61 protein-coding genes are annotated in these 48,811 nt (G+C 66.7%); 51 read left to right on the top strand and 10 right to left on the bottom strand.

Going from position 1 to position 48,811, the window contains the following annotated elements; all coding sequences use genetic code 11:
- From tuf to rplQ, 29 genes are all read left to right on the top strand, one after another.
- The coding region (tuf, locus tag D893_RS06865) for an elongation factor Tu (RefSeq protein ID WP_019569273.1) at positions 1 to 1,190 on the top strand (1,190 nt) is incomplete at its 5' end.
- A 6-nt stretch (positions 1,191 to 1,196) separates the two neighbouring features.
- A complete protein-coding gene (gene rpsJ / locus D893_RS06860; RefSeq protein WP_018870684.1) occupies positions 1,197 to 1,508 on the top strand; it encodes a 30S ribosomal protein S10 in 312 nt (103 codons plus the stop codon).
- Positions 1,509 to 1,615: 107 nt separating this feature from the next.
- Positions 1,616 to 2,260, top strand: a complete 645-nt coding sequence (gene rplC, locus D893_RS06855) for a 50S ribosomal protein L3 (protein WP_026288932.1) — start codon at positions 1,616 to 1,618, stop codon at positions 2,258 to 2,260.
- 5 nt (positions 2,261 to 2,265) lie between these two features.
- Entirely contained in the window at positions 2,266 to 2,871 is a 606-nt protein-coding gene (gene rplD, locus D893_RS06850; protein WP_110619414.1) for a 50S ribosomal protein L4, read from the top strand.
- Positions 2,868 to 3,164: a 50S ribosomal protein L23 gene (gene rplW, locus D893_RS06845; protein WP_018870681.1), complete on the top strand. Its 297-nt coding sequence runs from the start codon at positions 2,868 to 2,870 to the stop codon at positions 3,162 to 3,164. Before rplD ends, rplW begins: the two co-directional genes overlap by 4 nt.
- A gap of 2 nt (positions 3,165 to 3,166) precedes the next feature.
- A complete protein-coding gene (rplB, locus tag D893_RS06840; protein WP_018946635.1) occupies positions 3,167 to 3,988 on the top strand; it encodes a 50S ribosomal protein L2 in 822 nt (273 codons plus the stop codon).
- 12 nt (positions 3,989 to 4,000) lie between these two features.
- The gene (gene rpsS, locus D893_RS06835; protein WP_018870679.1) at positions 4,001 to 4,273 is read left to right on the top strand and encodes a 30S ribosomal protein S19; all 273 of its coding nucleotides are present in this window, start codon (positions 4,001 to 4,003) and stop codon (positions 4,271 to 4,273) included.
- 10 nt (positions 4,274 to 4,283) lie between these two features.
- Entirely contained in the window at positions 4,284 to 4,625 is a 342-nt protein-coding gene (rplV, locus tag D893_RS06830; protein ID WP_018946634.1) for a 50S ribosomal protein L22, read from the top strand.
- Between the two features lie 2 nt (positions 4,626 to 4,627).
- Entirely contained in the window at positions 4,628 to 5,308 is a 681-nt protein-coding gene (rpsC, locus tag D893_RS06825) for a 30S ribosomal protein S3 (protein ID WP_018946633.1), read from the top strand.
- A 10-nt stretch (positions 5,309 to 5,318) separates the two neighbouring features.
- On the top strand, positions 5,319 to 5,732 hold the full coding sequence (rplP, locus tag D893_RS06820; RefSeq protein ID WP_018870676.1) for a 50S ribosomal protein L16: 414 nt from the start codon (positions 5,319 to 5,321) through the stop codon (positions 5,730 to 5,732).
- On the top strand, positions 5,732 to 5,926 hold the full coding sequence (gene rpmC, locus D893_RS06815; protein ID WP_018946632.1) for a 50S ribosomal protein L29: 195 nt from the start codon (positions 5,732 to 5,734) through the stop codon (positions 5,924 to 5,926). Before rplP ends, rpmC begins: the two co-directional genes overlap by 1 nt.
- A gap of 5 nt (positions 5,927 to 5,931) precedes the next feature.
- A complete protein-coding gene (gene rpsQ / locus D893_RS06810) occupies positions 5,932 to 6,198 on the top strand; it encodes a 30S ribosomal protein S17 (RefSeq protein WP_018870674.1) in 267 nt (88 codons plus the stop codon).
- Between the two features lie 22 nt (positions 6,199 to 6,220).
- A complete protein-coding gene (gene rplN, locus D893_RS06805; protein ID WP_018870673.1) occupies positions 6,221 to 6,589 on the top strand; it encodes a 50S ribosomal protein L14 in 369 nt (122 codons plus the stop codon).
- A 7-nt stretch (positions 6,590 to 6,596) separates the two neighbouring features.
- Positions 6,597 to 6,911, top strand: coding sequence for a 50S ribosomal protein L24 (rplX, locus tag D893_RS06800; RefSeq protein ID WP_018946631.1), 315 nt, complete (start codon positions 6,597 to 6,599; stop codon positions 6,909 to 6,911).
- A gap of 18 nt (positions 6,912 to 6,929) precedes the next feature.
- Positions 6,930 to 7,469 (top strand): 50S ribosomal protein L5, encoded by a 540-nt coding sequence (gene rplE / locus D893_RS06795; RefSeq protein WP_018946630.1) that lies wholly within the window; start codon positions 6,930 to 6,932, stop codon positions 7,467 to 7,469.
- A 13-nt stretch (positions 7,470 to 7,482) separates the two neighbouring features.
- Positions 7,483 to 7,788 (top strand): 30S ribosomal protein S14, encoded by a 306-nt coding sequence (gene rpsN, locus D893_RS06790; RefSeq protein WP_018870670.1) that lies wholly within the window; start codon positions 7,483 to 7,485, stop codon positions 7,786 to 7,788.
- 12 nt (positions 7,789 to 7,800) lie between these two features.
- Complete coding sequence (gene rpsH, locus D893_RS06785; RefSeq protein ID WP_018870669.1) at positions 7,801 to 8,193, top strand: 30S ribosomal protein S8; 393 nt, start codon at positions 7,801 to 7,803, stop codon at positions 8,191 to 8,193.
- A 10-nt stretch (positions 8,194 to 8,203) separates the two neighbouring features.
- Entirely contained in the window at positions 8,204 to 8,734 is a 531-nt protein-coding gene (gene rplF, locus D893_RS06780) for a 50S ribosomal protein L6 (RefSeq protein WP_018946628.1), read from the top strand.
- A 10-nt stretch (positions 8,735 to 8,744) separates the two neighbouring features.
- Positions 8,745 to 9,098: a 50S ribosomal protein L18 gene (gene rplR, locus D893_RS06775; RefSeq protein ID WP_018946627.1), complete on the top strand. Its 354-nt coding sequence runs from the start codon at positions 8,745 to 8,747 to the stop codon at positions 9,096 to 9,098.
- Between the two features lie 24 nt (positions 9,099 to 9,122).
- The gene (gene rpsE / locus D893_RS06770; RefSeq protein ID WP_018870666.1) at positions 9,123 to 9,629 is read left to right on the top strand and encodes a 30S ribosomal protein S5; all 507 of its coding nucleotides are present in this window, start codon (positions 9,123 to 9,125) and stop codon (positions 9,627 to 9,629) included.
- Between the two features lie 2 nt (positions 9,630 to 9,631).
- Positions 9,632 to 9,811: a 50S ribosomal protein L30 gene (rpmD, locus tag D893_RS06765; protein WP_018870665.1), complete on the top strand. Its 180-nt coding sequence runs from the start codon at positions 9,632 to 9,634 to the stop codon at positions 9,809 to 9,811.
- Position 9,812: 1 nt separating this feature from the next.
- Positions 9,813 to 10,244 carry a 50S ribosomal protein L15 gene (gene rplO, locus D893_RS06760; protein WP_018870664.1) on the top strand — a complete coding sequence of 144 codons (432 nt, stop codon included), beginning with the start codon at positions 9,813 to 9,815 and terminating at the stop codon, positions 10,242 to 10,244.
- A gap of 2 nt (positions 10,245 to 10,246) precedes the next feature.
- Entirely contained in the window at positions 10,247 to 11,599 is a 1,353-nt protein-coding gene (gene secY / locus D893_RS06755; protein WP_019590827.1) for a preprotein translocase subunit SecY, read from the top strand.
- A gap of 15 nt (positions 11,600 to 11,614) precedes the next feature.
- Complete coding sequence (rpmJ, locus tag D893_RS06750) at positions 11,615 to 11,728, top strand: 50S ribosomal protein L36 (protein WP_018935185.1); 114 nt, start codon at positions 11,615 to 11,617, stop codon at positions 11,726 to 11,728.
- A 65-nt stretch (positions 11,729 to 11,793) separates the two neighbouring features.
- The gene (gene rpsM / locus D893_RS06745; protein WP_018870662.1) at positions 11,794 to 12,150 is read left to right on the top strand and encodes a 30S ribosomal protein S13; all 357 of its coding nucleotides are present in this window, start codon (positions 11,794 to 11,796) and stop codon (positions 12,148 to 12,150) included.
- Between the two features lie 21 nt (positions 12,151 to 12,171).
- Positions 12,172 to 12,561 (top strand): 30S ribosomal protein S11, encoded by a 390-nt coding sequence (gene rpsK / locus D893_RS06740; RefSeq protein WP_110619413.1) that lies wholly within the window; start codon positions 12,172 to 12,174, stop codon positions 12,559 to 12,561.
- A 15-nt stretch (positions 12,562 to 12,576) separates the two neighbouring features.
- Complete coding sequence (gene rpsD, locus D893_RS06735; protein ID WP_018870660.1) at positions 12,577 to 13,197, top strand: 30S ribosomal protein S4; 621 nt, start codon at positions 12,577 to 12,579, stop codon at positions 13,195 to 13,197.
- Between the two features lie 30 nt (positions 13,198 to 13,227).
- Positions 13,228 to 14,217, top strand: a complete 990-nt coding sequence (gene rpoA / locus D893_RS06730) for a DNA-directed RNA polymerase subunit alpha (protein ID WP_018870659.1) — start codon at positions 13,228 to 13,230, stop codon at positions 14,215 to 14,217.
- A gap of 42 nt (positions 14,218 to 14,259) precedes the next feature.
- Positions 14,260 to 14,643 (top strand): 50S ribosomal protein L17, encoded by a 384-nt coding sequence (rplQ, locus tag D893_RS06725; protein ID WP_024329960.1) that lies wholly within the window; start codon positions 14,260 to 14,262, stop codon positions 14,641 to 14,643.
- Between the two features lie 119 nt (positions 14,644 to 14,762).
- Here rplQ and uvrA read toward each other — a convergent pair whose 3' ends face one another.
- Entirely contained in the window at positions 14,763 to 17,615 is a 2,853-nt protein-coding gene (gene uvrA, locus D893_RS06720) for an excinuclease ABC subunit UvrA (protein WP_110619418.1), read from the bottom strand.
- Positions 17,616 to 17,772: 157 nt separating this feature from the next.
- On the opposite strand from uvrA, the gene D893_RS06715 reads away from it, so the two are divergent.
- The 7 genes from D893_RS06715 (at position 17,773) to lnt (ending at position 25,029) form a co-directional block, all read left to right on the top strand.
- Positions 17,773 to 19,143 (top strand): MFS transporter, encoded by a 1,371-nt coding sequence (locus D893_RS06715; protein ID WP_110619412.1) that lies wholly within the window; start codon positions 17,773 to 17,775, stop codon positions 19,141 to 19,143.
- 112 nt (positions 19,144 to 19,255) lie between these two features.
- Positions 19,256 to 19,750 (top strand): single-stranded DNA-binding protein, encoded by a 495-nt coding sequence (gene ssb, locus D893_RS06710; protein ID WP_018946622.1) that lies wholly within the window; start codon positions 19,256 to 19,258, stop codon positions 19,748 to 19,750.
- Between the two features lie 42 nt (positions 19,751 to 19,792).
- Positions 19,793 to 21,145 carry a tRNA (N6-isopentenyl adenosine(37)-C2)-methylthiotransferase MiaB gene (gene miaB, locus D893_RS06705; protein WP_018946621.1) on the top strand — a complete coding sequence of 451 codons (1,353 nt, stop codon included), beginning with the start codon at positions 19,793 to 19,795 and terminating at the stop codon, positions 21,143 to 21,145.
- Between the two features lie 7 nt (positions 21,146 to 21,152).
- Positions 21,153 to 22,124, top strand: a complete 972-nt coding sequence (locus D893_RS06700) for a PhoH family protein (protein WP_110619411.1) — start codon at positions 21,153 to 21,155, stop codon at positions 22,122 to 22,124.
- Entirely contained in the window at positions 22,114 to 22,620 is a 507-nt protein-coding gene (gene ybeY, locus D893_RS06695) for an rRNA maturation RNase YbeY (RefSeq protein ID WP_110619410.1), read from the top strand. The genes D893_RS06700 and ybeY overlap by 11 nt, the downstream gene beginning before the upstream one ends.
- Positions 22,610 to 23,518, top strand: coding sequence for a transporter associated domain-containing protein (locus tag D893_RS06690; RefSeq protein ID WP_018946618.1), 909 nt, complete (start codon positions 22,610 to 22,612; stop codon positions 23,516 to 23,518). The genes ybeY and D893_RS06690 overlap by 11 nt, the downstream gene beginning before the upstream one ends.
- A complete protein-coding gene (gene lnt / locus D893_RS06685) occupies positions 23,515 to 25,029 on the top strand; it encodes an apolipoprotein N-acyltransferase (RefSeq protein ID WP_110619409.1) in 1,515 nt (504 codons plus the stop codon). Before D893_RS06690 ends, lnt begins: the two co-directional genes overlap by 4 nt.
- A gap of 27 nt (positions 25,030 to 25,056) precedes the next feature.
- Here lnt and D893_RS06680 read toward each other — a convergent pair whose 3' ends face one another.
- Both D893_RS06680 and D893_RS06675 read right to left on the bottom strand, forming a co-directional pair.
- A complete protein-coding gene (locus D893_RS06680) occupies positions 25,057 to 25,626 on the bottom strand; it encodes a zinc ribbon-containing protein (protein ID WP_018946616.1) in 570 nt (189 codons plus the stop codon).
- A gap of 190 nt (positions 25,627 to 25,816) precedes the next feature.
- Complete coding sequence (locus tag D893_RS06675; protein ID WP_110619408.1) at positions 25,817 to 26,659, bottom strand: DUF2189 domain-containing protein; 843 nt, start codon at positions 26,657 to 26,659, stop codon at positions 25,817 to 25,819.
- A 195-nt stretch (positions 26,660 to 26,854) separates the two neighbouring features.
- On the opposite strand from D893_RS06675, the gene leuS reads away from it, so the two are divergent.
- Genes leuS through holA form a run of 3 tightly spaced genes read left to right on the top strand, consistent with a single transcriptional unit; the run spans position 26,855 to position 30,997 of the window.
- Positions 26,855 to 29,446, top strand: a complete 2,592-nt coding sequence (gene leuS, locus D893_RS06670) for a leucine--tRNA ligase (RefSeq protein WP_018946614.1) — start codon at positions 26,855 to 26,857, stop codon at positions 29,444 to 29,446.
- Entirely contained in the window at positions 29,443 to 29,955 is a 513-nt protein-coding gene (gene lptE, locus D893_RS06665; protein WP_077244707.1) for an LPS assembly lipoprotein LptE, read from the top strand. The genes leuS and lptE overlap by 4 nt, the downstream gene beginning before the upstream one ends.
- Position 29,956: 1 nt before the next feature.
- On the top strand, positions 29,957 to 30,997 hold the full coding sequence (holA, locus tag D893_RS06660) for a DNA polymerase III subunit delta (RefSeq protein ID WP_110619407.1): 1,041 nt from the start codon (positions 29,957 to 29,959) through the stop codon (positions 30,995 to 30,997).
- Positions 30,998 to 31,045: 48 nt separating this feature from the next.
- On the opposite strand, the gene D893_RS06655 is transcribed toward holA, so the two are convergent.
- Entirely contained in the window at positions 31,046 to 31,861 is an 816-nt protein-coding gene (locus D893_RS06655) for an NF038132 family protein (RefSeq protein ID WP_024329661.1), read from the bottom strand.
- Positions 31,862 to 32,337: 476 nt separating this feature from the next.
- On the opposite strand from D893_RS06655, the gene D893_RS06650 reads away from it, so the two are divergent.
- Genes D893_RS06650 through D893_RS06630 form a run of 5 tightly spaced genes read left to right on the top strand, consistent with a single transcriptional unit; the run spans position 32,338 to position 35,851 of the window.
- Positions 32,338 to 33,648, top strand: a complete 1,311-nt coding sequence (locus tag D893_RS06650; RefSeq protein WP_018946610.1) for a glutamate-5-semialdehyde dehydrogenase — start codon at positions 32,338 to 32,340, stop codon at positions 33,646 to 33,648.
- 21 nt (positions 33,649 to 33,669) lie between these two features.
- On the top strand, positions 33,670 to 34,317 hold the full coding sequence (nadD, locus tag D893_RS06645; RefSeq protein ID WP_018946609.1) for a nicotinate-nucleotide adenylyltransferase: 648 nt from the start codon (positions 33,670 to 33,672) through the stop codon (positions 34,315 to 34,317).
- Between the two features lie 11 nt (positions 34,318 to 34,328).
- A complete protein-coding gene (gene rsfS, locus D893_RS06640; RefSeq protein WP_024329663.1) occupies positions 34,329 to 34,733 on the top strand; it encodes a ribosome silencing factor in 405 nt (134 codons plus the stop codon).
- Between the two features lie 15 nt (positions 34,734 to 34,748).
- Entirely contained in the window at positions 34,749 to 35,219 is a 471-nt protein-coding gene (gene rlmH, locus D893_RS06635; protein ID WP_077244709.1) for a 23S rRNA (pseudouridine(1915)-N(3))-methyltransferase RlmH, read from the top strand.
- Between the two features lie 17 nt (positions 35,220 to 35,236).
- Positions 35,237 to 35,851, top strand: a complete 615-nt coding sequence (locus D893_RS06630) for a Maf family protein (RefSeq protein WP_018946606.1) — start codon at positions 35,237 to 35,239, stop codon at positions 35,849 to 35,851.
- Here the strand turns inward: D893_RS06630 and D893_RS06625 are convergent, their stop codons facing one another.
- From D893_RS06625 to D893_RS06615, 3 genes are read right to left on the bottom strand one after another with little or no spacing between them, the layout of a single operon-like run.
- Positions 35,852 to 37,306: a sigma-54 dependent transcriptional regulator gene (locus D893_RS06625; protein ID WP_110619406.1), complete on the bottom strand. Its 1,455-nt coding sequence runs from the start codon at positions 37,304 to 37,306 to the stop codon at positions 35,852 to 35,854. It abuts the gene before it with no gap.
- Entirely contained in the window at positions 37,303 to 38,916 is a 1,614-nt protein-coding gene (locus D893_RS06620; protein ID WP_110619405.1) for a histidine kinase dimerization/phospho-acceptor domain-containing protein, read from the bottom strand. The genes D893_RS06625 and D893_RS06620 overlap by 4 nt, the downstream gene beginning before the upstream one ends.
- Before the next feature lie 26 nt (positions 38,917 to 38,942).
- Complete coding sequence (locus D893_RS06615; RefSeq protein ID WP_018870637.1) at positions 38,943 to 39,191, bottom strand: PP0621 family protein; 249 nt, start codon at positions 39,189 to 39,191, stop codon at positions 38,943 to 38,945.
- Positions 39,192 to 39,298: 107 nt separating this feature from the next.
- On the opposite strand from D893_RS06615, the gene D893_RS06610 reads away from it, so the two are divergent.
- Both D893_RS06610 and ptsP read left to right on the top strand, forming a co-directional pair.
- Positions 39,299 to 39,832: an RNA pyrophosphohydrolase gene (locus D893_RS06610; protein ID WP_167539481.1), complete on the top strand. Its 534-nt coding sequence runs from the start codon at positions 39,299 to 39,301 to the stop codon at positions 39,830 to 39,832.
- A 23-nt stretch (positions 39,833 to 39,855) separates the two neighbouring features.
- Positions 39,856 to 42,123 carry a phosphoenolpyruvate--protein phosphotransferase gene (gene ptsP / locus D893_RS06605; RefSeq protein ID WP_018946601.1) on the top strand — a complete coding sequence of 756 codons (2,268 nt, stop codon included), beginning with the start codon at positions 39,856 to 39,858 and terminating at the stop codon, positions 42,121 to 42,123.
- Positions 42,124 to 42,168: 45 nt separating this feature from the next.
- On the opposite strand, the gene D893_RS06600 is transcribed toward ptsP, so the two are convergent.
- Both D893_RS06600 and D893_RS06595 read right to left on the bottom strand, forming a co-directional pair.
- Positions 42,169 to 42,690, bottom strand: coding sequence for a CopD family protein (locus D893_RS06600; RefSeq protein WP_110619404.1), 522 nt, complete (start codon positions 42,688 to 42,690; stop codon positions 42,169 to 42,171).
- Between the two features lie 63 nt (positions 42,691 to 42,753).
- On the bottom strand, positions 42,754 to 43,272 hold the full coding sequence (locus D893_RS06595; protein WP_018946599.1) for a TlpA disulfide reductase family protein: 519 nt from the start codon (positions 43,270 to 43,272) through the stop codon (positions 42,754 to 42,756).
- A 99-nt stretch (positions 43,273 to 43,371) separates the two neighbouring features.
- On the opposite strand from D893_RS06595, the gene argC reads away from it, so the two are divergent.
- From argC to erpA, 4 genes are all read left to right on the top strand, one after another.
- Positions 43,372 to 44,424: an N-acetyl-gamma-glutamyl-phosphate reductase gene (argC, locus tag D893_RS06590; protein WP_018946598.1), complete on the top strand. Its 1,053-nt coding sequence runs from the start codon at positions 43,372 to 43,374 to the stop codon at positions 44,422 to 44,424.
- Positions 44,425 to 44,496: 72 nt separating this feature from the next.
- Positions 44,497 to 45,171: a DUF6776 family protein gene (locus tag D893_RS06585; RefSeq protein WP_246863889.1), complete on the top strand. Its 675-nt coding sequence runs from the start codon at positions 44,497 to 44,499 to the stop codon at positions 45,169 to 45,171.
- A complete protein-coding gene (locus D893_RS06580; protein WP_018946596.1) occupies positions 45,168 to 45,602 on the top strand; it encodes a polymer-forming cytoskeletal protein in 435 nt (144 codons plus the stop codon). Before D893_RS06585 ends, D893_RS06580 begins: the two co-directional genes overlap by 4 nt.
- Before the next feature lie 54 nt (positions 45,603 to 45,656).
- On the top strand, positions 45,657 to 46,040 hold the full coding sequence (erpA, locus tag D893_RS06575; protein ID WP_018946595.1) for an iron-sulfur cluster insertion protein ErpA: 384 nt from the start codon (positions 45,657 to 45,659) through the stop codon (positions 46,038 to 46,040).
- Between the two features lie 66 nt (positions 46,041 to 46,106).
- Here erpA and D893_RS06570 read toward each other — a convergent pair whose 3' ends face one another.
- Positions 46,107 to 47,219 carry an anhydro-N-acetylmuramic acid kinase gene (locus D893_RS06570; RefSeq protein WP_110619417.1) on the bottom strand — a complete coding sequence of 371 codons (1,113 nt, stop codon included), beginning with the start codon at positions 47,217 to 47,219 and terminating at the stop codon, positions 46,107 to 46,109.
- Between the two features lie 104 nt (positions 47,220 to 47,323).
- On the opposite strand from D893_RS06570, the gene tyrS reads away from it, so the two are divergent.
- Positions 47,324 to 48,523 carry a tyrosine--tRNA ligase gene (tyrS, locus tag D893_RS06565; RefSeq protein WP_110619403.1) on the top strand — a complete coding sequence of 400 codons (1,200 nt, stop codon included), beginning with the start codon at positions 47,324 to 47,326 and terminating at the stop codon, positions 48,521 to 48,523.
- The last annotated feature ends 288 nt before the right edge of the window (positions 48,524 to 48,811 follow it).

Below are 48,811 nucleotides of genomic sequence, written 5' to 3'. Positions count from 1 at the left end.
TGTCCAAGGAAAAGTTCGAACGCAAGAAGCCGCACGTGAATGTGGGGACGATTGGTCATGTGGACCACGGGAAGACGACGCTGACGGCGGCGTTGACGGTGGTTCAGGCGAAGAAGTACGGCAGCGATGCGCGTGCCTTTGACCAGATTGACAACGCGCCGGAAGAGAAGCAGCGCGGGATCACGATTGCGACGGCGCACGTGGAGTACGAGTCGGACACGCGCCACTATGCGCACGTGGACTGCCCGGGGCACGCGGACTATGTGAAGAACATGATCACCGGTGCTGCGCAGATGGACGGTGCGATCCTGGTGGTTTCGGCGGCGGACGGCCCGATGCCGCAGACGCGGGAGCACATCCTGCTGTCGCGCCAGGTGGGTGTGCCGCACATCGTGGTGTTCCTGAACAAGGCGGACATGGTGGACGATCCGGAGCTCCTGGAGCTGGTGGAGATGGAAGTCCGCGATCTGCTGTCGAGCTATGATTTCCCGGGTGACGACACCCCGGTGGTCACCGGTTCGGCGCTGAAGGCGCTGGAAGGCGACGAAAGCGAGATGGGCGCCCAGGCGATCCATAAGCTGGTTGACGAGATGGACCGCTTCATCCCCGAGCCGGAGCGCGCGGTGGACGGTGCGTTCCTGATGCCGGTGGAAGACGTGTTCTCGATTTCCGGTCGCGGCACCGTGGTCACCGGTCGCGTCGAGCGCGGCGTGGTCAAGGTGGGCGAGGAAGTGGAGATCGTGGGTCTGCACGACACGCAGAAGACCACGGTGACCGGCGTGGAGATGTTCCGCAAGCTGCTGGACCAGGGCGAGGCCGGCGACAACGTGGGCGTGCTGCTGCGCGGCACCAAGCGTGACGACGTGCAGCGCGGCCAGGTGCTGTGCAAGCCGGGCTCGATTACTCCGCACACCCAGTTCGAGGCGGAAGTGTACATCCTGAACAAGGAAGAGGGCGGTCGTCACACGCCGTTCTTCAACGGGTATCGTCCGCAGTTCTATTTCCGGACGACGGACGTGACGGGTTCGGTCGAGCTGCCGGAAGGCACCGAGATGGTGATGCCGGGCGACAACGTGAAGATGACGGTGTCGCTGATCAGCCCGATCGCCATGGAAGACGGTCTGCGTTTCGCGATTCGCGAAGGCGGCCGCACCGTGGGCGCCGGCGTCGTCTCCAAGATTATCGAGTAAAGATCCATGGCTAATCAGCGTATTCGAATTCGGCTCAAGGCCTTTGACCACCGTCTCATTGACCGGTCAGCGGCCGAAATCGTGGAAACAGCGAAGCGGACCGGGGCCCGGGTCAAGGGCCCCATTCCGCTGCCGACCAAGCGGGAGTCGTACACCGTGCTGACCTCCCCGCATGTCAACAAGGACGCGCGGGATCAGTACGAGCTGCGTACCCACAAGCGCCTGATGGACATCATGGATCCCACGGACAAGACAGTGGACGCGTTGATGAAGCTGGACCTGGCCGCAGGGGTCAATGTTCAGATTCGACTTAACTAAGCGGAAACTTTCTGTCATAATATTGGGCTTTCCGTGGCCCGGCGTTCGGCGCCGGGCCACGACTTTGGGGCGCAGGGCCGCGCCAGCGATTACGAAGGGGTTGGAAAATGGCTCTTGGACTCATTGGTCGCAAGCTTGGAATGACGCGCGTGTTCACCGAAGAGGGCGCGTCGGTGCCGGTCACGGTGCTCGAGGTGGACAATAATCGCGTGGTCCAGGTGAAGCGTGCCGACAGCGATGGCTACGACGCGGTGCAGGTCACGGCCGGCTCGCGCAAGCCGCAGCGGGTGAACCGCGCGGCGAGCGGGCACTTCGCCAGGGCCGAAGTCGAACCCGGGCGAGGGCTCTGGGAATTCCGCCTCGATGGTGAGGAGGCCGAGGGCCTGAGCCCGGGCGACGCGATGACCGTCGAACGGTTCGAAGAGGGCCAGATGGTCGACGTGACCGCGCAGAGCAAGGGCAAGGGTTTCCAGGGGACGGTCAAGCGGCACAACTTCCGTACTCAGGACGCCACCCACGGTAACTCGCTGGCCCATCGGGCGCCGGGATCAATCGGGCAGAACCAGAGCCCGGGTCGCGTGTTCAAGGGCAAGAAGATGGCGGGCCAGATGGGCGCCGAGCGAAAGACCATTCAGAATCTCAGTGTGGTCCGGGTCGATGCGGATCGCGGACTGCTGTTGGTCAAGGGTGCCGTTCCCGGTCCGTCCAGCGCGGACGTGATGATCCGGCCGGCAGTCAAGGCGAAGGGTTGATAACGATGCAGATGACAACAGCCGATACCGGGGCCAGTGTGGAGCTGTCGCCCGCCTGCTTCGAACGCGAGTTCAATGACTCGCTGGTCCACCAGGCCGTGGTGGCGCAATTGGCGGCCGCCCGTCGTGGGACCCGCGCGCAAAAGACTCGTTCGCAGGTCTCCGGAGGCGGTATCAAGCCGTTTCGGCAGAAGGGTACGGGGCGAGCGCGCGCCGGTACGATCCGTAGTCCGCTGTGGATCGGTGGCGGCAAGGTGTTTGCGGCTCGCACGCGGGATTTCTCGCAGAAGCTGAACCGGAAGATGTATCGCGCCGCGCTGGCGTCGATCCTTTCCGAGCTGGTGCGGCAAGAACGGCTGAAGATCGTTTCCAGCTTCAGCGTGGATAGCGGCAAGACGCGTGATGGCGTCGCCGCGCTGCGCCAGCTCGGGATGGAGTCCGGTCTCGTCGTTCTCGATGCCGAGGATGAGCGGACCGACCGGGCATTGAGGAACGTGCCGCGCGTGGATGTGGCGACACTGGGCGAGATCGGTCCGGCCAATCTCGTCGGAGCCGAAACCGTGGTGATGACCGAAGCGAGCGTGCGCCGGATCGAGGAGTGGTTGGCATGAATGGCCGTCTGATGCAGGTAATCCAGGGCCCGGTGGTGTCGGAAAAAGCGACGATGGCCGGGGAGGTCGGGCAATACGTGTTCAAGGTGCTGCCCGATGCAAGCAAGGCCGAGGTGAAGGCTGCCGTCGAGCAGCTCTTCGAGGTGCGCGTGGAAGGCGTGCGCACGCTGCGGCAGCAGGGCAAGACCAAGCGGTTCGGTCGCCAGTTCGGGCGGCGGAATCACTGGAAAAAGGCCTATGTGTCGCTGGCCCCGGGCGAAAGCATTGACATGGGTGAAGGGGAGCAGCTCTGATCATGGCTATTATCAAGACCAACCCCACGTCGGCCGGTCGCCGGCACACGGTGCAGATTCGCGGAGACGGTCTGCATCGAGGCGAACCATATCCGGGCCTCGTCGAGAAGAAGCAGCGGACCGGCGGGCGCAACAACACCGGCCGCATCACTTCGCGGCATATCGGCGGTGGGCACAAGCAGCGCTACCGTACGGTCGACTTCAAGCGGACGAAGGATAATATTCCGGCTCGCGTCGAGCGGCTGGAATACGATCCGAACCGCAGTGCTCATCTGGCGCTTCTGCTGTATCGCGATGGCGAACGTCGGTATATCATTGCGCCGCGCGGGCTGAAAGTCGGGGACACCGTTTCGAGCGGCTCGCAGGCGCCGATCCGGCCCGGCAATGCCATGGCGCTGCGGTCCATCCCGGTGGGCACCACGGTGCACGGCATCGAGCTGAAGCCTGGCAAGGGCGCGCAGCTAGTGCGCTCGGCCGGTGGCAGCGCGCAGGTGGTGGCTCGTGAAGGGCAGCTGGCAACGGTCCGGCTCGCGTCCGGAGAGATGCGCCGCATTCAGTCCGAGTGCCGTGCCGTGGTCGGCGAAGTCGGACACTCCGAGCATTCCCTGCGCAAGTTTGGCAAGGCCGGCGCACGCCGCTGGCAGGGCAAGCGCCCGACGGTCCGCGGTACGGCGATGAACCCGGTCGACCATCCGCATGGGGGCGGTGAAGGCCGCAACTTCGGTCGCCATCCGGTGACCCCGTGGGGGCGCCCGACCAAGGGATTCAAGACCCGTAACAACAAACGTACCGACCGCATGATTGTGCGTCGGCGCAAGAAGTAACGGAGCACGAGCATGCCGCGTTCACTGAAGAAAGGCCCGTTCGTTGACCATCACCTGCGCCAGAAGGTGGAAGTGGCGGCGGAAAAGAACGACCGTCGTCCGATCAAGACCTGGTCCCGGCGTTCGATGATCATTCCGCAGATGGTGGGTCTCACCATCGCGGTGCATAACGGGCGGCAGCATGTCCCGGTGCTCATCAACGAGAACATGGTTGGCCACAAGTTGGGCGAATTCGCCGCGACCCGGACCTTCAAGGGTCACATCGCCAACAAGAAATCGCGCTGAGGACGGTTTGATGGAAACGATCGCAAAACTCCGGTTCGCGCGGATGTCGCCGCAAAAAGCGCGGCTGATTGCTGACCAGGTTCGCGGCATGCCGGTAGAAAAGGCGCTGAACGAACTTGCGTTCAGCCGCAAGAAACCGGCGGCCATCGTCAAGAAGGTGCTGGAATCGGCCATCGCGAACGCTGAAAACAACGACGGCGCCGACATCGACGAACTACGCGTGTCGCGGATCCAGGTCGACGAAGGCCCGGTGCTGAAGCGCATGCAGGCCCGGGCCAAGGGCCGCGGCAATCGTATTCTTAAGCGCACGAGCCACGTGATCGTGGGTGTCAGCGAGAAGGGGGCGAAGTAAGCATGGGTAACAAGGTACATCCGACCGGCATTCGCCTCGGCATCTCGCGCCCGTGGTCCGCCACCTGGTATGCGGACGGCGAGGACTTCGGCGCTACGCTGAACAACGACATCCAGCTGCGGGAATTCCTCCTGAAACGGCTGAGCCACGCGTCCGTGAGCCGCGTGATCATCGAGCGCCCCGCTAAGGCAGCGCACATCACGATTCAGACCGCACGTCCGGGTATCGTGATTGGCAAGAAGGGCGAGGACATCGAGAAGCTGCGCCGGGAAGTGGCGCGCGAGACGGGTCTGGACCAGGGTTCGGTCAAGATCAATATCGAGGAGGTCCGCAAGCCCGAAATCGAGGCCCAGCTGGTGGCCGAAGGCATCGCCCAGCAGCTGGAGCGCCGCATCATGTTCCGTCGGGCGATGAAGCGGGCGGTTGGGAACGCGGTGCGCCTGGGCGCCGAAGGCATCAAGGTGCATGTTTCGGGTCGCCTGAATGGCGCCGAAATCGCCCGGTCCGAGTGGTATCGGGAGGGTCGTGTTCCGCTGCATACGCTTCGTGCGGATATTGACTACGGATTCGCAGAGGCGCGAACGACTTACGGAATCATCGGCGTGAAGGTCTGGATCTTCAAGGGTGAGGTCTTCAGCCTGGAGCCCACCGAAGGCCGCCGCGCCGCGGCCAACGCGAGCTAGGACATAAGCCATGTTGCAGCCAAAAAGAACCAAGTTCAGGAAGCAGTTCAAGGGGCGCAACCGCGGTATGGCGTCCGTGGGGGCCAAGGTGAGCTTCGGCGAGTACGGGCTCCAGGCGGTCGAGCGCGGTCGCGTGAACGCCCGGCAGATCGAAGCCGCACGGCGGGCGATGGTCCGTCACATCAAGCGCGGCGGAAAGATCTGGATTCGGGTGTTCCCCGATGTGCCCGTCACCAGTAAGCCTCTCGAAGTCCGCATGGGCAAGGGCAAGGGCGGTGTCGAGTACTGGGTATGCAAGGTCCAGCCGGGCCGCATGCTTTACGAAATGGAAGGGGTCAACGAGGACGTCGCGCGCGAGGCGTTTCGGCTCGCCGCTGCGAAGCTCCCCGTGAAGACCGTGTTTACGCGTCGGCAGGTGATGTGATGAAAACGTCCGAACTCAGGAACAAGTCCGATCAGGAACTCGGGGGCGAACTCGAGGCCCTGTACAAGGAACAGTTCGGTCTGCGCATGCAGCAGGCCGTCGGGCAGCTTTCGCGTCCCGACCGCATGAAAACCGTGCGGCGCGACATCGCCCGGATCAAGACGCTGATGAACGAACGCAGAACGGCGGGTTAACGAAGATGAACCAGGAAACGACGAAAACCCAGCGCTCCGTTGTGGGTCGCGTGGTCAGCGACAAGATGGACAAGACCCGCACGGTCGTGGTTGAACGGCGCGTTCGGCACCCGCTGTATGGCAAGTTCATTCGCCGCTCGACGAAGCTCCGCGTCCATGACGAGGAAAACGTGTCGAAGGAAGGCGATCGCGTACGGGTTCGGGAGTGCCGGCCCATGTCGAAACAGAAGCGCTTTGCCCTGATCGAAGTGGTCGGGCGCGACGCGCTGTGAACCGGATCCCGGGAGAACATCCATGATTCAGATGCAGACCGTCCTTGAAGCCGCCGATAACTCCGGCGCGCGCCGCATGCAGTGCATCAAGGTCCTGGGCGGATCCCATCGGCGATACGCGCGGATCGGGGACGTCATCAAGGTGTCCGTCAAGGACGCCATTCCCCGGGGCAAGGTCAAGAAAGGCGACGTGTACAATGCCGTGGTCGTGCGTACCGCCTCCGGCGTCCGTCGCTCCGATGGATCGGTGATCCGGTTTGACCGTAACGCTGCGGTGCTGCTGAACAGCCAGTACCAGCCGGTCGGGACCCGCATCTTTGGCCCGGTGACCCGTGAACTGCGTGGAGAGAATTACATGAAGATCATTTCTCTCGCGCCGGAAGTGCTTTGAGGACGTCATGAAAAAGATTCGCAAGGGTGACGATGTCGTCGTGATCGCCGGTAAGGACAAGGGCCGGCGTGGCACGGTGATCAAGGTGCAGGACGACCAGGTCCTGGTGCAGAACATCAACATGGCGAAGAAACACCAGAAACCGAATCCGCAGCAGGGCGTCAGCGGCGGCATCATCGAGAAGGAGATGCCGATGCATATTTCGAACGTTATGCTGTACAACCCGGCAACCGCCAAGGGTGACCGGGTCGGAATTCGGACGCTGGAAGATGGCCGAAAGGTTCGGGTGTATCGCTCGAACGACGAGGTCGTGGACGCTTAACTGCAGGAATATCGGTTTATGGAACGCTTGAAAGAAGATTACGAGTCCAGGATCAAGCCGGCCCTGCAGGAGCAGTTCGGTTACGGCAACGTCATGGAGATCCCGCAGGTCACCAAGGTCACCCTGAACATGGGGCTTGGAGATGCGGTCGCTGACAAGAAGATCATCGAGCATGCGATGGGCGACATGACGGCGATCGCGGGGCAGAAGCCGGTCGTGACCCGGGCGCGCAAATCCATCGCCGGATTCAAGATTCGCGACGGATATCCGATCGGTTGCAAGGTGACGTTGCGGCGCCGCCAGATGTACGAGTTTCTGGATCGTCTGATCAATATCGCGCTGCCTCGTGTACGCGATTTCCGCGGCTTCAGTCCGAAGGCGTTTGACGGCCGCGGCAATTACACCCTCGGGGTGAAGGAACAGATCATCTTTCCGGAGATCGATTACGACCGCGTCGATCGCCTCCGGGGGATGGACATTACGATTACGACCAGCGCCAAGACGGACGCGGAAGCCCGGGCTCTCCTGGAGGCCTTCAACTTCCCCTTCCGGCAGTAAAGAGGTAAGAGGAATGGCCAAGGTATCGATGGTCCAGCGTGAGCGTAAGCGTGAGCGCCTGGCGAAGAAGCACGCCGAGAAACGGCAGGAACTCAAGGCGATTCTCGTCGACGAGAACCGGTCCGGCGAAGAGCGTCTGGAGGCGATGAACAAGCTGCAGAAGCTGCCGCGTGACTCCAGTCCCGTGCGGCAGAAGAATCGCTGTGCCGTGACCGGTCGGCCGAAGGGTTACTATCGCCGGTTTGGCCTGGGCCGAAACAAGCTTCGCGAGTACGCCATGAAGGGCGAGATTCCGGGGCTGCGCAAGGCGAGCTGGTAAGGAGAAACCGCCATGATGACCGATCCGATCGCCGACATGCTCACCCGGCTGCGCAATGCACAGCGCGCCGACAAGGAGCAGGTGTCGATCCCGTATAGCAAGAACAAGGAAGCGATTCTCCGTGTTTTCGCGGACGAGGGCTTCATCGCCGATTACCGTTCGGAAGGCGAAGGTGCTCGCAAGGTGTTGATCGCCACCCTGAAATATTTTCAGGGCCAGCCGGTGATCGAGACCGTTCAGCGCATCTCACGGCCGGGGCTGCGGATTTACCGCGGCAAAAACGAGCTGCCCCGCATCAATGCCGGTCTGGGTGTGGCCGTGATCTCCACGCCGCGCGGCGTGATGAGCGATCGCGCCGCACGCGAGATCGGTCAGGGCGGCGAAGTGCTCTGCAAGATCTACTGAGGACGATTCGATGTCTCGCATTGCAAATCTGCCGCTGGAGCTGCCCAACGGGGTGTCTCTCGATCAGCAGGGCGACCGCATCACGGTCAAGGGGCCCAAGGGGGAGATCTCCCTCTCCGTCCCCGAGACCGTGCTGGTCTCCGTCGAGGACAATACCGTGAGCGTGCAGCCCAGCGAGAAGGCGAAGACCTACGCGATGGCCGGAACCATTCGGTCGTTGCTCGGCAATCATGTCCATGGCGTGAGCCAGGGCTTCGAAATCGTGCTGGAACTGGTCGGGGTTGGATACCGGGCACAGGTTCAGGGCAAGAACCTGAATCTGACGCTCGGGTTTTCTCATCCCATCGATTTCACGATTCCGGAGGGCGTGACCGTCGAGGCCCGTTCGCCCACCGAAATCGCCGTGCAGGGGCATGATCGTCAGAGCGTCGGCCAGGTGGCCGCCGATATCCGCGCGCTGCGTCCCCCGGAGCCCTACAAGGGCAAGGGCGTGAAGTACAAGGACGAGCGTATCCAGCGCAAAGAAGCCAAGAAGAAGTAGGTAGGCACCAGTGGACAAGAAACAGGCCAGAATCAAGCGGGCACGTCGGGCGCGGTACAAGATTCGCGAGCAGGGCGTTCACCGTCTCTGTATCCATCGCACGCCGCGGCACATGTATGCACAGCTCATCGCCCCCAACGGCGACAATGTGGTGGCCGCGGCCTCCACGGTCGAGAAGGACCTGCGCGAGGCAGGAACCTACACCGGGAATGCGGACGCGGCCGCGCGCGTGGGTCAGAAGATTGCCGAGCGTGCGCGCCAGGCGGGTATCCAGGAAGTCGCATTCGACCGTTCCGGATTCCGCTTCCATGGTCGGGTGAAAGCCCTGGCCGATGCTGCCCGCGAGGGCGGGCTCCAGTTCTAGCAGACGGACCCAGCGGAGATAACAATGGCACGTAATGATGTAAGTGAAGCCACCGATGGGCTCCAGGAAAAGCTGATCGGCGTCAACCGTGTAGCCAAGGTCGTCAAGGGCGGCCGGCAGTTCCGGTTCGCCGCCCTGACGGTAGTCGGCGATGGCGAAGGCCGCGTGGGCTTCGGGTATGGCAAGGCGCGCGAGGTTCCGCAGGCGATTCAGAAGGCGATGCAGCAGGCGCGCCTCGAAATGCGGGATGTGGCGTTGCAGGAGGGCACGTTGCACTACGCCGTGAACGGCCGCCACGGGGCGGCGAAGGTCTACATGCAGCCGGCGTCCGAAGGTACCGGAATCATCGCCGGCGGCGCGATGCGCGCGGTCCTGGAGGTCGCGGGCGTCAAGAACGTTCTGGCGAAATGTGTCGGATCCCGCAACCCCATCAATGTGGTGCAGGCGACGATCAACGGACTGGCCATGGTGAACTCGCCCGAACTGATCGCGGCGAAGCGCGGCAAGTCGGTCGAAGACGTGAAGAGCTGATCATGAGCAAACTCAAAGTGAAACTCGTGCGCAGTCCGGCGAATCGAATCCGCAGCCACAAGGCGACGGTTCGGGGTCTCGGTCTGCGCCGGATGCACAGCACCTCGGTGATCGAGGCGACGCCCGAGAATCTGGGGATGGTGCGCAAGGTGCGCTATCTCCTGGACGTAGAGGAAGTCTGAAATGCGACTGAATGAGATTGCGAGCCCGCAGGGCGCCCGGAAGGCCGGGAAACGGGTCGGTCGCGGCATCGGCTCCGGCCTGGGAAAGACCGGCGGACGTGGCCACAAGGGGCAGAAATCTCGCTCCGGCGGTTTCACCAAGACCGGCTTTGAGGGTGGCCAGATGCCGTTGCAGCGTCGGCTGCCCAAGGTCGGCTTCCGCTCGCGCCGGCAGGCCGAAACGGCCGAAGTGCGCCTGAACGAACTGAACCGCGTTGGCGGCGAGGTCAGTCTGGAGACGCTGAAGCAGGCGGGTGTCATCCCGGCCGAGGCGCGTGCAGCGAAGATCTTCGCCTCGGGCGAGGTGTCCGGTGCGGTCACCGTCCGTGGTGTCCGGGTCTCCAGGGGTGCGCGCGCGGCGATCGAGGCCGCGGGCGGCAGCGTCGAGGTCTGACAATGGCGCGCGGACCGGCAGCCCGAGCGGGTGGTGGAGGCGGACTGACCGGCTTCACCGAGTTGCGCAAACGCCTGCTGTTCGTGCTGGGCGCGCTGGTGGTCTATCGGATCGGGACGTTCATTCCGGTGCCGGGCATCAATCCGGTCGCGGTTCAGCAGTTCTTTGAACAGCAAAGCGGCACCATCCTGGACATGTTCAACATGTTCTCCGGCGGTGCGCTGGAGCGTCTGTCGGTCTTTGCGCTGGGAGTGATGCCGTATATCTCGGCGGCCATCATCATGCAGCTTCTGGCTGCGGTGGTGCCGTCTCTGCAGCAATTGAAAAAGGAAGGGGAAGCCGGCCGCCGGAAGATCACACAGTACACGCGGTATGGCACCGTGGTGCTGGCTCTGTTTCAGAGTATCGGGATCGGTATCGCGCTGAACGGGCAGACCATCCAGGGCATGCCGATGGCGTTGAATCCGGGTCCGATCTTCATCTTCACCGTGGTGGTGTCGCTGGTCACGGGAACGCTGTTCCTCATGTGGCTCGGTGAACAGATCACGGAACGGGGCATTGGTAACGGCATTTCGATCATCATCTTCGCCGGAATCGTGGCGGGTCTGCCGGGCGCGATTGGCGGAACGCTGGAACTGGCGCGGACAGGCGAGCTGGCTGCCGCCTTTGTGGTGATCCTGCTGATCCTGGCGCTGGCGGTTACGGCCTTCGTGGTCTTCGTGGAGCGCGGCCAGCGGCGAATTACGATCAACTACGCCAAACGGCAGGTGGGTCGCAAGATGGTCGGTGGGCAGTCGTCCCACCTTCCGTTGAAGCTGAACATGGCCGGGGTGATCCCACCGATCTTCGCGTCGAGCATCATCCTCTTCCCGTCGACACTGGGACAGTGGTTCGGGCAGGCCGAGGGGATGGACTGGCTGCGGGAGATCTCGACCACGCTGGCGCCCGGGCAACCGTTGTACGTGGGCTTTTATGCCGCCGCGATCATATTTTTCTGCTTCTTCTATACCGCGCTGGTATTCAATTCGCGGGATACGGCGGAGAACCTGAAAAAACAGGGTGCGTTCATTCCCGGGATCCGTCCCGGTGTGCAGACGGAGCGCTACATCGACGGTGTGATGACCCGGCTGACAGCAGTGGGTGCGGTGTACATCACCGCGGTGTGTCTGCTGCCCGAGTTCCTCATCCTGTACTGGAACGTGCCGTTCTACTTTGGCGGGACGTCGCTGCTGATCATCGTGATCGTGGTCATGGACTTCATGGCGCAGCTGCAGTCGCACCTGGTATCGCACCAGTATGAAGGCCTGATGAAGAAGGCGAATCTCAAGGGTTTCGGCGGGACCGGGATCCGCTAGCACAGGAGAAGTAAAATGAAGGTACGCGCATCCGTTAAGCCGATTTGCCGCAACTGCAAGGTGGTGCGTCGCAACGGGACCGTTCGTGTGATCTGTACGGAAGCCCGTCACAAGCAGCGCCAGGGCTGAGCTTGGCCGCTGACCGAAACGCTGATACTATAGTCGGCTTTGCCGAATCTTGATGGAGAAGTTGGATGGCTCGCGTCGCTGGAATCAATATTCCTGATCAGAAGCATACGGTGATCGCACTGACGTCGATCTATGGCATTGGTCCCACGCGTGCCCGGCATATCTGCGATTCCGCCGGGGTGCGTCCGGAGATGAAGGTGAGGGATCTCACCGATGCCGAGGTGGATGCGCTGCGGGCCGAGGTCGACAAGTTCCCGGTGGAAGGGGACCTGCGGCGCGAGATCAGCATGAACATCAAGCGACTGATGGATCTCGGTTGCTACCGGGGCGTACGCCATCGTCGCGGCCTTCCGCTGCGCGGGCAGCAGACGCAGACCAACGCGCGCACCCGCAAGGGCCCGCGGCGTCCGATTCGCAAGTAACACGACTGGGAATACAGGTTAATGGCACAAGCGCAGACCCGGACCAAGAAAAAGGTCCGCAAGAACATCACCGAGGGCGTCGCGCATGTCTACGCGACGTTCAACAACACGATCATCACCATCACCGATCGCCAGGGCAACGCCATCAGCTGGGCGACGTCCGGCGGGTCCGGCTTTCGCGGCTCGCGCAAGTCGACGCCCTTCGCCGCGCAGGTGGCGGCCGAGCGCGCCGGCAATGCAGCGGCGGAGCACGGGGTGAAGAACCTGGACGTCGAGGTCCGCGGCCCGGGGCCGGGGCGCGAGTCGGCGGTGCGTGCGCTGAATAACGCGGGTTTCAAGATCACGAACATCAGTGACGTGACACCAATCCCGCACAATGGTTGCCGGCCGCCCAAGAAGCGGCGCGTCTGAGGCTGGAGTCGAATTATGGGTCGTTATATTGGACCGAAATGCAAACTGAGTCGTCGCGAGGGTGCCGATCTCGGTCTGAAGAGCCGGGCGCGCGCACTCGAGACGAAGTGCAAGCTGGATCAGCCGCCGGGTCAGCATGGCGAACGCCGTACGCGGCTTTCGGACTATGCGGTACAGCTGCGCGAGAAGCAGAAGCTGCGCCGGACGTACGGTGTACAGGAAAAGCAGTTTCGTAATTATTACCACAAGGCTGCGCAACGGAAGGGTTCGACCGGCGAGAATCTCCTGAAGCTCCTCGAAGGCCGTCTGGATAACGTGGTCTATCGCATGGGCTTCGGCTCGACGCGCTCCGAAGCGCGCCAGCTCGTGGCGCATCGCGCGATTCTGGTCAATGGCCGGGTTGTGAACGTGGCGGCCTATCAGGTTCAGCCGGCGGATGTGGTGAGTGTTCGCGAGAAGGCCCGCAAGCAGGTTCGGATCCAGGATTCCATGACCCTGGCCGAACAAAGCGGTCTGCCCGAGTGGGTGGAGGTCGACAGCAGCAAGTTCGAGGGCACCTTCAAGGCGGTGCCGGATCGTGCGGATCTGCCGGCCGACATCAACGAGTCGCTCGTCGTCGAGCTTTATTCGAAGTAACCGCCAGCGGGCATTTCGCCGGGAGCATCAATGCAAGCCAACGAACTGGTCAACAAACAGCAGATCGAGGTCGAGTCCGAGGCGCGGAATCAGTCGCGCGTGGCGCTCGAGCCGCTGGAGCGGGGATTCGGGCACACGCTCGGCAATGCGCTGCGGCGGGTGCTGCTGTCTTCGATCCCGGGTGCGGCGATCGTCGAAGCCCGCATCGAGGGCGTGCTGCACGAGTACACGACCATTGAGGGTGTGCAGGAAGACGTCGTGGACATCCTGCTCAACCTGAAGGGCGTGGCGCTGCGCATGCATGCGCGGGATGAGTCGACGCTCACGCTGAAGAAAAAGGGTCCGTGTACGGTGACCGCTGCGGACATCCAGGTGGACCATGACGTCGAAGTGGTCAATCCGGAGCACGTGATCGCCACGATCAACAAGGACGTTGAACTGGACATGACGCTGACGGCGCGCACGGGGGAAGGCTACGAGCCGGTCACCGCCCGCCAGAGCGGCGGCGAGACGGACGAAACCGGGATTGGTCGTCTGCAGCTGGACGCGACGTTCAGCCCGATTCGTCGTGTGGCGTATCGGGTGGAAAGCGCCCGTCTGGCCCAACGTACGGACATGGATCGGCTGGTGCTGGAGCTGGAAACGAACGGAGCAATTGCTCCGGACGATGCCGTTCGGCAGGCTGCGACCATCCTGCAGGGGCAACTGGCGCCGTTCGTCGATCTGCAGGAAGAGGCCGCCGAAACCGCGACCGGTGGTGCCAGTGCCGTGGATCCGGTGCTGCTGCGTCCGGTGGACGAGCTTGAGCTTACCGTGCGCTCGGCGAACTGCCTGAAGGCCGAGAACCTGTACTACATCGGTGATCTGGTCCAGCGTACGGAAGTGGAGCTGCTGCGTGCCCCGAATCTCGGCAAGAAGTCGCTGACCGAGATCAAGGACACGCTTGCGACCCACGGGCTTTCCCTGGGTATGCGGCTGGAAAACTGGCCGCCGCCGGGTTTGCGGGACGAGAACGAGTAATCAGTGGGCGTCACACGCCAATAGCATTCAGAGGATAGTCCAATGCGTCATCGTCATTCCGGCCGGCAGCTCGGCCGCAACAGTTCGCACCGCAAGGCCACCATGAAGGCGCTGACGAATGCGCTCATTCGGCACGAGCTGATCAAGACCACACTGCCCAAGGCGAAGGAGCTTCGCCGGGTAGCCGAGCCGTTGATCACCCTGTCGAAGAATGACAGCGTGCATGCACGGCGCGAGGCGTTCTCCCGGCTGCGGGACAAGGAAACCGTAGGCAAGCTGTTTTCCCAGCTTGGTCCGCGTTACCAGGAACGCCCGGGTGGGTATCTTCGCATCCTCAAGTGCGGCTTCCGCGCGGGGGACAACGCGCCGATGGCCTACGTGGAGCTGGTGGACCGTCCGATGCCTGACGAGGAAGAGGCGGCCTGACGCCAGGTCGGTTGCCGCTGTGAGATGAGGCCGCCCTTCGGGGCGGCCTTTTTCGTTTGGGGATCGTGGTCTGGCCCGTGGGGTAACAGTGCGGGCGGGTCGAGTTTGCGCCGGGCGCGTCAGGCAGAGGCATTCTCGCTGGCGGGCCAGGGGGTGAGCATCGGGCCGAGGAAGTGGCCGGTATGGCTGGCGGGGGTGGCCGCGACGGTTTCGGGTGTTCCGGCGACGATCAGCTGCCCGCCCCCGCTGCCGCCCTCGGGGCCGATGTCGACCAGCCAGTCGGCCGTCTTGATGACGTCCAGGTTGTGTTCGATGACCACGATGGTGTTGCCGTGGTCGCGCAGACGATGCAGGACGCGAAGCAGCTGGGCGATATCCTCGAAGTGGAGACCCGTAGTCGGTTCGTCGAGGATGTAGAGGGTCTTGCCGGTGTCGCGTTTGGACAGTTCGCGGGCGAGCTTGATGCGCTGGGCTTCGCCGCCGGAGAGGGTGGTGGCGTTCTGCCCGAGCTGGATGTAGGAAAGCCCGACCTCCATCAGCATTTCGAGCTTGCGATGGATGACGGGTACCGGCTGGAAGAAGTCCAGCGCCTCTTCGACGGTCATCTCCAGTACTTCATGGATGTTCTTTCCCTTGTAACGAACCTCGAGGGTCTCGCGGTTGTAGCGCTGGCCGCGGCACACGTCGCAGGGCACGTAGACGTCCGGGAGGAAGTGCATCTCGACCTTGATGACGCCATCACCCTGGCAGGCCTCGCAGCGCCCGCCGCGCACGTTGAAGGAAAAGCGGCCGGGCTTGTAGCCGCGTGAGCGGGCCTCAGCGGTGGCGGCGAACAGCTCCCGGATGGGGGTGAACAGGCCGGTGTAGGTCGCGGGGTTGGATCTTGGCGTGCGGCCGATCGGGCTCTGGTCGATGTCGACCACCTTGTCGATCCGCTCGAGCCCTTCGATGCGGTCGTGGTCGGCGACCGGATGCCGCGCGTTGTGCAGGGTGTTGGCGGCGGCGGGATACAGGGTGGCGTTGACCAGGGTGGACTTGCCGGAGCCGGAGACACCGGTCACGCAGGTGAACAGCCCCAGTGGGAATTCAAAGTCGCCGCCGCGCAGATTGTTGCCGCGCGCACCGCGAACCCGGAGTGTATGGTCCGGATCGGCGGCGTGGCGCTGGTCGGGGATCGCGATACTGCGCCGCCCCGAGAGGTAGGCGCCGGTCAGGGAGCCTTCGCTGGCGGCGATCTCGGCCGGTGTGCCCGCGGCCACGACTTCACCGCCATGGCGGCCGGCCCCGGGTCCGATGTCGAGGACATGATCGGCTTCGCGGATGGCGTCCTCGTCATGTTCCACCACGATGACCGTGTTGCCGAGGTCGCGCAGGCTGGCCAGGGTGTTGAGCAGGCGCGCGTTGTCCCGCTGGTGCAGGCCGATGGAGGGTTCGTCGAGGATGTACATCACGCCGACCAGTGCCGAGCCGATCTGTGACGCCAGGCGGATGCGCTGGGCCTCGCCGCCGGAGAGGGTTTCGGCGGAACGGTCCAGCGTCAGGTAGTCCAGGCCCACATCCACCAGGAAACCGAGCCGCGCGGCGATCTCGCGGACGATCTTTTCCGCGATGCGTGCGAAGCGCCCCGGCAGCTCGAGGTCGTCGAAGAAGGCCTGGGCGCCGGCGACGCTCATGTGCGTGATCTCCGGCAGGGTGTGGCCCTTGACGAACACGTTGCGAGCGGCGGCATTGAGACGGGTGCCATGGCAGGAGGGGCAGGGCTGCTCGTTGAGATAGCGCCCCAGTTCCTCGCGCACGGCTGCCGAATCGGTCTCACGATAACGGCGTTCGAGGTTGGGGATGATGCCCTCGAAGACCCGGTGGTCGGTGCGCAGGCGCCCGTTCGCGGCCGGGGTGCTCAGGGGGATCTCCTCGGTGCCGGAGCCGTGCAGGATCACGGCCCGGACCTCCGCCGGCAGGTCCTTCCACGGCGTCTCCACATCGAAGCCGTAGTGGCGTGCCAGGCTGTTCAGGAGGCTGAAGTACCAGGCGTTGCGGCGATCCCACCCCCTTACCGCGCCCCCGGCCAGGCTGACCTCGGGCTGGGCGACCACACGCTCGGGGTCGAAATACTGGTGCACGCCCAGGCCATCACAGGTGGGGCAGGCACCGGCGGGATTGTTGAAGGAGAACAGGCGCGGTTCCAGTTCGCGCAGCGCATAGCCGCACACCGGGCAGGCGAAGCGGGCCGAGAAGGTCATCGGCTCGCGTTCCGGCTCGTCCATCCAGGCGACCAGCGCCAGGCCGTCGGCCAGCTCGGTCGCGGTCTCGAAGGATTCGGCCAGGCGCTGCCGCAGGTCCTCGCGGACCTTGAAGCGGTCGATGACGATCTCGATATTGTGCTTGCGTTTGGGGTCCAGCTCGGGCAAGGCGTCCAGTTCGTGGATCTCGCCGTTGATGCGCGCACGCAGATACCCGTGGGCACGCATGGATTCCAGCAGCTTGTGGTGTTCGCCCTTGCGGTCGCGCACCACCGGCGCCAGCAGCATCAGCTTTTCGCCTTCGGGCATCTCCAGTACCTGGTCGACCATCTGCGAGATGGTCTGTGCGGCCAGGGTCTCGCCGTGATCAGGACAGCGCGGCTCGCCGGCGCGGGCGAACAGCAGGCGCAGGTAGTCATAGATCTCGGTGATGGTGCCGACGGTCGAGCGGGGGTTGTGGGAGGTGCTTTTCTGCTCGATGGAGATGGCCGGGGACAGACCGTCGATCTGGTCGACATCCGGTTTTTCCATCATCGACAGGAACTGCCGCGCGTAGGTCGACAGGCTCTCGACGTAGCGTCGCTGGCCTTCGGCGAACAGGGTGTCGAAGGCCAGCGACGACTTGCCCGACCCCGAGACCCCGGTGATCACGATCAGCCGCTCGCGCGGCAGTTCGATATGCAGGTCCTTGAGGTTGTGGGTGCGGGCGCCGCGGATCTGGATGTTCTGCATCATGGGACGACGGATACTCCGGAGTCGTTGGGAAGGGCAGCCGGCGGCTGCCAGCCGGCCATGGTAACATCCGGTCACGGCCCGCCGGAGGCCCGGGGCTCTGGTAGACTCCCGTCCGCGTTCGTTCACCGGCGTGCCATTCAGGAGTCCTGACCACATGAATGCCCGCGAGTTGCGAGCCACCACCGGGCTGGCGGCCATTTATGGAGTGCGCATGGCCGGCCTGTTCCTGATCCTGCCGGTGTTCATGCTGCACGCTGACGATATCCCCGGTGCCACGCCGCTGCTCGCCGGGCTGGCGCTGGGGATTTACGGCCTGACCCAGGCGGCCCTGCAGATTCCGTTCGGCTTGCTCTCCGACCGGCTCGGCCGCAAGCCGCTGATCGCCGCGGGGCTGGGGCTGTTCGTGCTGGGCTCTCTGGTGGCGGGGTTCGCCGAGGACATTCACGGGATCATCCTTGGGCGGGCGCTGCAGGGGGCCGGTGCGGTGGCTGCCGTCGTGCTGGCGCTGACCGCAGACCTGGTGACGGAGGAGAGGCGCACGCGGGCACTGGCGGTGATCGGCCTGACGATCGGCCTTACGTTCACCGTGTCCATGGCGCTGGGGCCGGTTCTGGACCGGGGCATCGGGCTCTCGGGCATCTTTCTGGTCGCGGCGGGACTGGGCGTGCTGGCGCTGGTGATCCTCCTGGTGTGGGTGCCCTCGCCGGGGCGGCTGCGTCAGCACCCGGACATGGTTCCGCAGTGGTCGGCCCTGCCCCGGGTCCTGGCGGACCCCGATCTCGCGCGGATGAATGCGGGGATCTTCATCCTGCACCTGGTCCTGGCGGCGAACTTCCTGGTGCTGCCGACGTTCCTGGTCGACGGGGCCGGGCTGGCACCCGCCGACCACTGGGCCTTCTACCTGCCAGTGCTGTTGACCGGTTTCGCGCTGATGCTGCCCGGGGTGATTCTGGGCGAGCGCCGCCGGCGCATGCACGGGGTGCTGCTGGTGGCCATCGGATTGCTGGTGGTTGTTCAGGCAGCCCTGGGGCTGGTCTTCCATCTGGGCGGCGATGTCTGGGTGCTCGCGCTGTTGATGGTCGGCTTTTTTGCCGCCTTCAATCTGCTGGAGGCAGGCCTGCCCGCGATGGTTTCGCGCGCCGCGCCGCTGGCTCACAAGGGGACCGCGATGGGTGGCTTCGCGACCGCCCAGTTCCTCGGCATCTTTGCCGGTGGTGCTCTGGGCGGGGCGTTGCTGGGCCTCGCCGGGCCGGTGGCGGTGCTGCTGGCCAGCGTGCCCGCGCTGGTGACGTGGCTCCTGCTGGCCCGCGGACGCACCCCGGAGCACCTCGTTACCCGGACCCTTGCGGTGCCCGCGGTCTGGGAGGGGTATCCGGTGCGTTTGCTGGATGAACTGCGCGCCTGCCCCGGCGTCGCGGAGGTCGTGCTGTCACCGGATGCGGGTTCGGTTTATCTGCGCCTGCGGCCGGAGCTACAGGAGGAAGGAGCTCTGCAAGCCTGCCTGGAGCGGGGGCCGGCCCGGTGACCGGCTCGCACTCCGGCGGGCGATCCGCGTCACGCGGGCGGGTTCTGTTGCGCCCGTCAGCGCCTGCTACACTATCGGCTCGATTAACCCGTGCCCGACACAAGGAGTTCCCATGGCCCGCGGAGTCAACAAGGCGATCATTCTCGGCAACCTCGGTGCCGACCCCGAAAAGCGCGAAACGCCCGGCGGGGCGACCGTCACCAACTTCCGCGTGGCCACCACGGAGCAGTGGACCGACAAGCAGAGCGGGGAACGGCGCGAAAACACCGAATGGCACCGGGTCGTAATGTTCGGTCGTCTGGCCGACATCGCCGCGCAGTATCTGTCCAAGGGCTCCCAGGTGTACATCGAGGGCCGGATCCAGACCCGCAAGTGGCAGGGGCAGGACGGTCAGGATCGCTATACCACCGAGATCGTCGCCAGTGACATGCAGCTGGTCGGTGGACGCGGCGGCGGTGGCGCCGGCGGTGCCGCTGCTGCCGGTGGTGGCTACGGCGGCGGTTACGACCCGGGCCCCGGTGGCGGTGGCGACGGCTTCGGGGGCGGTTCGTCCTCCCCGTCGTCCGGTCCGGGCGGCTCCTTCGATGACGATGACGTCCCGTTCTGAGGGGTATCTAAAAGGCACATCAGCTGAGGTGGCCGACACGCAATGACCCGCAAGATCTACATCCAGACCCACGGCTGTCAGATGAACGAGTACGACTCCGACCGCATGCTGGACGCCCTGAAGGCGGACGGCGGTGCGGAGCGTACCGAGGATCCCGAACAGGCCGATGTTCTGCTGCTGAACACCTGTTCGATCCGCGAGAAGGCCCAGGAGAAGGTCTTCTCGCTGCTGGGCCGCTGGCGCGCGATCAAGGAGCGCCGGCCGGGGATGGTGATCGGGGTCGGTGGCTGCGTGGCGAGTCAGGAGGGCGAGGCCCTGCGTCAGCGCGCGCCGTACGTGGATCTGGTGTTCGGGCCGCAGACCCTGCACCGCCTGCCGGAGATGATCCGCGAGGCGCAGCGGGCGCGGGCCCCGGTGGTCGACATCTCGTTTCCCGAGATCGAGAAGTTCGACCGCCTGCCCGAACCGCAGGCCGAGGGCCCCACGGCCTTCGTCTCGGTGATGGAGGGCTGCTCGAAGTACTGCAGCTTCTGCGTCGTGCCCTATACCCGCGGCGACGAGATCTCGCGCCCGTTCGACGACGTGATCGCCGAGGTGGTGGCGCTGGCCGAGCAGGGGGTGAAGGAGATCAACCTGCTGGGGCAGAACGTGAATGCCTATCGTGGTCCGATGGAGGACGGCGACACCGCCGATCTTGCGCTGCTGATCCACTACGTGGCGGCGGTGGACGGGATCGAGCGCATCCGCTTCACCACCTCGCATCCGGTGGAGTTCTCCGACTCCCTGATCCAGGCCTTCGCCGACGAACCCAAGCTGGTCAGCCACCTGCATCTGCCGGTGCAGAGCGGCTCCGACCGGATCCTGGCGCAGATGAAGCGCGGGCACACCGTGGTCGAATACAAGTCGAAGATCCGGCGCCTGCGCGAGGCGCGTCCGGACCTGGATCTGTCGTCGGATTTCATCGTCGGTTTCCCCGGCGAGACCGACGCCGATCACCGGGCGACCATGGACCTGATCGAGGAACTGCACTTCGATTTTTCCTTCAGCTTTATCTACAGCGCGCGTCCGGGCACGCCGGCAGCCTCGCTTCCGGACGACGTGCCGATGGCGGTGAAAAAGGCCCGCCTCGCGGAATTGCAGGCGTTGATCGAGCAGTACGGGCGCGAGCGCAACCAGTCGATGGTCGGCAGCATCGAGCCGGTCCTGGTCGAAGGGCCGGCGAAGCGCAACCCGGACGAGCTCGCCGGACGCACCGCCAACAACCGCATCGTGAACTTCCCGGCCGACCCGGCGCTGATCGGACAGATGGTGCCGGTGGAGATCACCGAGGCCCTGGCCCATTCGCTGCGCGGACGCCGGGTGCAGGAGCCCGCGCCGGCCGTCGCGACGGCCTGATTCCCTGATGGCGAACCGACTGGATTTCACCCTGGAGCCGGGCGACCAGGAGACCCTGGCGCGCTTGTCCGGGCCGCTGGATGCACATCTGCGCCTGATCGAGAATCGCCTGGGCGTGGCGGTGCACAACCGGGGCCCGCGTTTCAATCTGACCGGGCCCAGCGCGGCGGTGGATGCCGCCGGCGCGTTGATCCACGACCTGCACCGCATGGCGCAGGAAGAGCCGGTATCCCTGGAGCAGGTGCACACCGCGCTGCAGGACGCCCACGTCGAGGCGCTGACCGATACCGATGCCCGGACCCCCGATCCGGTGCTGCGTCTCAAGCGCGCGGCGATCCGTGGTCGCGGTCCGCGGCAGTCGCGCTATATCGCCGGCATTGGGCGCAACGACCTGACCTTCGGCATCGGCCCGGCAGGCACCGGCAAGACCTTCCTCGCGGTGGCCGCGGCGGTGGCCGCGCTGGAGCAGGACCGCGTGCAGCGCCTGGTACTGGTGCGCCCGGCGGTGGAGGCCGGCGAGCGCCTGGGGTTCCTGCCCGGGGACCTCGCGCAGAAGATCGACCCCTACCTGCGGCCGATGTACGACGCCCTGTATGAGCTGATGGGATTCGATCAGACCGCGCGCCTGATGGAACGCCAGGTGATCGAAGTGGCCCCGCTGGCCTACATGCGCGGGCGCACCCTGAACGAGTCCTTCATTATCCTCGACGAGGCGCAGAACACCACCGTGGAACAGATGAAGATGTTCCTCACCCGCATCGGCTTCGGTTCGACCGCCGTGGTCAACGGCGACGTGACCCAGGTCGACCTGCCGCGCGGGCAGAAGTCCGGCCTGCAGCACGCGATCCGCATCCTCGAAGGCGTGGAGGGCGTGGGCATCCACCATTTCCGTGGCGAGGACGTGGTCCGCCATCCGCTGGTGCAGCGCATCGTCCAGGCCTATGACCTCCACGAGGAGGACTCCGGCCATGACGCTTGAGGTCGCGGTGCAGTATGCGGTGCCGCGCGCCGGGGTGCCGGCGGCCCGCGGCCTGCATGCCGCCGCCCGCGCCGCCTGGCGGGGGGAGGACTCGGCCGGGGTGACCCTGCGCATCGTGGATGCCGACGAGGGGCGCGAGCTCAATCACGCGTTCCGCGGCCGCGACTACGCCACCAACGTGCTGTCTTTCCCGGCACCGGACGACTTGATCATGCCACCCGGTGCCGGGCCGGCCTGTCTCGGCGACATCGTGCTGTGCGACCCGGTGCTGCAGCGCGAGGCGCGCGAGCAGGGCAAGCGGGTGAACGATCACTACACCCACATGGTAGTGCACGGGATGCTGCATCTGCAGGGCTTCGATCATCAGGACGCCGGGGAAGCGGCCGAGATGGAGGCCCTGGAAACGGCGATCCTCGCCGGTCTTGGCCTGCCGGACCCCTACCGGACGGCCGGGGCGGACCCCGGGTGCGACGCACGAGGGGCCCATGGGCTCTGAGGCGAACACCACCGGCGGGGCCGGCCTGTTGCGGCGTCTGCTGGAGCCGGCGCTGCAGCGGCTGCGCCGCGAGCCGCACTCTCGCCCGGAACTGGTCGAGACCCTGCGCGGCGCCCAGGACCGCGAGGTGCTGGACCCCGAGGCGCTGACCATGCTCGAGGGCGTGCTCAACGTCGCCGATATGCAGGTGCGCGACATCATGATCCCGCGGGCGCAGATGGAGGTGGTGCGGCGTGATGCCCCGCTGTCGGAATTCCTGCCTGACGTGGTCGCCTCGGCCCATTCGCGCCTGCCGGTGGTGGGCGATCACCGCGACGAGGTGGTGGGCATCCTGCTGGCCAAGGACCTGCTGCGTTTCTTCGGCGATCCCGACGACACCGCCTTCGACATGCAGGAGATCCTGCGCCCGGCGGTGTTCGTACCGGAGAGCAAGCGCCTGAACGTGCTGCTGAAAGAGTTCCGCCTGAGCCGCAATCACATGGCGATCGTGGTCGACGAGTACGGCGGCGTCGCCGGGCTGGTGACCATCGAGGACGTGCTGGAACAGATCGTCGGCGAGATCGAGGACGAGCACGACGTCGAGGACTATCTCACCCAGATCATGCAGCACCCCGGCGGGCGCTACACCATCAAGGCCCTGACCCCGCTGGAGGAGTTTAACGCCTATTTCCAGACGGCCTACGACGAGGATGCCTTCGACACCGTGGGCGGGCTGTTGCTGTCGCATTTCGCCCATGTGCCGCACCGTGGCGAGACCCTGAACCTCGACGGCATGCAGTTCCGCGTGCTGCGTGCGGACAATCGCCGGCTGCATCTGGTGGAGATGCGCCTGGCCGAGCCCGCCGCACGAGTCGAGGCGGCCGAGTCGGGCGATTCCGGTACCGAGGGGGCGCGATGAGAGGGCTCCCGCTGCCCGACCTGTCCGGGCGCTGGACTGGCGGCCTGCTGGCGTTGCTGGCCGGCGTGCTGGCGGTGCTGGCGTTCGCGCCGGTCAGTCTGTTCACTGCTGCCCCGCTGGCGCTGGCCGTGTGGTTCGGGCTGCTGGTCCGGGTGCAGGGGCGGCCGCGTCGCGCGGCCTGGTTCGGCTGGCTGTTCGGCCTCGGTTTCTTCGGCGTCGGCACGTCGTGGATCTTCAACAGCCTGCTGGTGTTCGGCCAGGCCCCGCTGGTGGTGGCCAGCGTGATCACGGTGGCCTTTGTGCTGGTGATGGCGCTGTACCCGGCATTGTTGAGTGCGCTGGCCGCGCGCTTTCTGCCGCTGCACCGAATGGAGGGCCTTCTTGCCCTGGCCGGCGGGCTGGTGCTGCTGGAACTGGCACGTTCCTGGCTGTTCTCCGGGTTCCCCTGGCTACTGTTCGGTCATGCCACGCTGGACACGCCGCTGGCGTCCTGGCTGCCGCTGGGAGGCGAGCTGGCGGGCAGCCTGATGGTGGCACTGATCGCCGCCGGGCTGGTGCTGGCGGCCGGGCGGCGTTCGCGCGGCATCGGCGTGGGGCTGGTGGCGGGCGTGGTGGTGGTCTCCGCGGCCCTGCTGCCGTTGCAGTGGACCGAGCCCGACGGCCACCCGGTCAGCGCGACGCTGGTGCAGGGTAGCATCGAGCAGGAGCGCAAGTGGGCCCCGGACGGCATCCGGCACTCGCTGGAGGTGTATCGCGAGCTGACCGCGCAGGCCGAGCCGGCGGATCTGGTGGTGTGGCCGGAAACCGCGATCCCCGCGCTGACCGGCGAGGTGGCCGGGGCGCTGGAGCAGGTGGCCGCGGACCTGCCGGGCGAGGACGCGCAGCTGGTGACCGGGCTGTTCGATGGCCAGCGGGAGGGGGACATCCATAACGCGATCCTGACCTATCCCGGTGGCGAGGCCTATCACAAGCGGCAGCTGGTGCCGTTCGGCGAGTACATCCCGCTGCGCGAGCAGCTGGCGTGGCTCGACCGGCTGCTGATGATCCCGATGTCCGATCTGGCCCGGGGGGAGGATGACGGACGGATCACGCTGGCGGGGCGCACCGCCGGGGCAAGCATCTGCTACGAATCGGCCTATGCCCGGCACATCCGCGCTGCCCTGCCCGAGGCGGGCTTCCTGGTCAACGTGTCCAACGATGCGTGGTTCGGCGACAGCCTGGCCCCGGCCCAGCATCTGCAGATCGCACGGGTGCGGGCGGTGGAGACCGGACGTCCGATGCTGCGCGCGACCAATACCGGGGTGTCCGCGCTGGTCGACTTCGACGGCCGGCTGATCGACGCTTCGCCCCTGTTCGAACCGGCTACCGTGCACGGCGGGATCCGGCCGCGCAGCGGCATCACCCCGGCCGCGGCCATGGGCGAGGGCCCGGCGGTGCTGGCCGCGCTGGTGCTGGTGGTGCTGGGCGCGGCGGTGGGCCGCCGGCAGTCGCGGTCCGACGACCCGGTCTGAATCACCGGACTCGGGACGCCGCGTGCCTCAGCCGGCGTCCGCCTCCGGCGGCGGTCCGCGGCGAAACGCCGTGTGGTGACATTGCGCGCAGGGCGGAATGCGGCCGACCTTTTCCATGTGCAGCGGGTGCCCGCAGTTCTTGCAGATCAGTTCCCCCGGCCCCGTGATCTCGCCGGTGTGCCATTCGCCCATGACCTGGGCACGCGCCGTCAGCTCGGTGATCTCCACCCGGGTGCGGTCGGCAATGCGTTCGAGCGCGTTGACGATGCTGGCTTCGATCAGGCCGATGTCGATGCGCAGCCAGCTGCGCCAGTCCTCGCTGCGCGAGTCGATGTAGGCGCCCAGGTCCTGCAGGTCGCGCCGCAGGTACTCCATTACCTCGTGCGCCTCCTCGCGGGTCAGGTCGCTGGCCTTCTGCACGCGTTCCCGGGCGTTCTCCAGGGCCTCGTTGATGGCCTTGCCGGTACGCTGCTCCAGTTTCTCGAGGTCCTCGGTGACCTCGTGCAGCATGCGGTGGTAGGCATCGCTCAGGCGCGATTCGCGTTCATGCTGGTCCTCTTCCTGACCGCCCTCGGGATTCCTGTTCTTGTCGCTCATCGGCATCACTCCGGATTCATCGGTGCTCGGAGGTACGTTAGCACGAGCATGCCCTGAAACGGGGCGCGTGGCCGGTCTTCCTGTCGCCCGTATGCAGAACGGGGCGCAGCCCCCGCCCGGGCGTGCGCCCCGTGGAGTGATACCCCGTTACCCGCCGACGCGTCCGTGAGTGCCGGTAACGGGGCCTGCGTCAGGTCGTCGGAGCCGCCTCCTCCGGGGGTTCGACCAGGTCGCGGTAGGCGTGCCACATGGCGTAGCCCAGCCAGGGGAACACGACGATCAGGGCCAGCAGAGCGGTGGCCACCGAGACTGCGAACAGAACGGTGATCAGCGCGGCCCAGATCAGGGTGGCGGCCGGGCTGGTGCGCAGGGCCTTCAGGCTGGTGCCCATCGCCGTCATGAGTCCGGTCCGGCGGTCCAGCAGGGTCGGGATCGTGACCACCGAGAGCGCCAGAACCACGACCGCGAGGGCGGCACCGGCGACGACCAGACCGGCCAGCGAGATCAGTCCGCTGGTGCTGCCCAGCAGGACCGGAAGGGCCTCGTGCAGCGGGCCCAGGAGTCCGGCGTGGCCGACGTTGAGGACCCCCATCCACAGCCAGACGAAGGCGGTCCAGGCCAGGAAGATCGAGGCCAGCAGGGCGGCGAAGGCCCAGATGGCACCGCCGGTCGCCTCCAGCGCGCCGAAGCCCGAGCGCAGGCCGACGGTCTCGCCGCGTTCGATGCTCCGGGCCAGGCCGTTGAGGCCGGTGGCGAGGACGGGTCCGACCAGAAGGAAGCCCGTGAGGGCGGCAACCCCGGCCCACGGCCAGGACCAGAGCACACCCATGATGACGCCTCCGATCGCGGTCACCATCAGGCCGTGCAGCAGCCCGGCCGGGGCATGCCGCAGGTCGTTCCAGCCGGCACTCAGCCAGCGCAGCGGGCGGCCGGCCTCGATCCGGCGTACGCCGGGCGTCGCCTCCTCGTACCCGTGACGGGGCCGGATTTCGGAAAGGTCGTCCGGATAACGGCGCTGGATCAGGGAGATCATGCTGCACCTCCTTCGCATCGCATCGGTCGATGCGCCAAGGGTATGTATCCTGAAGTCTAGATGGCCATGCGCCGCCTTGCGGTTGCGTTTGACGGAACCATTCGGCAGATCCGGGACTTGTCTGGAAGGGGGGCGGGGTGACTGGTATTCTGCGCGGTTCTTCGTTCGCGGCGGCAAACAGCACAGGTGAGGCCCATGCAGGAGCATTATTCCCCGGAACAGGTGGAGACCGAGGTCCAGCGTCGCTGGGACGAGACCGGCTGTTTCCGGGCGCGGGAAGATGCCGCGGGAGAACCCTTCTATTGCCTGTCGATGTTCCCGTACCCGTCGGGCAAGCTGCACATGGGCCACGTGCGCAACTACACCATCGGCGACGTGATCGCGCGCTTCCAGCGCATGCAGGGCAGGAGCGTGCTGCAGCCGATGGGCTGGGACGCCTTCGGCCTGCCGGCGGAGAACGCGGCGATGCAGAACAATGTGCCGCCGGCGACATGGACGCGCCAGAACATCGAGCAGATGCGCACCCAGCTCCAGCGCCTGGGCTTTGCTTATGACTGGTCGCGCGAGTTCGCGACCTGCGATGCCGATTATTACCGCTGGGAGCAGTGGCTGTTCGTGCGTCTGCTGAAGAAGGGACTGGTCTATCGCAAGAAGGCGACCGTGAACTGGGACCCGGTGGATCAGACCGTGCTTGCCAATGAGCAGGTGATCGAGGGGCGCGGCTGGCGCTCCGGCGCGCCGGTGGAGCGTCGCGAGATGCCGCAGTGGTTCCTGCGCATCACCGACTACGCCGACGAGCTGCTGGAGGCGCTGGACGACCTCGACGGCTGGCCGGACCAGGTGCGCACCATGCAGCGCAACTGGATCGGGCGTTCCGAGGGCGTGGAGCTGGAGTTCGCGGTGGAAGGCGGCGAGCCGCTGACCGTGTTCACCACCCGGCCGGACACCCTGTTCGGCGTCGGCTATATGGCGCTCGCGCCGGAGCACCCGCGGGTGCAGGCGCTGGCGCAGAATGACGCGGAACTGGCTGCGTTCGTCGCCGAATGCGGCCAGGGCGGGGTGGCCGAGGCGGACCTGGCCACAATGGAGAAGAAGGGCCGCGCGCTGGGCTTCACCGCCCGCCACCCGCTGACCGGCGAAGACATCCCGGTGTGGGTCGCCAACTTCGTGCTGATGGAATACGGCACCGGCGCGGTGATGGCGGTGCCGGCACACGACGAGCGCGACCACGAGTTCGCGACGCAATATGGCCTGCCGATCCGCCAGGTGATCGCCCCGGCCGACGGGGGCGAGTGCGACGTGCAGGCCGCCGCGTTCACCGAAGCCGGCGTGCTGGTGAACTCGGGCGATTTCACCGGGCAGGACACGGAGGCGGCGAAGGCCGCGATCGCCGATCATCTGGAGCAGGCCGGACTGGGCCGGCGCCGGCGCAACTACCGTCTGCGCGACTGGGGCATCTCGCGCCAGCGCTACTGGGGCTGCCCGATCCCGGTGATCCACTGCGACGACTGCGGTGCGGTGCCGGTGCCGGAAGAGGATCTGCCCGTGCGCCTGCCGGAGGACGTGATCCCGGACGGGGCCGGCTCGCCGCTGGCGCGCATGCCGGAGTTCTTCGAGGCAACCTGTCCGCAATGCGGCAAGCCGGCACGGCGCGAGACCGATACCTTCGACACCTTCTTCGAGTCCAGCTGGTACTTCGCCCGCTACGCCTGCGCCGACAACGACACGGCGATGCTCGACGAACGGGCCGATCACTGGCTGCCGGTGGATCAGTACGTCGGCGGGATCGAGCACGCGGTACTGCACCTGCTGTATGCGCGCTTCTTCCATAAACTGCTGCGTGACGAGGGGCTGGTGGGCTCCGACGAGCCGTTCACCCGGCTGCTGACCCAGGGCATGGTGGTGGCGCCCACCTTCTACCGCGAGCGCGGCGATGGCGGGAAGGACTGGATCAACCCCGTCGACGTGGAACTGGAGCGCGCCGAGGATGGTTCGGTGAAAGCCGCGCGCCACCGCGAAGACGGGCAGCCGGTGACCATTGGCGGCATGGAGAAGATGTCCAAGTCGAAGAACAACGGCGTGGATCCGCAGGCGCTGATCGAGCGCTTCGGGGCCGACACCGCGCGGTTGTTCACCATGTTCGCCGCCCCGCCGGATCTGTCGCTGGAATGGTCGGACTCCGGCGTCGAAGGGGCGCAGCGTTTCATCCGACGCCTGTGGCGCGCGGTGCGCGAACATGTCGGGGGTGCGGCGGCGTCGCCGCTGGATCCCGAAAACCTGTCCGAGCCGGCGGGCGATCTGCGGCGCAAGTTGCACGACACCATCGCCAAGGTCACCGACGACATCGGCCGGCGCCAGACCTTCAATACCGCGGTGGCGGCCAACATGGAGCTGCTGAACGAGCTCGGGCGGCTGCCGGAGGATGCCGAGGGCGCCATCGCGGTCCGCCAGGAGGTGCTCGAAGGCATCGTATGCATGCTGGCTCCGATCATTCCGCACGTGACCCAGGTGCTGTGGGAGGCGCTGGGCCATGACGGGCTGGTGGCCGATACCCGCTGGCCGCAGGTCGACGAGGCCGCCCGGCAATCCGCCCGCGAGACCCTGGCGGTACAGGTCAACGGCAAGCGCCGGGCAGAGATCGCGGTCCCGGCCGGTGCGGATCGTGAGAGCGTGGAGCGCATCGCGCGGGAGGACGAAAACGTCCAGCGCCATCTCGAGGGGCAGGGCATCGTGAAAGTGATCGTGGTCCCCGGACGCCTGGTGAATTTCGTGGTCAAGCCGCAATGACCCGGTTCCTGCCGCGTCTGCTGGTGGTGCTCGTGCTGACGGCCTCGCTGGCCGCCTGCGGGTTCCAGCTGCGCGGCACCGGGGGGTGGCCGTCGGAACTGGATCCGGTGGAGATCCGCGGCCTGCAGCCGCGGGACTCGCTCTACCAGGAGCTGGCCCGTGGCCTGCGTGCCTCCGGGGTGGAGATCGTGGAGCGGCGCCCGGATGATCGTGGCGTGACCCTGGAGATCGCTTCGGTGAATGATTCGCGGCGCGCGCTGTCGGTCTCCGATCAGGCGCGGGTCAGCGAGTACGAACTGACGCGCAGCATGCGCGTGCGGCTGCGCCCGGCCGATGGTGAAGCGACGGACCTCGACACGCTGCGTGCGTCGCGCACTTACGTCTATGACGAGACCGCCGTGCTCAGCCGTTCGGAGCGCGAGGAGGACCTGCGGGCCACCATGAACCGCGATCTGGTGGCCCTGCTGCAGCGTCGGGTGCGAGCCCTGACCGGGGGGGGCGAGGACTGACATGGCCGTCGATCCGGGACGCATCGATCAGTCCCTGCGCAAGGGCGTGGCCCCGCTGTACATGCTGCTGGGCGAGGAACCGCTGCAGACCATCGAGGCCGCCGATGCGATCCGGGCCGCCGCCCGCGAGCAGGGTTTCGACGAGCGCACGGTGCTGGATCTCTCCGCCCAGTCCGACTGGTCGGCCCTGGATGCGGCGGTGCGCGACCGCTCGCTGTTCGCCAGCCGCACGCTGGTGGACCTGCGCCTGGCTACCGGCAAGCCCGGGCGCGAGGGCGGCGAACGGCTGAAGGCATACGCCGCCGCACCGGAGCCCGACATCGTGCTGCTGTTGCAATTGCCGCGCCCGGATCGCGACATGCGCCGCGCGGCCTGGTTCAAGGCGATGGAATCGGCCGCGGTGGTGGTGCATGCGCGGCCGGTGCCGCCTGAGCGGCTGGACGGCTGGATCCGTGATCGCCTGACTCGGCACGGGCTGCGCATCACGGACGAGGCGCTGCAGCTGCTGGCGGCCCGGGTGGAGGGCAATCTCCTGGCCGCGCGCCAGGAGATCGAAAAACTGGCGCTGGCCGGCGTGCAGGGGGTCGATCTGGAGACCCTGGCCGAGGCCACCGCGGATGCCGCGCGCTTCGATCTGTTCGGCCTGTCGGCGGCGGCGCTGCGCGGCGAGACCGGGCGATCCCTGCGCATGCTGGAGGGCCTGCTGGACGAAGGTCAGCCCGAGCCACTGATCCTGTGGGCGCTGGCGCGCGATGCACGGCTGCTGGTGCAGGCCCTGGAACGCCGGGCCGCCGGGGCGAACGACCGCGAGGCCTTCCAGGGCAGCTTCGGCGACCAGCAAAAGGCCCTGCGCCTGGCGGCGGGACGCCTGGACGTGGCGCGGGCGCGTGACATCCTGCGCCTGGCTGCCCGGGTGGACCGGGTGATCAAGGGGCAGGAACAACACGGGGATGCCCGGCAGGGGCTGCTGGACCTGGTGGCTCGTATGGCGGGCCGGCCGCTGACCGTGGCCGACCCTGTCCTCAACCCCGAGGGTGCATGACCCGGCGCAGCGCCCCGGCGCAGCCTGGAACGGGCCATGCGGAGGCGATTAGCCTGTGACCGCAGCGTCCCGGCGCCGGTACCCCGCGACCAGGGTCAGACCCGCCAGACCAAGGCCCATCAGGGCCAGCGACGCCGGCACGGGCACGGGGGTCGGGGCCGGATCATCGCCGATGGCCGTACCCGCGATGGTGGCGCCGTCGAAGGCGAGGCCGGACTGGAAAGCCGTGTCCTGCCAGTTCACCACACCGAACTCCAGAGAGTAGGTGCCGGTATCCTCGAACAGGTACGAAGCCTGGATCCAGTCGGTGTATCCGCACCCGTCATCCCAGCAGGATCCTGAGTTGGCGCCCAGGGGAGACCATTCCGGCGCCCCGGGGATCACGGGGGTTTCCTCCGGATCGAGGGTCACGTCCGCATCCGGCTCCGGGAGCCCGAAACCCGGTACGGTGTCACCGTCCGGCGTCGTGCGGGCGGTGAACAGTTGAATCGGAGCCGCGCTGTCCGGGAGGATCTGTGCCCACGCGTAGTCGGTGAAACCTCCACCATCAGAGGAAACGTAGTTGAAGTAGAAGTTGAGTTCATCGCCCTCATCCGCGCTGAACTCTGGCGAGGTGATGGTCGATCCGGTGGTTTCGTCGCCAACGTCCAGGCCGTCGATGTCGTTCCCGTCGTTGGTCGAGATCCAGCCGTATTCCGAGTTGCCGAACGGCGACAGCGTTATATCGCCGTCCGCCGCTGACGTGCCGCAGTTTCCATTACAGTCCCAGCCGGAGATATCGATCGGTGAAGCCATGGCCGTACTGGCCAGACCGAGTGCACCGCACAATCCGGTTGCCGCAAGGCCGAGGTTAAATGTTTTCATTGGACACCTCTTCTTTTCGGAGTCAATGGTCGGGTGGCACCGCCTTTTTTTGGGTGGCTCCCGGTTGTCGCATGAGCAGGAAAAGACCTGCAGGGCATCGCCCTGCTGTTATCGGGCAATATCGGTGCCAGTACGGTCCCGGGGTTTCATGGTTCATGTAGAACAATGGCTTGCGGGGAGGGCGGGCTGTCTCTTGCCCCAGTGAGGGCGCCGGCATGTCAATCCCGCGGACAACCTGCCGCAGTGGTGCATCCGGCGAAGTCATCGACGCGGAAAGTGCCTTGTGGGAGAGTGCGGCCAGCCTGATCCGGTTATCGTCATCCGCGCCGCGTTCGGGGCCGCGAGCGTGGATCGGATCACCCGGGCTCCGGAAAACGGCAATGCCCGGCAGGGGTTGCTAGACTTGGCGTCCACGTATGGCGGAGCACCCGCCGACCGTGGCTGAACCCGTACCGAATTCCAACGAGTCTGATCGTATGAACGCTGCCGTGAATCCCGCCGAATCCGCTGCTGTCAGCGATGATATGGTCGCCAGGATCGAGGCCCTGGGGCGTGCTGCGCGCGCCGCCTCGCGCCACATGGCCGAGGCCGAACCGGGTGCCAAGAACGCGGCGCTGCAGGCCATCGCCGAGGGGATCGCCGAGCGTCGCGCGGAGCTGGCCGAGGCCAACGAGCGCGACCTGGAGGCGGGACGAGCCCGCGGGCTGGACGCGGCGATGCTGGACCGTCTGGCGCTGACCGATGCGCGCATCGACACCATGATCGAGGGCTGCCGGCAGGTCGCGGGTCTGCCGGATCCGGTGGGTACGATCTCCGACATGGCCTATCAGCCCAGCGGGATCCAGGTAGGGCAGATGCGGGTGCCGCTGGGGGTGATCGGCATCATCTATGAATCACGCCCCAATGTGACCATCGACGCGGCGGCGCTGTGCCTGAAGTCGGGTAACGCGGCGATCCTGCGCGGCGGTTCCGAGGCCGCCCATTCCAATCGCGCGCTGGCCGGCATCATCCAGTCCGGGCTGGCGGCGGCGGGGCTGCCGCGCGAGGCGGTACAGATCGTCGACACCACCGACCGTGCCGCGGTGGGGGCGCTGCTGCGCATGCCCGAGTACGTGGACGTGATCGTGCCACGCGGCGGCAAGGGCCTGATCGAACGCATCAGCCAGGAGTCGCAGATCCCGGTGATCAAGCATCTGGACGGGGTGTGCCACGTGTACGTGGACGCCGCGGCGGACCCGGACAAGGCGCAGGCGGTGGCGGTGAACGCCAAGACCCATCGCTACGGCACCTGCAACACCATGGAGACTCTGCTGGTGCATGCCGATGTCGCCGAGACCTTCCTGCCGGCGGTGGCCGCCGAACTGGACGGGCTGGGGGTCAGCCTGCGCGGCTGCGCCCGCACCCGCGCGGTTCTCGCCGACAGCGGGCCGGAGGTCGCCGAAGCGAGCGAGGAAGACTGGGCCGCGGAATACCTGGGGCCGATCCTGGCAATCCGCGTGGTGGACGACCTGGACGCGGCGATCCAGCACATCAATACCTGGGGCTCACATCACACCGACAGCATCGTGACCGAAAACTGGGGGCATGCGCGGCGCTTCCTGCGCGCGGTGGATTCCAGTTCGGTGATGGTGAATGCTTCCACCCGCTTCGCCGACGGCTTCGAGTACGGGCTGGGCGCGGAGATCGGGATCTCCACCGACAAGCTGCACGCGCGCGGGCCGGTGGGGCTGCATGGCCTGACCACCCTGAAATACATCGTGTTTGGCGACGGCCATGTGCGTGGCTGAGCGCGGCGGGAAGGTGGCGGCTTGATCGGGATCCTCGGCGGGACCTTCGATCCGATCCATTTCGGTCATCTGCGCCCGGCGCTGGAGGTGCAGCAGCACCTGGGGCTGGAACGGGTGCACTTCGTGCCCTGCCACGTGCCGCCTCATCGCGCCAGCCCCGGGACTTCGGGCGAGGACCGCCTGGCCATGGTGGAGCGCGCGGTGGCCGGCGTGGAGGGTTTCGTCGCCGACCGGCGCGAGCTGGATCGCACCGGGCCGTCCTACACCGTGGACACCCTGCTGACCTTCCGCCGGGAGCTGGGTGACGATGTGCCGCTGGTGCTGATCATGGGCATGGATGCCTTTGCCGGCCTGTCGTCCTGGCACCGCTGGGAGACCCTGTTCGAGCTGGCGCACGTGGCGGTGTCGCATCGCCCCGGAAGCCCCGCCTCGCAGGACCTGGGCGACGGCCCGGGGGGCGCGGTCACCGACGATCCCGCCGTGCTGCGGGCGAGTCCGGCCGGCCGGGTGTACTTCCAGCCGGTGACTCAGCTGGATATCTCCGCTACCGCCATCCGGGCCCAGCTGCGCGAGGGGGCCAGCCCCCGCTTCCTGCTGCCCGGGGCGGTCGAACGCTACATACAGGAGCGCGGGCTTTACCGGTCCGCCGCAGGAAACCCCACTACATGACATCCGAAACCATGAACAGCGAACAGTTGCTGGAATTGAGCCTCGAGGCGCTCGAGGACATGAAGGCCCGCAACATCCGCAGCATCGACGTGCGCGGCAAGACCACCCTGGCCGATTTCATCGTGATCGCCTCGGGGACCTCCGGGCGCCACGTGCAGTCCACCGCCGAGAACGTGGCGACCGAGGCCAAGCACCGTGGCATCCAGCCGCTGGGCGTGGAGGGCCAGGAGGGCCAGGAATGGGTCCTGGTCGACCTCAACGACGTGATCGTCCACGTGATGCTCCCCGAGACTCGCGATTTCTACAATCTGGAAAAGCTGTGGCTGGCCGAGGAAGAGGCCGCGGAGGGTGACGGGGGCGATGGCGGCATGGAGGATGACCCCGGCCTGCAGCGGGTCCGCCGGCTGCGGGGCTGAGCCGGTTTATCGGCGATGCGTCTGCATCTGATCGCCATCGGCCGGCGCATGCCCGACTGGGTCGCCTCCGGCTTTGCCGAATACCGGGACCGGCTGCCCCGCGAATGGGGTTTCCAGCTGCACGCACTGGCGGCCCCGGCGGGCTCGAAATCCATGGATGCCACGACCCGCCTGCGGCGCGAGGGCGAGGCTCTGCTCAAGGCGGTGCCCGAGGGTGCCCGGATCATCACCCTGGATGAACGCGGCCGTGAGGTGGACACCCGCGGACTGGCGCAGCGCCTGGCCGGCTGGCAGGACGACGGGCGCGACGTCGCGCTGCTGATCGGCGGGGCCGACGGCCTGGATGCCGCCGTGCGCGAGCGGGCCGAGTGGGCCTGGTCGCTGTCGCCGCTGACCTTCCCCCACATGCTGGTGCGGGTGCTGGTGGCGGAGCAGCTCTACCGCGCCTGGTCGCTGCTCAACAATCATCCCTATCATCGCGCGTGAGTCGCGCTCCGGTCGTTATGTCGTCCGCCGCTGCCTGCAACCGTCCCGACGCCCTGCCGCTTCTGCTGGCCTCCGCGTCCCCCCGCCGGCGCGAATTGCTGACTCAGATCGGCGTGGTGCATGAGGTGGCCGCGATGGATGTGGACGAGACCGCTGCGCCCGACGAGGAACCCGGGGCCCTGGTCGAGCGCCTCGCGGCGGTCAAGGCGGAAGCAGCGCGTGACCACGCCCGCCGGGGGCAGTGGGTTCTGGCGGCGGATACGGTCGTGACGATCGACGGGGAGGCGCTGGGCAAGCCCGCGGACGAGGCTTCGGCCGCCGCCATGCTGCAGCGGCTGTCCGGCCGCGAACACCGGGTGATTACCGGCATGGCACTGCTGCGCGATGACGGCCCGGTGTGCACCGGGCGCGGCGAGACGCGGGTATGGATGCGCCCGCTGGACGCGCGCGACATCGCGGCCTACTGGGCCAGCGGCGAGCCGCGCGACAAGGCGGGGGGTTATGCCCTGCAGGGGCGGGGTGCAGCCTTTGTCGAACGCATCGACGGTTCCTGCAGCAACGTGATCGGCCTGCCCCTGTTCGAGCTGGAGCAGTGGCTGAACGACCTGGAGGACCCGCCCGCCCGTGCCTGACTATTCGATTCCGAGTTTCTTCAGACGGTAGCGCAGCTGGCGGAAACTGAGCCCCAGTAACCTCGCGGCCGCGGTGCGGTTGCCGCCGGTCTGATGCAGGGCGGTCTCGATCGCCTGGCGCTCCTGGTCGGCGAGGTGATCATCCAGGCCCACATCCTCGTAGCGGATCGACGGCGGGGTGCGGCGCTCCTTCACCCCGGGGGGCGGGGTGCCCGGGTTGTCTGCGCCGGGGCCGGCGCGGCGGTCCTCGTCGTTGTGCTCCGGGGTCGGGGCGGTGGCCGGGAGATCGATGTTGTCGGCGTGGATCGCCGCGCCCTCCGCGAGGGTGGCGGCGCGCTCCAGGATGTTCTCCAGCTCCCGCACGTTGCCCGGGAAGGGGTGGCGCTCCAGCAGCTCCTGCGCGTCCGGCGCGAGTTCGCGGGCCTCCAGGCCCCATTGTTCGGCGATTCGCTGCAGCATCACGGTGGCCAGGCCGGGAATGTCGCCGTCGCGTTCGCGCAGCGGCGGGACCCGCAGTTCGATCACGTTGAGACGGTAATAGAGGTCCTGGCGGAAACGGCCTTCGCGCACGGCGCGCTCAAGGTCGTGATGGGTCGCCGACAGGATGCGCACGTCCACCGGGATCTCCCGCGAGCCGCCGACCGGCTTGATCGCGCGCTCCTGGATCGCGCGCAGCAGCTTGACCTGCATCGCCAGCGGCAGGTCGGCGACCTCGTCCAGGAACAGGGTGCCGCCCTCGGCCGCCTGGAACAGCCCGGGGTGGTCCTGGGTGGCCCCGGTGAAGGCGCCCTTGCGATGGCCGAAGAACTCGCTCTCCATCAGTTCCGCCGGGATCGCGCCGCAGTTCACCGGCACGAAGGGGCGCTCGGCGCGCGGCCCCAGTCGATGGATTTCGCGCGCCACCAGTTCCTTGCCGGAACCGGATTCTCCGGCGATGAACACCGGCGCCTGGGAGCGCGCCAGCTTGCGGATGGTGGCGCGCAGTTTCTGCATGGGTTCGGAGTCGCCCAGCAGCGGGCTGTCGGGGTCTTCGGTCGTGCTGCAGCGGGTCGGCGTCGAGCCGCACGCCGCCTCCGTCGCCGGCGCGGATTCCATGCGCAGGGCGCTGTCGATCAGTTCGCGCAGCTGCTTGAGGTCGACCGGCTTGCTGACGAAGTCGAAGGCGCCCAGCTTGAGGGCCTGCACCGCCGTATCGACACTGCCGTGCGCGGTGATGACCGCCACCGGCAGCTCCGGGCGGGTGGTCTGGATGTGACGCACCAGGTCCAGCCCGTCCCCGTCCGGCAGGCGCATGTCGGTCAGGCAGAGGTCGAAGTCCCGCTGCGCCAGCAGCTGCCGTGCCGGGTCCAGCGCGCCGGTCGTTTCGGCCTCCAGGCCCATGCGCGCGAGGGTGATCTCCAGCAGTTCGCAGATGTCGGGTTCATCGTCGACAACCAGCACGTGCTTGATGCTCATGACGCCGATCCCTGGTGTTGTTCGTCGGGGGCAAACAGGATGCGGAAGCAGCCCCCGGAGGGTGCATGCGCGTATTCCAGCGAGGCCCCGTTGTTTTCGCACAGCATGCGCGAGATGTACAGGCCCAGGCCGGAGCCGCCGGAATGGCCGGAGACGAAGGGCTCGAACAGCTCCTTCTGGGTTTCCGGGTCGATGCCGGGGCCGGCGTCCAGCACGTCCAGACTGACCACCCGGGCGACCTGGCCGGCGCCGCCGCGCAGGATAATGGGCGGGCTTTCGGGCCGGTCGTGCCCGCCGTGCACCCTGGCATTGCTGCACAGGTTCCACAGCACCTGGTTGAGCTGCGAGGGGTCGAACAGGACCTCCGAATCTGCGGGTTCCACGCTCACGTGCAGCGATTCCCGCGGTATCTGCAGCGCACTGCAGAATTCCTCGGCGAAACGTTCGAGTTCGTCGTGCAGGTTGAGCCGCTGGCGTTCGCCCGATTCGCGACGCGACAGGCTGAGGACGTTCGCGATCAGGCTGTTCACGCGGTCGCTCTGCTTGTCGATGATCGCCAGCAGACGCTGGTCGGGCGCCGAAAGGTCGGGCGATTCGCGCAGTAGCTGGGCGCTGTGGGAGATCGCGCCCAGCGGGTTGCGGATCTCGTGCGCGATGCTGGCGGTCAGGCGTCCCAGGGCCTGCAGCTTGCTTGCCTGGGCCTGGCGGCGCAGTTCGGCGGCGTCTTCCAGGATCAACAGGGTACCCTGGTCGCCCTGGTTGCCCAGCGGGGCCAGGCGGACCTGCAGGGCGGGCTGTTCCTGGTCGCCGGGGAGGTGGCGGGTGCGGCTGGCCGGCCCGGTTTCTTCCTGCCATTCGCGCACGGCCCGGGCCAGACGCGGCGAGATCGACGACAGGTGCCGCCCCGGTCGGGGCGGGAGGAGCTGGCGCGCCGCCTCGTTGATGGAGCGGATGTAGCCCCGGGGGTCGATCGCCACCACTCCGGCGCTCATGCGCGCGATGATCTGGGCGTTGAGTTCCGCCAGGCTGGCGAGATCGACTTCCTGCTGTTCGACCTGGGCGCGGCTTTCGTCGGCCCGCCGGCTGAAGTGGTGGGCCAGCAGGGTTCCGGCCAGCAGCGCGGCCCCCAGCAGTCCGGCCTGGGTCAGGCTGTCGAGGTCGCCCAGCGTGATCAGGATGGCGAGGCCTTCCGCGCCCAGAAGGCCGGCGCTCACGGCGGCGGCCAGCGGGAGGCCCAGGCGACCGGCCGACAGCAGGGCCGTTGCCATCACCGCAGGGATCAGCAGCAGGCCGATGCCGGTGTGGACGCCCCCGGCAACCACCATCAATGCGAGCAGGCCCGCGGCATCCCCGGTGCCGCCCAGCAGGATCATGCGGCGGAACTGTGCGACGCGCTCGGGTTCGCGGTTGCAGTGTTCGGCAAACCCCGCCATGAACACCGAGAACACCAGGTAGCCGCCGGCCAGTGCGGGATAGACTTCGGGGACCGCGGGGTCCACGCCTACCGGCAGGCCCGGGAACAGGCCCATCAGGAGCAGGACCAGCGCGACAAACACCCGGTACAGGGCGTACAGGCGGCTGGAGCGCTGGGTGTCGGTGTCGATGACCATCGATCAGGGGTTCCCCGTGACGGTGGTCAGCTGCGGCCGGAAGGTCCGGCGTCGGCATGTTGCCGCGAGCAGTAGCAGAGGTCGCCGTCGCAAACTGCCTGGTCCTCGGGCACGTGTACCCCGCAGTGGGCACAGCGGACCATGGCGCCACTTTCGCGCAGGCTTTCCGGAGGTTCGTCGCGGCGCACGCGGCGGCGTTCGCCGCTGGAGCGCACGAGGGTGCGTACGGCGAGAAAGATGGCAACGATGGCGATGATCAGCAGGAGCAGCCTCATGCCGCGAGTTTAAATCAATGTGCACCCGCATGCCTTCCGCGGGTCTTTGCCGCATTGCGGGGGGTGTGGAACAATGCGGGTAATAGAGAAGCGTCTGGTTGCGGCAAGTGATTGATTGCGATGGATTTCGTCCCAATGTAGGCATCATCCTGTGCAACCGGGAGCGGCAGTTGTTCTGGGGCAAGCGCGCGGGGCAGGACGCCTGGCAGTTTCCGCAGGGCGGCATTCGCACCGACGAGACCCCGGAAGAGGCCCTGTTCCGTGAGCTGCGCGAAGAGACCGGGCTGCTTCCGGAACACGTGGAACTGCTGGGGAGCACCCGCCGCTGGCTGCGTTACCGGCTGCCGGAGCGCATGATCCGCCGGCGTCGCAACCCGGTGTGCGTGGGCCAGAAGCAGCGCTGGTTCCTGCTGCGCATGACGGGCGAGGAGAGCAATGTAATGCTGAATGCGATGGACACGCCGGAGTTCGATTCCTGGTGCTGGATTGACTATTGGCGTCCGGCACGTGAAGTGGTGCACTTCAAGCGCAATGTCTACCGCCGGGCGCTGTGCGAACTGGTGCCGCTGATGTTCCCCGAGCTGCAGCGCGACGACGACGCGGCACCCCGGTCCTGCAACTCTCCCGCGGTGTCGCGTTGAACGCCCCCGCCAATCCGCCTTCCATGCTCGAGGTCCTGCGCCGGGTGGTGCAGGAGGTCAACGGTGCGGCCGACTTCTTCGAGGCGCTGCACATCATCGTGACCCGGGTGAAGGCGGCGCTGGATATCGATGTCTGCTCGATCTACCTGAAGTCGCCGAGCTCCGGGCGCCTGGTGCTGATGGCCTCGGAAGGTCTGCATGCCGAAGCGGTGGGGCAGGTGGAGATGGACCCGTCGGAAGGGCTGGTCGGGCTGGTCGCGTCACGCGCGGAGCCGGTCAACCTCGACAGTGCCCAGGACCACCCCCGTTTCCGCTATTTCCCGGAGACCGGCGAAGAGCGCTTCCTTGCCTTCCTCGGCGTGCCGATTATCCACCAGCGCAGCCTGCTGGGGGTGCTGGTGGTGCAGCAGCGCGAGGCGCGGCGGTTCGACGACGAACACGTTTCTTTCCTGATCACCCTGGCCGCGCAGCTGGCCGGGGCGATCGCCTATGCCGAATTCAACGACGAGATCTCCAGTGAGACCCCGCTGATAGGTCACCAGAACGTGGAGGCGACCGGTATTGCCGGTTCCCCCGGGGTGGCCATCGGGCGTGCAGTGGTGGCCTATCGCCTGGCGGATCTCGACTCCATACCCGATCGCGAGGGCGCGGGTCCGGATACGGAGCTCGCGCATTTCCGCCAGGCGGTCAGCGATACCCGCGAGGAAATCGAGGATCTCAAGCAGCGCATGGGCGAGGCCCTGGGACCGGACGAGCAGGTGCTGTTCGACGCCTATCTGATGCTGCTGGGGTCGGATTCGCTGGTGCACAAGACCGAGGGGCGGATCTCGGCGGGGCAGTGGGCCCCGGCGGCGCTGCGTGACACCGTGCGCGAGAGCGTGCGGGTGTTCGAGGACATGGAGGACCCGTACCTGCGCGAACGCGCGGCGGACGTGCGTGACCTCGGTCGCCGCGTCCTGTCGCATCTGCTGCCGGCGGATCGGAGCCAGGACGAATTTCCCGAGGGCGGGATCCTGGTGGGTGACGACCTGACCGCGTCGCATCTGGCCGAGGTGCCGATCGAGCGCCTGGGCGCGATCGTGTCCGCGCAGGGCACGGGCTCCTCGCATATCGCGATCCTCGCACGGGCCCTGAACGTGCCGGCGGTGATGGGGGTCTCGGATCTGCCGGTAGGCCGCCTGGAGGAGCGCGAGATCCTGGTGGACGGGTATCGCGGCCGTCTGTTCGTGAACCCCAACGCCGAGCTGCGTGCGGAGTTCGAACGTCTGGTGCGCGAGGAACGCGAACTGGCCGAAGACCTGCGTGCGCTGGCGAAGGATCCGGCCGCCACGCGTGACGGGCATCCGGTGCCGGTGCTGGCCAACTCCGGGCTTCTGGCGGACATCAAGCCCTCGCTGGAATCGGGTGCCGAGGGCGTCGGGCTGTACCGCACCGAAGTCCCGTTCATGATCCGCGACCGTTTCCCCGGGGAGGAGGAGCAGGTACGGCTGTACGAACAGATCCTCGCGTCGTTCGACCCGATGCCGGTGACCCTGCGTACCCTGGACATTGGTGGGGACAAGGCGCTGCCCTATTTTCCGGTGCAGGAGGACAACCCCTTCCTCGGCTGGCGCGGCATCCGCATCTCGCTGGACCATCCGGAGATCTTCCTGACCCAGTTGCGGGCCATGCTGCGGGCGAGCCGCGAGCACGACAACCTGCAGATCCTGTTCCCGATGATCTCCGCGCTGGACGAGCTCAAGGGGGCCATGACCCTGCTCAACCGGGCGCGCGAAGAGCTGCTGGACGAGGGCTATCGCATCCCGATGCCGAAGATCGGGGTGATGGTCGAGGTGCCGGCGGCGGTTTATCTGGCCGAAACGCTCGCGCGGCGGGTGGACTTCCTGTCGGTGGGCACCAATGACCTGGTGCAGTACCTGCTGGCGGTGGATCGCAACAACGCCCGGGTCGCCAATCTGTACGACACCCTGCATCCGGCCTGTATCCACGCGCTGGAAAGTATTACCGAGGGGGCCCACCGCGCGGGCAAGCCGGTTTCGGTGTGCGGCGAGATGGCGGCGGACCCGGCCGCGGTGATCCTGCTGCTGGGCATGGGGATCGACAGCCTGAGTGTCAGCGTGTCGGCCATCCCCCGTATCAAGTGGGTGATCCGCTCGTTCTCCACCGATCGGGCCGAGGCCCTGCTGGCCCAGTGCCGGCTGCTGGAAAATCCGGAACAGACCCGTTCACTGCTCAACAACGCCCTGGTGCAGGCCGGCCTGGGCGGGCTGGTGCGCGCCGGCAAGACCTGAGGGCGGGCGCCCCGGTCTTTTCCCGCGGGCCCGGTGGGTGGGCTGTCAGCCGGAGGCCCGGCGGGCCCTGTTCCAGGCTACCGCGGCCGACACGGCGAACAGCAGCACGATGACACCGATGCCGATCAGGGCATCGGTGATCGAGCGGTTGACGGCCAGGATCACGATGCCCACCAGTGCCGGGACCGGCAGTTCATTGAACCAGCGATACCAGGTGTGGCCGCGGGTGTTGCGGTCCGCGGCGAAATCCGCCACCAGCTTGCCGCACCACAGGTGGTAGGCGATCAGCAGGGCGATCAGGGTGAGCTTGAAGTGCATCCAGGGCTGCTCCAGGTGCACCGGCACCAGCGCCAGCATAATGCCGCCGAAGATCACCGTGATGACCCCGCCCGGGGTCATGATCCCGTAGAACAGCTTGCGCTCCATGACCTTGAAGCGCTCGTTGCCGGGCGCGTCCTCGGTCATTGCGTGGTACACGAAAAGCCGCGGCAGATAGAACAGCCCCGCGAACCAGGTGACCATGAAGATCAGATGAAGGCTGAGGAACCAGGAGTAGGCGTCGTGCATGATGGCGTCCTTGTTGCGCCCGCAGCGGCGTTACGGGCCGGGTGTCCGGTGCTGGGTACCGGCTCAGGAGAGCCAGCGCTCCAGATGATCGCGGATCTGGTCGAAATCGGGTTCCCCAAGCTTCTGATAGACGATGCGGCCGCGGGGCGATACCAGGAACGTGGTCGGTGTCAGGCGAACCCCGCCCCAGGTGCTCGCCAGATCGCCATTCTCGTCGTGAATGACGGTGTAGGCGATCTCGCGGTCTTCGCTCATCGAGCGTACCCGGCTTTCGCGGTCGTGCGCCATGGCGATGGCCACGATATCGAACCCGCGGTCGCGGAAATCGGCGTGCAGTTCATTGAGGGTGGGGATCTCGCGGATGCATTCCGGGCAGTCGGTGGCCCAGAAAGAGATCAGGACCGGGCGGCCGTCATAGTCGTCGAGCGACACCGCCTCGCCTTCGAGATTGCTGGCGGCGAAGCCGGGGGCTTCGCGCACGCCATCGCCGGTGGTGATCCACGCCGCGCCGACCGCGATCAGCACAAGGATGATAAAGACGCCGCCGATCGCGGCCTTGCGGTCCAGTTTGAGCTTGCTCATGTTTCCGGTTCCCGTGACTCGTCAAGGAGGCGTTGTTACTGACCTCGAAAATGCGTACCGCGTTCCGCCGCGGGGCGCGAGCCGGTATCATGCCGCAGCATGACTTCCGTAACCAACAACAAGCCCACCCGTCTCGGGGTGGTCGGGGCCACCGGCTACGCCGGCGTCGAACTGTTGCGCATCCTCGCCGGGCATCCGGCGGTGGAGCTGCACGCGGTGACCTCGCGCGGCGAGGACGGCACCCCGGTCGCCGATCTGTTCCCCAGTCTGCGCGGGGTGCTGGATGCGGTCTTCCGGGCCCCGGAGCCGGAGCTGCTGGCGGAGTGCGATGTGGTGTTCTTCGCCACGCCGCACGGGGTGGCCCATGCAATGGCCGGCGATCTGCTCGCGCGCGGCGTACGCGTGATCGACCTGTCGGCGGATTTCCGCATCCGCGATCCCGAGCTGTGGAGCCGGTGGTACGGCCAGCCGCACGGGGCGCCGGAATACCTGGGCGAGGCGGTGTACGGCCTGCCCGAACTGCACCGCGGACCCATCTCCGAGGCGCGTCTGATCGCCGTGCCGGGCTGCTACCCCACCGCGGTGACGCTGGCCCTTCTGCCCTTGCTCGAGAACAACCTGGTGGATGTGTCCGACATCATCGCGGATGCCAAGAGCGGGGTCAGCGGAGCGGGCCGGCAGGCGCGTATCGGCGGGCTGTTCGCCGAGGTGCAGGAGAATTTCCGCGCCTACGCCAGCGGCGGACACCGGCACTGGCCGGAGATCCACCAGACGCTGGCGGAGGTGGCCGGCGCGGACGTGGGGCTGATCTTCCAGCCGCACCTGGTGCCGATGACGCGGGGGATCCTGGCCACCCTCTATCTGCGTCCGCTGGATGACGGCGACTGGGAGGCGCTGTTCCGGGAACGCTACGCCGGCGAGCCTTTCGTTGATGTCATGCCGTCGGGGTCGCATCCGGAAACCGCGTCGGTGCGGGGGACCAACCAGTGTCGTCTGGCCCTGGCCACGCCGCCGCACAGTGGCCGCCGCATGGTGATTTCGGCCATCGACAACCTGGTCAAGGGTGCGGCAGGGCAGGCCGTGCAGAACATGAATCTGATGCTGGGACGCCCGGAAACGGAGGGGCTGGAACTGGTTCCGGCCTTCCCCTGATCCATGCGATGGCGACGGCGTCCGCGGGTTCCCGCTCCGCGACGGTTGCGGGGGCACCCCCTGCGCCGCGCGGTGGCGCCCGTTCTCGTGCTGATGATGGTGGGCGCGGCGGGCGTATGGTGGTGGCTGAACGCCGGAGTTCCGCAGTCGACGGAGGTGACCCGTGAGCGGGACGCGCGTCTGGTCGAACTGCAAACGGCCTTGCAGGAACTTGCGCAGGAGCGTGACGCGGCCGTGCGCGAGCGGCTGCGCAGCGAGCGGCACCGTGAGGTGGCCGAGGCGGAACTCGCGGCCTGCCGGCGCGATGCCGAAGCCCGCGAAGCCGAACTGCTGGTGCTGCGCGAAGAGCTGGCGTTCTACCAGCGGCTGGCGGACGATGCCGGAGGCGATCGCATCGGCCTGCGCAATATCGCGGTGCATGAGACCGGTATCGAGGGTGAATACGAACTGATTTTCCAGGTGCACCGCGCCGGTCTGCGCGGAGAGGTCCCGGTGAGCTGGGACCTGGAGCTGGAAGGCGAACGCGACGGGGAGCGCGTGAGTCAGGGGACCGACGACCTGGGGCCGGACCTGCAGTCCGGGCGCAGCTTTGATCTGCGATTCCTGCGCACGGTCCGGGTGCGCCTGGTGCTGCCGGAGGGTTTCGGCCCGCAACGGCTGTCCATTAGAGTGGAGTCCGAAGAGGACGGGCCGGACCGGATCGAAGAAACAAGAGGATGGGCTGCGGCCCGGAGGGCGAGTGAATGATGGGACGCAAGCGCAGGCAACGGGCCCGTCGGGTCGACACACTGATCGGCGAGAATACCGCGATCCACGGCGACCTGGAATTCAGCGGCGGGCTGCATCTTGAAGGCCGGATCGTCGGAGACGTGCGGGCTTCGACCGACGGCTCCGCGGTGCTGGTGGTCGACGAGAAGGGCCAGATCGAAGGGCAGGTCGCGGTGCCGCATCTGGTACTGAACGGCAGCGTGCGCGGCGATGTCCATGCCGGAGAGCACGTTGAGCTGGGCGAGAAGGCGCGGCTGGAGGGAAATCTTTATTACAGCGTGCTGCAGATGGCGGAGGGCGCCTCGGTGGATGGACAGCTGCGGCGTCGGGATGCGGATGCCGCACTGGAAGGCGAGACGCCATTGACCGCCCTGGCCGACGACACGCTTACCGCGCGTAACGATTCTTGACTCCGGCGGTCAGACTTCATAGCTTGGCAATCAAATGATCACAGGAGACACCGTATGTCCGACACGATGACGTCCAACGCGCAGGCCGAGACGGATGACATGGACATCCCCAGCCCGCTGGTGTTTACCGATGCCGCCGCAAGCAAGGTGAAGGGGCTGATCGAGGAGGAGAACAACGACAATCTCAAGCTCCGCGTCTTCGTCAGCGGTGGCGGCTGCTCCGGTTTCCAGTACGGCTTCACCTTCGACGAGACCATCGGTGACGGCGACACCGTGGTCGAGAACGGCGGGGTGACCCTGCTGATCGATCCGATGAGCTTCCAGTACCTGGCCGGCGCCGAGATTGACTACACCGAAGGCCTCGAAGGCGCCCAGTTCGTGATCCGCAACCCCAACGCGACCACCACCTGCGGCTGCGGTTCCAGCTTCTCGGTCTGATCCGGCGGCCAGATCGGCGCACTACAGGCCCGGCCCGGCAACGGACCGGGCCTTTTTCATGCTCTTTTACCCCCCGGGGATCACGCACCCGAGGATGCGGGGTCCGCGGGCCCCGGTGACCGCCGGCAGGTTTCCGCTCTGATGATGCAGGGTCCGGAACGCCAGCCATGCAAAAGCGGCGCCTTCGACCTGTTCGGCCGGAATGCCGCTGGCATCGGTGAGTTCGATCCGGGTCTGCGGCAGGGCGGCCGCAAGTCGTTCCAGCAGAAAGCGGTTACGCGCCCCCCCTCCGCAGATCAGCACGTCTTCCGGTGCGTTGCCCGGTCGCACGAGTTCCCGGGCGATCGCGTGTGCCGTCAGCTCGGCCAGGGTTGCCTGCACGTCCGCCGGCTTCGCGGTGGCCAGTGTTTGCCCGCCCCGGGCGGCGAGCCACGCGGGTGAAAAATGTTCGGGCCCGGTGCTCTTGGGCGGCGTGCGCTGGAAGTAGGGGTCCGCCAGCAGGGCCTGCAGCAGTTCCGGGCGCACCTGCCCCGTGCGGGCCCATGCCCCGTCCGCGTCGTATTCGCAGCCCCGGTGGTGCCGCACCCAGTGATCCAGCAGGGTGTTGCCGGGGCCGCAGTCGTGGCCGCTGACCTCGCCGTCAGGCGGCAGCCGGGTCACGTTGCTGATGCCACCGATGTTCACCACCGCCCGGTCATGACCCGGCTGCGCAAAGCGGGCCGCGTGGAACCCGCAGGCCAGCGGTGCGCCTTCTCCGCCGGCGGCGATGTCCCGCTGACGGAACATCGCCACCGTATCCACGCCGGTTCGCTCGGCAATCCGGAACGGGTCACCGATCTGCCATGAAAACGCCGGTTCCGCATCGGGGGCGTGATGGAGCGTCTGGCCATGGCTGCCGATCCCGCGGACATCGCCCGGGCTCAGCCTCTCCGACCGGAGCAGATCCGTGGCCGCGCGTGCGAACTGCTCGCCGACCCGTGCATCCAGGGTGCCCGCGGTCACCGCGCTCAGCTCCGACTGCTCCACCGCCGCGGCCAGATCCGTCGCGAGACTGGCCGGATACGCGCGGTGGTGATGTGCGATTACCCGCGCGTCGCGGCCATCCCCGATGGCAGTGAGGACCGCGTCGATCCCGTCGCGGCTGGTGCCCGACATCAATCCGATGTAGTACGCCAATATCGTGTCTCCTGAGTCCTTCGCGCCGATGCGGCCGCCGGGGTATCCTTGCGGCTTTTCCGTGCCCGCGCTCGGGCGGGACAACAATCGTGACACGAGAGGCATCGATGGATATCGAAGAACAGCTCGCCGTCTTCCGCCGCGGCGCCGACGAGATTCTCCGCGAAGACGAGCTGCGCGAAAAGCTGCGCCTCGGCCGTCCTCTGCGGATCAAGGCCGGGTTCGATCCCACCGCGCCGGACCTGCATCTCGGCCACACGGTCCTGATCAACAAGCTGCGTCAGCTCCAGGACCTCGGGCACCACGTGCTCTTCCTGATCGGGGACTTTACCGGTCGTATCGGCGATCCGTCCGGCAAGAATGCCACGCGCCCCCCGCTGTCGGGGGAGGACATCGAGCGCAACGCCGCCACCTACCGCGAGCAGGTGTTCCGGATCCTCGATCCCGAGCGCACCGAGATCGTCTTCAATTCCACCTGGATGGAACCCCTCGGCGCCGCGGGCATGGTCCAGCTGGCCTCGCGCCAGACGGTCGCCCGAATGCTCGAGCGCGATGACTTTCACAAGCGATATCAGGACCACCAGCCGATCGCGATCCATGAATTCCTTTATCCCCTGATCCAGGGTTATGACTCGGTCGCCCTGGAAGCCGACGTCGAGCTGGGCGGCACCGACCAGAAATTCAACCTCCTGGTGGGGCGCGAGCTGCAGAAACAGGAGGGAGGCAACCCCCAGGTCATCCTGACCATGCCCATCCTCGAAGGCCTGGATGGCGTGCAGAAGATGAGCAAGTCGCTGGATAACTACGTGGCCGTGCAGGACACCCCCGAAGACATGTTCGGCAAGCTCATGTCCATCTCCGACGAACTCATGTGGCGGTACTACGAATTGTTGAGTCTGCGGTCCATGGACGAAGTGCGGGGCGAGCGCGAACGGGCCGCGACCGGCGAACGCAACCCGCGCGACATCAAGTTCGACCTCGCGATCGAGCTGGTGGATCGATTCCATGGGAAAGGTGCCGGCGCAAGCGAACGCGACCGTTTCATTCAGCGCTTCCAGCACCAGGCCCTGCCCGAGGACATCCCCGAGCTGCGACTCGACATTCCTGCCGAGGGCCTGCCCCTGGCCAATCTCCTCAAGCAGGCCGGTCTCGCTGCATCCACCAGCGAGGCGCGCAACCTCGTCCGTCAGAGGGGCGTGCGCGTGAACGGGGAGCGCGCTACCGACGCGATGGCCGTCGTGACCGCGGCAACGCCCGTGCTGCTGCAGGTAGGCAAGCGTCGCATCGCCCGCGTGGAACGCGCCTGACAGGGGTTCGCCGGGGCCTGAGTGAACGCGGTAAAAGAAAATTAACGAAAGCGCTTGACGGTCCGTCTGTGAGCCCTATAATGCGCACCCATCGAACGGCACACAGCCGCTTCGGTCCTCCCCAAAACGGGAGGTCGGCAAGCCGCTCCGGCGCGCTTCGCCAGCAGGAAGGTCTGCAAAAAGATGAACGGAAGGGGTTGACGCCCCGAACGGCATCAGGCAAACTTTCCAGCTCACTCGGGGCAAACGCCAAGCGCTACGCCAACCGAGTGAAACAAAAAGTTTCAA

This window comes from Thioalkalivibrio sp. ALE21 (assembly GCF_003208255.1).
In the GTDB taxonomy this organism is placed as follows: Bacteria; Pseudomonadota; Gammaproteobacteria; order Ectothiorhodospirales; family Ectothiorhodospiraceae; genus Thioalkalivibrio; species Thioalkalivibrio halophilus.
The sequence above is the reverse complement of the archived record's forward strand: the minus strand, read 5'-3'. Positions and strand labels throughout refer to the sequence as shown.

Excerpts from the sequence above, each read along its gene's own strand:
- rpsJ (WP_018870684.1), top strand. The coding sequence starts at position 1,197 with ATGGCTAATCAGCGTATTCGAATTCGGCTCAAGGCCTTTGACCACCGT.
- rplC (WP_026288932.1), top strand. The coding sequence starts at position 1,616 with ATGGCTCTTGGACTCATTGGTCGCAAGCTTGGAATGACGCGCGTGTTC.
- rplD (WP_110619414.1), top strand. The coding sequence starts at position 2,266 with ATGCAGATGACAACAGCCGATACCGGGGCCAGTGTGGAGCTGTCGCCC.
- rplW (WP_018870681.1), top strand. The coding sequence starts at position 2,868 with ATGAATGGCCGTCTGATGCAGGTAATCCAGGGCCCGGTGGTGTCGGAA.
- rplB (WP_018946635.1), top strand. The coding sequence starts at position 3,167 with ATGGCTATTATCAAGACCAACCCCACGTCGGCCGGTCGCCGGCACACG.
- rpsS (WP_018870679.1), top strand. The coding sequence starts at position 4,001 with ATGCCGCGTTCACTGAAGAAAGGCCCGTTCGTTGACCATCACCTGCGC.
- rplV (WP_018946634.1), top strand. The coding sequence starts at position 4,284 with ATGGAAACGATCGCAAAACTCCGGTTCGCGCGGATGTCGCCGCAAAAA.
- rpsC (WP_018946633.1), top strand. The coding sequence starts at position 4,628 with ATGGGTAACAAGGTACATCCGACCGGCATTCGCCTCGGCATCTCGCGC.
- rplP (WP_018870676.1), top strand. The coding sequence starts at position 5,319 with ATGTTGCAGCCAAAAAGAACCAAGTTCAGGAAGCAGTTCAAGGGGCGC.
- rpmC (WP_018946632.1), top strand. The coding sequence starts at position 5,732 with ATGAAAACGTCCGAACTCAGGAACAAGTCCGATCAGGAACTCGGGGGC.
- rpsQ (WP_018870674.1), top strand. The coding sequence starts at position 5,932 with ATGAACCAGGAAACGACGAAAACCCAGCGCTCCGTTGTGGGTCGCGTG.
- rplN (WP_018870673.1), top strand. The coding sequence starts at position 6,221 with ATGATTCAGATGCAGACCGTCCTTGAAGCCGCCGATAACTCCGGCGCG.
- rplX (WP_018946631.1), top strand. The coding sequence starts at position 6,597 with ATGAAAAAGATTCGCAAGGGTGACGATGTCGTCGTGATCGCCGGTAAG.
- rplE (WP_018946630.1), top strand. The coding sequence starts at position 6,930 with ATGGAACGCTTGAAAGAAGATTACGAGTCCAGGATCAAGCCGGCCCTG.
- rpsN (WP_018870670.1), top strand. The coding sequence starts at position 7,483 with ATGGCCAAGGTATCGATGGTCCAGCGTGAGCGTAAGCGTGAGCGCCTG.
- rpsH (WP_018870669.1), top strand. The coding sequence starts at position 7,801 with ATGATGACCGATCCGATCGCCGACATGCTCACCCGGCTGCGCAATGCA.
- rplF (WP_018946628.1), top strand. The coding sequence starts at position 8,204 with ATGTCTCGCATTGCAAATCTGCCGCTGGAGCTGCCCAACGGGGTGTCT.
- rpsE (WP_018870666.1), top strand. The coding sequence starts at position 9,123 with ATGGCACGTAATGATGTAAGTGAAGCCACCGATGGGCTCCAGGAAAAG.
- rpmD (WP_018870665.1), top strand. The coding sequence starts at position 9,632 with ATGAGCAAACTCAAAGTGAAACTCGTGCGCAGTCCGGCGAATCGAATC.
- rplO (WP_018870664.1), top strand. The coding sequence starts at position 9,813 with ATGCGACTGAATGAGATTGCGAGCCCGCAGGGCGCCCGGAAGGCCGGG.
- secY (WP_019590827.1), top strand. The coding sequence starts at position 10,247 with ATGGCGCGCGGACCGGCAGCCCGAGCGGGTGGTGGAGGCGGACTGACC.
- rpmJ (WP_018935185.1), top strand. The coding sequence starts at position 11,615 with ATGAAGGTACGCGCATCCGTTAAGCCGATTTGCCGCAACTGCAAGGTG.
- rpsM (WP_018870662.1), top strand. The coding sequence starts at position 11,794 with ATGGCTCGCGTCGCTGGAATCAATATTCCTGATCAGAAGCATACGGTG.
- rpsK (WP_110619413.1), top strand. The coding sequence starts at position 12,172 with ATGGCACAAGCGCAGACCCGGACCAAGAAAAAGGTCCGCAAGAACATC.
- rpsD (WP_018870660.1), top strand. The coding sequence starts at position 12,577 with ATGGGTCGTTATATTGGACCGAAATGCAAACTGAGTCGTCGCGAGGGT.
- rpoA (WP_018870659.1), top strand. The coding sequence starts at position 13,228 with ATGCAAGCCAACGAACTGGTCAACAAACAGCAGATCGAGGTCGAGTCC.
- rplQ (WP_024329960.1), top strand. The coding sequence starts at position 14,260 with ATGCGTCATCGTCATTCCGGCCGGCAGCTCGGCCGCAACAGTTCGCAC.
- uvrA (WP_110619418.1), bottom strand. The coding sequence starts at position 17,615 with ATGCAGAACATCCAGATCCGCGGCGCCCGCACCCACAACCTCAAGGAC.
- D893_RS06715 (WP_110619412.1), top strand. The coding sequence starts at position 17,773 with ATGAATGCCCGCGAGTTGCGAGCCACCACCGGGCTGGCGGCCATTTAT.
- ssb (WP_018946622.1), top strand. The coding sequence starts at position 19,256 with ATGGCCCGCGGAGTCAACAAGGCGATCATTCTCGGCAACCTCGGTGCC.
- miaB (WP_018946621.1), top strand. The coding sequence starts at position 19,793 with ATGACCCGCAAGATCTACATCCAGACCCACGGCTGTCAGATGAACGAG.
- D893_RS06700 (WP_110619411.1), top strand. The coding sequence starts at position 21,153 with ATGGCGAACCGACTGGATTTCACCCTGGAGCCGGGCGACCAGGAGACC.
- ybeY (WP_110619410.1), top strand. The coding sequence starts at position 22,114 with ATGACGCTTGAGGTCGCGGTGCAGTATGCGGTGCCGCGCGCCGGGGTG.
- D893_RS06690 (WP_018946618.1), top strand. The coding sequence starts at position 22,610 with ATGGGCTCTGAGGCGAACACCACCGGCGGGGCCGGCCTGTTGCGGCGT.
- lnt (WP_110619409.1), top strand. The coding sequence starts at position 23,515 with ATGAGAGGGCTCCCGCTGCCCGACCTGTCCGGGCGCTGGACTGGCGGC.
- D893_RS06680 (WP_018946616.1), bottom strand. The coding sequence starts at position 25,626 with ATGAGCGACAAGAACAGGAATCCCGAGGGCGGTCAGGAAGAGGACCAG.
- D893_RS06675 (WP_110619408.1), bottom strand. The coding sequence starts at position 26,659 with ATGATCTCCCTGATCCAGCGCCGTTATCCGGACGACCTTTCCGAAATC.
- leuS (WP_018946614.1), top strand. The coding sequence starts at position 26,855 with ATGCAGGAGCATTATTCCCCGGAACAGGTGGAGACCGAGGTCCAGCGT.
- lptE (WP_077244707.1), top strand. The coding sequence starts at position 29,443 with ATGACCCGGTTCCTGCCGCGTCTGCTGGTGGTGCTCGTGCTGACGGCC.
- holA (WP_110619407.1), top strand. The coding sequence starts at position 29,957 with ATGGCCGTCGATCCGGGACGCATCGATCAGTCCCTGCGCAAGGGCGTG.
- D893_RS06655 (WP_024329661.1), bottom strand. The coding sequence starts at position 31,861 with ATGAAAACATTTAACCTCGGCCTTGCGGCAACCGGATTGTGCGGTGCA.
- D893_RS06650 (WP_018946610.1), top strand. The coding sequence starts at position 32,338 with ATGAACGCTGCCGTGAATCCCGCCGAATCCGCTGCTGTCAGCGATGAT.
- rsfS (WP_024329663.1), top strand. The coding sequence starts at position 34,329 with ATGAACAGCGAACAGTTGCTGGAATTGAGCCTCGAGGCGCTCGAGGAC.
- rlmH (WP_077244709.1), top strand. The coding sequence starts at position 34,749 with ATGCGTCTGCATCTGATCGCCATCGGCCGGCGCATGCCCGACTGGGTC.
- D893_RS06630 (WP_018946606.1), top strand. The coding sequence starts at position 35,237 with ATGTCGTCCGCCGCTGCCTGCAACCGTCCCGACGCCCTGCCGCTTCTG.
- D893_RS06625 (WP_110619406.1), bottom strand. The coding sequence starts at position 37,306 with ATGAGCATCAAGCACGTGCTGGTTGTCGACGATGAACCCGACATCTGC.
- D893_RS06620 (WP_110619405.1), bottom strand. The coding sequence starts at position 38,916 with ATGGTCATCGACACCGACACCCAGCGCTCCAGCCGCCTGTACGCCCTG.
- D893_RS06615 (WP_018870637.1), bottom strand. The coding sequence starts at position 39,191 with ATGAGGCTGCTCCTGCTGATCATCGCCATCGTTGCCATCTTTCTCGCC.
- ptsP (WP_018946601.1), top strand. The coding sequence starts at position 39,856 with ATGCTCGAGGTCCTGCGCCGGGTGGTGCAGGAGGTCAACGGTGCGGCC.
- D893_RS06600 (WP_110619404.1), bottom strand. The coding sequence starts at position 42,690 with ATGCACGACGCCTACTCCTGGTTCCTCAGCCTTCATCTGATCTTCATG.
- D893_RS06595 (WP_018946599.1), bottom strand. The coding sequence starts at position 43,272 with ATGAGCAAGCTCAAACTGGACCGCAAGGCCGCGATCGGCGGCGTCTTT.
- argC (WP_018946598.1), top strand. The coding sequence starts at position 43,372 with ATGACTTCCGTAACCAACAACAAGCCCACCCGTCTCGGGGTGGTCGGG.
- D893_RS06580 (WP_018946596.1), top strand. The coding sequence starts at position 45,168 with ATGATGGGACGCAAGCGCAGGCAACGGGCCCGTCGGGTCGACACACTG.
- erpA (WP_018946595.1), top strand. The coding sequence starts at position 45,657 with ATGTCCGACACGATGACGTCCAACGCGCAGGCCGAGACGGATGACATG.
- tyrS (WP_110619403.1), top strand. The coding sequence starts at position 47,324 with ATGGATATCGAAGAACAGCTCGCCGTCTTCCGCCGCGGCGCCGACGAG.